The organism is Sphingopyxis sp. Root1497, assembly GCF_001427085.1.
Classification (GTDB): Bacteria; Pseudomonadota; Alphaproteobacteria; order Sphingomonadales; family Sphingomonadaceae; genus Sphingopyxis.
Map to the genome: position 1 here is coordinate 373,762 of NZ_LMGF01000001.1, position 56,895 is coordinate 430,656.

General features: G+C 66.1%; 47 protein-coding genes, 1 pseudogene and 1 riboswitch (1 of these 49 only partly in view). Of the genes and pseudogenes, 29 read left to right on the plus strand and 19 right to left on the minus strand.

From position 1 onward, the window contains the following. Nucleotides 1-445: 445 nt before the first annotated feature. The gene (locus ASD67_RS22860; protein ID WP_156377529.1) at nt 446-1,021 is read left to right on the plus strand and encodes a hypothetical protein; all 576 of its coding nucleotides are present in this window, start codon (nt 446-448) and stop codon (nt 1,019-1,021) included. 26 nt (nt 1,022-1,047) lie between these two features. On the opposite strand, the gene ASD67_RS01715 is transcribed toward ASD67_RS22860, so the two are convergent. Next, on the minus strand, nt 1,048-1,725 hold the full coding sequence (locus ASD67_RS01715; protein ID WP_056342314.1) for a hypothetical protein: 678 nt from the start codon (nt 1,723-1,725) through the stop codon (nt 1,048-1,050). A 59-nt stretch (nt 1,726-1,784) separates the two neighbouring features. Then, complete coding sequence (gene purD / locus ASD67_RS01720) at nt 1,785-3,062, minus strand: phosphoribosylamine--glycine ligase (protein ID WP_056342315.1); 1,278 nt, start codon at nt 3,060-3,062, stop codon at nt 1,785-1,787. Between purD and xseA the strand changes: the two genes are divergently transcribed. The 4 genes from xseA to ASD67_RS01740 all read left to right on the plus strand — a co-directional run bounded on the left by xseA (nt 3,061) and on the right by ASD67_RS01740 (nt 9,155). Continuing rightward, nucleotides 3,061-4,491, plus strand: a complete 1,431-nt coding sequence (xseA, locus tag ASD67_RS01725; RefSeq protein ID WP_056342320.1) for an exodeoxyribonuclease VII large subunit — start codon at nt 3,061-3,063, stop codon at nt 4,489-4,491. The two genes, purD and xseA, sit on opposite strands and share 2 nt — an antisense overlap. Before the next feature lie 75 nt (nt 4,492-4,566). Further along, nucleotides 4,567-4,773, plus strand: a complete 207-nt coding sequence (locus ASD67_RS01730; RefSeq protein ID WP_056342324.1) for a DUF2093 domain-containing protein — start codon at nt 4,567-4,569, stop codon at nt 4,771-4,773. Next, nucleotides 4,770-5,705: a M23 family metallopeptidase gene (locus ASD67_RS01735; protein ID WP_056342327.1), complete on the plus strand. Its 936-nt coding sequence runs from the start codon at nt 4,770-4,772 to the stop codon at nt 5,703-5,705. Before ASD67_RS01730 ends, ASD67_RS01735 begins: the two co-directional genes overlap by 4 nt. A 258-nt stretch (nt 5,706-5,963) precedes the next feature. Next, nucleotides 5,964-9,155 carry a TonB-dependent receptor domain-containing protein gene (locus ASD67_RS01740; RefSeq protein WP_235535529.1) on the plus strand — a complete coding sequence of 1,064 codons (3,192 nt, stop codon included), beginning with the start codon at nt 5,964-5,966 and terminating at the stop codon, nt 9,153-9,155. Nucleotides 9,156-9,261: 106 nt separating this feature from the next. Here the strand turns inward: ASD67_RS01740 and ASD67_RS01745 are convergent, their stop codons facing one another. Next, complete coding sequence (locus ASD67_RS01745) at nt 9,262-10,287, minus strand: hypothetical protein (RefSeq protein ID WP_056342330.1); 1,026 nt, start codon at nt 10,285-10,287, stop codon at nt 9,262-9,264. Nucleotides 10,288-10,330: 43 nt separating this feature from the next. On the opposite strand from ASD67_RS01745, the gene ASD67_RS01750 reads away from it, so the two are divergent. From ASD67_RS01750 to ASD67_RS01770, 5 genes are all read left to right on the plus strand, one after another. Next, the gene (locus ASD67_RS01750; RefSeq protein ID WP_235535530.1) at nt 10,331-11,515 is read left to right on the plus strand and encodes an aspartyl/asparaginyl beta-hydroxylase domain-containing protein; all 1,185 of its coding nucleotides are present in this window, start codon (nt 10,331-10,333) and stop codon (nt 11,513-11,515) included. Nucleotides 11,516-11,634: 119 nt separating this feature from the next. Then, entirely contained in the window at nt 11,635-11,955 is a 321-nt protein-coding gene (locus ASD67_RS01755; RefSeq protein ID WP_056342333.1) for a hypothetical protein, read from the plus strand. A gap of 121 nt (nt 11,956-12,076) precedes the next feature. Further along, nucleotides 12,077-12,334, plus strand: a complete 258-nt coding sequence (locus tag ASD67_RS01760) for a hypothetical protein (protein WP_200937965.1) — start codon at nt 12,077-12,079, stop codon at nt 12,332-12,334. Between the two features lie 39 nt (nt 12,335-12,373). Then, nucleotides 12,374-12,688 (plus strand): hypothetical protein, encoded by a 315-nt coding sequence (locus ASD67_RS01765; protein WP_056342337.1) that lies wholly within the window; start codon nt 12,374-12,376, stop codon nt 12,686-12,688. A gap of 287 nt (nt 12,689-12,975) precedes the next feature. Beyond that, on the plus strand, nt 12,976-16,023 hold the full coding sequence (locus ASD67_RS01770; RefSeq protein ID WP_056342339.1) for a TonB-dependent receptor domain-containing protein: 3,048 nt from the start codon (nt 12,976-12,978) through the stop codon (nt 16,021-16,023). Nucleotides 16,024-16,151: 128 nt separating this feature from the next. On the opposite strand, the gene clpB is transcribed toward ASD67_RS01770, so the two are convergent. Beyond that, nucleotides 16,152-18,731 (minus strand): ATP-dependent chaperone ClpB, encoded by a 2,580-nt coding sequence (clpB, locus tag ASD67_RS01775; RefSeq protein ID WP_056342342.1) that lies wholly within the window; start codon nt 18,729-18,731, stop codon nt 16,152-16,154. 70 nt (nt 18,732-18,801) lie between these two features. Further along, nucleotides 18,802-20,382, minus strand: a complete 1,581-nt coding sequence (locus tag ASD67_RS01780; protein ID WP_056342345.1) for a leucyl aminopeptidase — start codon at nt 20,380-20,382, stop codon at nt 18,802-18,804. Nucleotides 20,383-21,518: 1,136 nt separating this feature from the next. On the opposite strand from ASD67_RS01780, the gene ASD67_RS01790 reads away from it, so the two are divergent. From ASD67_RS01790 to ASD67_RS01805, 4 genes are all read left to right on the plus strand, one after another. Next, nucleotides 21,519-23,678, plus strand: coding sequence for an acylase (locus tag ASD67_RS01790; protein WP_200937966.1), 2,160 nt, complete (start codon nt 21,519-21,521; stop codon nt 23,676-23,678). A 102-nt stretch (nt 23,679-23,780) separates the two neighbouring features. Beyond that, the gene (locus ASD67_RS01795; RefSeq protein ID WP_056342350.1) at nt 23,781-26,657 is read left to right on the plus strand and encodes a M16 family metallopeptidase; all 2,877 of its coding nucleotides are present in this window, start codon (nt 23,781-23,783) and stop codon (nt 26,655-26,657) included. Nucleotides 26,658-26,683: 26 nt separating this feature from the next. Next, on the plus strand, nt 26,684-26,986 hold the full coding sequence (locus tag ASD67_RS01800) for a hypothetical protein (RefSeq protein ID WP_056342353.1): 303 nt from the start codon (nt 26,684-26,686) through the stop codon (nt 26,984-26,986). A 189-nt stretch (nt 26,987-27,175) separates the two neighbouring features. Then, nucleotides 27,176-28,369: a multidrug effflux MFS transporter gene (locus ASD67_RS01805; RefSeq protein WP_235535531.1), complete on the plus strand. Its 1,194-nt coding sequence runs from the start codon at nt 27,176-27,178 to the stop codon at nt 28,367-28,369. A 67-nt stretch (nt 28,370-28,436) separates the two neighbouring features. Here ASD67_RS01805 and ASD67_RS01810 read toward each other — a convergent pair whose 3' ends face one another. The 5 genes from ASD67_RS01810 to ASD67_RS01830 all read right to left on the minus strand — a co-directional run bounded on the left by ASD67_RS01810 (nt 28,437) and on the right by ASD67_RS01830 (nt 39,064). Further along, on the minus strand, nt 28,437-29,999 hold the full coding sequence (locus tag ASD67_RS01810; protein ID WP_056342360.1) for an amino acid permease: 1,563 nt from the start codon (nt 29,997-29,999) through the stop codon (nt 28,437-28,439). A gap of 122 nt (nt 30,000-30,121) precedes the next feature. Then, nucleotides 30,122-32,260, minus strand: coding sequence for a penicillin-binding protein 1C (pbpC, locus tag ASD67_RS01815; RefSeq protein ID WP_056342363.1), 2,139 nt, complete (start codon nt 32,258-32,260; stop codon nt 30,122-30,124). Between the two features lie 143 nt (nt 32,261-32,403). Beyond that, nucleotides 32,404-38,238, minus strand: a complete 5,835-nt coding sequence (locus ASD67_RS01820) for an alpha-2-macroglobulin family protein (protein WP_056342366.1) — start codon at nt 38,236-38,238, stop codon at nt 32,404-32,406. A 118-nt stretch (nt 38,239-38,356) separates the two neighbouring features. Then, nucleotides 38,357-38,734 (minus strand): histidine triad nucleotide-binding protein, encoded by a 378-nt coding sequence (locus tag ASD67_RS01825; protein ID WP_056342367.1) that lies wholly within the window; start codon nt 38,732-38,734, stop codon nt 38,357-38,359. Nucleotides 38,735-38,743: 9 nt separating this feature from the next. After that, nucleotides 38,744-39,064: a phosphoribosyl-ATP diphosphatase gene (locus tag ASD67_RS01830; protein ID WP_200937977.1), complete on the minus strand. Its 321-nt coding sequence runs from the start codon at nt 39,062-39,064 to the stop codon at nt 38,744-38,746. 87 nt (nt 39,065-39,151) lie between these two features. Here ASD67_RS01830 and ung point away from each other — a divergent pair, with 87 nt between their 5' ends. The 8 genes from ung (at nt 39,152) to ASD67_RS01865 (ending at nt 43,814) form a co-directional block, all read left to right on the plus strand. Then, on the plus strand, nt 39,152-39,868 hold the full coding sequence (ung, locus tag ASD67_RS01835) for a uracil-DNA glycosylase (protein WP_056342375.1): 717 nt from the start codon (nt 39,152-39,154) through the stop codon (nt 39,866-39,868). Continuing rightward, nucleotides 39,865-40,623: a sulfite exporter TauE/SafE family protein gene (locus ASD67_RS01840; protein ID WP_056342378.1), complete on the plus strand. Its 759-nt coding sequence runs from the start codon at nt 39,865-39,867 to the stop codon at nt 40,621-40,623. The genes ung and ASD67_RS01840 overlap by 4 nt, the downstream gene beginning before the upstream one ends. A 93-nt stretch (nt 40,624-40,716) precedes the next feature. After that, a complete protein-coding gene (locus tag ASD67_RS23845) occupies nt 40,717-40,848 on the plus strand; it encodes a hypothetical protein (protein WP_262407904.1) in 132 nt (43 codons plus the stop codon). Nucleotides 40,849-40,879: 31 nt separating this feature from the next. Beyond that, on the plus strand, nt 40,880-41,338 hold the full coding sequence (locus ASD67_RS01845; RefSeq protein ID WP_056342381.1) for a YaiI/YqxD family protein: 459 nt from the start codon (nt 40,880-40,882) through the stop codon (nt 41,336-41,338). 202 nt (nt 41,339-41,540) lie between these two features. Beyond that, nucleotides 41,541-41,732, plus strand: a complete 192-nt coding sequence (locus ASD67_RS01850; protein ID WP_056342384.1) for a hypothetical protein — start codon at nt 41,541-41,543, stop codon at nt 41,730-41,732. Between the two features lie 521 nt (nt 41,733-42,253). Then, nucleotides 42,254-42,595, plus strand: a complete 342-nt coding sequence (locus ASD67_RS01855) for a DUF962 domain-containing protein (protein WP_056342387.1) — start codon at nt 42,254-42,256, stop codon at nt 42,593-42,595. Between the two features lie 96 nt (nt 42,596-42,691). Further along, complete coding sequence (locus tag ASD67_RS01860; RefSeq protein ID WP_056342390.1) at nt 42,692-43,252, plus strand: hypothetical protein; 561 nt, start codon at nt 42,692-42,694, stop codon at nt 43,250-43,252. Nucleotides 43,253-43,385: 133 nt separating this feature from the next. Then, entirely contained in the window at nt 43,386-43,814 is a 429-nt protein-coding gene (locus ASD67_RS01865; RefSeq protein ID WP_056342393.1) for an OsmC family protein, read from the plus strand. On the opposite strand, the gene ASD67_RS01870 is transcribed toward ASD67_RS01865, so the two are convergent. Continuing rightward, nucleotides 43,811-44,392: a hypothetical protein gene (locus ASD67_RS01870; RefSeq protein WP_056342395.1), complete on the minus strand. Its 582-nt coding sequence runs from the start codon at nt 44,390-44,392 to the stop codon at nt 43,811-43,813. The two genes, ASD67_RS01865 and ASD67_RS01870, sit on opposite strands and share 4 nt — an antisense overlap. Nucleotides 44,393-44,522: 130 nt before the next feature. Between ASD67_RS01870 and ASD67_RS01875 the strand changes: the two genes are divergently transcribed. The 3 genes and pseudogenes from ASD67_RS01875 to ASD67_RS23555 all read left to right on the plus strand — a co-directional run bounded on the left by ASD67_RS01875 (nt 44,523) and on the right by ASD67_RS23555 (nt 46,833). Then, on the plus strand, nt 44,523-45,065 hold the full coding sequence (locus tag ASD67_RS01875) for a hypothetical protein (protein ID WP_200937967.1): 543 nt from the start codon (nt 44,523-44,525) through the stop codon (nt 45,063-45,065). A 71-nt stretch (nt 45,066-45,136) separates the two neighbouring features. Beyond that, a complete protein-coding gene (locus ASD67_RS01880; protein ID WP_056342399.1) occupies nt 45,137-45,910 on the plus strand; it encodes a hypothetical protein in 774 nt (257 codons plus the stop codon). Nucleotides 45,911-45,990: 80 nt separating this feature from the next. Continuing rightward, nucleotides 45,991-46,833, plus strand: a pseudogene (locus ASD67_RS23555) (arylamine N-acetyltransferase family protein). Here the strand turns inward: ASD67_RS23555 and ASD67_RS01890 are convergent. Next, nucleotides 46,830-47,642, minus strand: coding sequence for a ThuA domain-containing protein (locus tag ASD67_RS01890; protein ID WP_056342402.1), 813 nt, complete (start codon nt 47,640-47,642; stop codon nt 46,830-46,832). The pseudogene ASD67_RS23555 and the gene ASD67_RS01890 overlap by 4 nt on opposite strands. Before the next feature lie 181 nt (nt 47,643-47,823). On the opposite strand from ASD67_RS01890, the gene ASD67_RS01895 reads away from it, so the two are divergent. Next, entirely contained in the window at nt 47,824-48,240 is a 417-nt protein-coding gene (locus tag ASD67_RS01895) for a hypothetical protein (RefSeq protein ID WP_056342405.1), read from the plus strand. Between the two features lie 6 nt (nt 48,241-48,246). Here ASD67_RS01895 and ASD67_RS01900 read toward each other — a convergent pair whose 3' ends face one another. Next, nucleotides 48,247-48,600 (minus strand): hypothetical protein, encoded by a 354-nt coding sequence (locus ASD67_RS01900; RefSeq protein WP_056342409.1) that lies wholly within the window; start codon nt 48,598-48,600, stop codon nt 48,247-48,249. 118 nt (nt 48,601-48,718) lie between these two features. Here ASD67_RS01900 and ASD67_RS01905 point away from each other — a divergent pair, with 118 nt between their 5' ends. Then, entirely contained in the window at nt 48,719-49,120 is a 402-nt protein-coding gene (locus ASD67_RS01905; protein ID WP_056342412.1) for a hypothetical protein, read from the plus strand. 23 nt (nt 49,121-49,143) lie between these two features. On the opposite strand, the gene ASD67_RS01910 is transcribed toward ASD67_RS01905, so the two are convergent. The 4 genes from ASD67_RS01910 to thiC form a co-directional block, all read right to left on the minus strand. After that, nucleotides 49,144-49,671 (minus strand): 2'-5' RNA ligase family protein, encoded by a 528-nt coding sequence (locus ASD67_RS01910; RefSeq protein WP_082544766.1) that lies wholly within the window; start codon nt 49,669-49,671, stop codon nt 49,144-49,146. 131 nt (nt 49,672-49,802) lie between these two features. Continuing rightward, nucleotides 49,803-50,411: a DUF4276 family protein gene (locus ASD67_RS22515; RefSeq protein WP_082544767.1), complete on the minus strand. Its 609-nt coding sequence runs from the start codon at nt 50,409-50,411 to the stop codon at nt 49,803-49,805. After that, the gene (locus ASD67_RS22520) at nt 50,404-51,579 is read right to left on the minus strand and encodes an AAA family ATPase (protein WP_156377530.1); all 1,176 of its coding nucleotides are present in this window, start codon (nt 51,577-51,579) and stop codon (nt 50,404-50,406) included. The genes ASD67_RS22515 and ASD67_RS22520 overlap by 8 nt, the downstream gene beginning before the upstream one ends. A 114-nt stretch (nt 51,580-51,693) precedes the next feature. Continuing rightward, the gene (gene thiC, locus ASD67_RS01915; RefSeq protein WP_056342418.1) at nt 51,694-53,604 is read right to left on the minus strand and encodes a phosphomethylpyrimidine synthase ThiC; all 1,911 of its coding nucleotides are present in this window, start codon (nt 53,602-53,604) and stop codon (nt 51,694-51,696) included. Nucleotides 53,605-53,646: 42 nt separating this feature from the next. Then, nucleotides 53,647-53,757: riboswitch (TPP riboswitch) on the minus strand. A 140-nt stretch (nt 53,758-53,897) separates the two neighbouring features. On the opposite strand from thiC, the gene ASD67_RS01920 reads away from it, so the two are divergent. Continuing rightward, nucleotides 53,898-55,055, plus strand: coding sequence for a hypothetical protein (locus ASD67_RS01920; protein ID WP_056342420.1), 1,158 nt, complete (start codon nt 53,898-53,900; stop codon nt 55,053-55,055). Here ASD67_RS01920 and ASD67_RS01925 read toward each other — a convergent pair. Together ASD67_RS01925 and ASD67_RS01930 are read right to left on the minus strand one after the other, a co-directional pair. After that, nucleotides 55,052-56,005 carry a hypothetical protein gene (locus tag ASD67_RS01925; protein ID WP_056342422.1) on the minus strand — a complete coding sequence of 318 codons (954 nt, stop codon included), beginning with the start codon at nt 56,003-56,005 and terminating at the stop codon, nt 55,052-55,054. The genes ASD67_RS01920 and ASD67_RS01925 overlap by 4 nt on opposite strands. Before the next feature lie 52 nt (nt 56,006-56,057). Further along, nucleotides 56,058-56,498, minus strand: coding sequence for a cupin domain-containing protein (locus ASD67_RS01930; protein ID WP_056342929.1), 441 nt, complete (start codon nt 56,496-56,498; stop codon nt 56,058-56,060). A 193-nt stretch (nt 56,499-56,691) separates the two neighbouring features. Here ASD67_RS01930 and ASD67_RS01935 point away from each other — a divergent pair, with 193 nt between their 5' ends. After that, nucleotides 56,692-56,895 carry the 5' end (the start) of a carboxypeptidase-like regulatory domain-containing protein gene (locus ASD67_RS01935; RefSeq protein ID WP_056342424.1) on the plus strand. Its footprint extends 516 nt past the window's final position, so the window shows 204 of its 720 coding nt (coding positions 1-204); its start codon is at nt 56,692-56,694; the stop codon falls past the right edge of the window.

Genomic DNA, 56,895 nt, shown 5'->3' on the forward strand with positions numbered 1-56,895 from the left:
GCCCTTCAAAACGCGTACCGTCGTCACGCCGTTGATCGCGCGGTCGATCGCGATGCTATATTGATAGGTGCGCCCCATCGATATCGCGCGATCCCAGGACGCCGCGAAAGGCGTGCTGCCGGGTCGGTCGCGCAGGCGATAGGCCGAGGCACGGCCCATGCCGACGGCGCGCGCCGCCTTGCCCACCGACCCCATCGCCTCGAGCGCGCGGATGAAGCGCGCCTGCGTTTCGGGTGTCCAGCCATCGACGCGATGGCGCTGTTGCGGCACCGGCGCGAAGGCGAGGCAGCTGTCGGCGAGCAACAGGGCGGGTGTCGGGGAAGGCGAGGGTTCCATCCACCAGTTTGGAACATAGCGAACTAATTTAGGAAAGGATTATTTTCGGTGGCGGCGAAGGGTCGGCTTTGGGGTGGAAAGCGGACCTTGGGCTGCTACAGTATGAGACGTGAGAATCGCGGCGCCGCTTCCTACCATTTCGGCGCTTCTCCTGCTCACCGGATGCGGGCAGGATCTCGGTGATTACGCCGTAGAGTCCGTGCGCATCGCGACTGATGTGCCCCTCTCTGACGAAACATCCCTCAGCTATGGCCGATTTTTAGAAGTCCGACTGGTTTCAGATACAAGCGTCACAGCTCTTTCTGAGGAAATCGACGGCCTGTATGTGAATGCGGATTTCTGCCCGCTTCGCGATGGAAATGGGCTAATCGCCTTCGGGCCATTCAGTGATAATGGCGACGACTTGGGCGTACCATCGGAGGCACCAGCCCTGCGACCCGGCGTTGACGGCCGGTTCCATTACCGAATTTACATCCCTGTCGCTCATCATGCGCGTGCCGCAACGCAACCCGGACAAATTCAGTTACCCACTTACGACCTTCGCGAAACGGCTCAATCCGCCTGCCTGCGGCTTTTTGCCCCTGGGTACGATCTGCTAAAATCACACTCTAAGATTATCACGGTACCAGCAGCTATGATTTCTACAGCATTGAGCAGCGAACCCGCTCCAAGCCGCCGCAGCTGACGTCCACAAACGGTCGAAACCCGTCGTTACAGCTCGCCCCCAAGCGCGCCATATTTCGCCTCGAACCCGGGCTTGTCGCCGCGCGCCAGATAGCCCGCCTGGTCGACGAAATTGTCGCGCGCGATGCGGCCCTGGAAGGCGCCGAGCTGCGGATCGATCACGGCGATGTCGGCTTCGGTCCAGTCGGCGATCTGCTGGAAGCTGCTGACGCCGAGGCCGTTCAGCAGGCCGGCGAGTTTGGGGCCGAGTCCCTTGATCAGCTGGAGATTATCGGCCTTCGCGACAGCCGGAGCCGGAGCCGGAGCCGGAGCCGGAGCCGGAGCCGGTTCAGGGGCCGGAGCGGGGGCCGCTTCGGTGGTCGCCTCGACAGCCGGCGGCGGGGGCGCCGGTTCGGCCGGTGCCGCCGGTGCTTCGGGCACGGGTGCCGGTTCGACGACCGGTTCGGGCGCCGGGGGCGGGGGAGGCGGAGGGGCTGCGACCGGGGGCGCGGGCACCGGCGCCGGTTCCTTCGGCTTGAACCGTGCGGGTTCGGCGGCGACGATCTCGGGCTTCACCGCTTCGAGCGGCTTCTTCGGTTCGGCGGGCGGGGCGAATGTCGGCGCGACATCCTCGGCCTTTTTGCGGCCGAACAGGAACCATAGCAGCACGACCGCGACGACGAGTCCGACGACCGCGACGACATAATTTTCCTGAAGCCACACCATGATAGTCTCCCTGTGTTGGGGTCAGCCTATGCGCGCGCGTCCGCGCCGTCCAGCACCGCCTATTTCGCCTCGCGCGCGACTTCCCGCCAGCCGATGTCGCGGCGGCAGAAGCCGGTCGGGAAATCGAGTCTGTCGACCGCGGCATAGGCGCGCGCCTGCGCCTCGGTGACGGTGCGGCCGGTCGCGGTGACGCCCAGCACGCGCCCGCCCGCCGCGACGATCGTGTCGCCTTCGCGCGCGGTGCCGGCGTGGAAAACGCGTGTGCCGCCGCTTTCGGCGTCGGCGATGCCATGGATGACACCGCCCTTTTCGGGGGTGGCGGGGTAGCCGTTGGCCGCCATCACCACGGTCAGCGCATAGTCGCTCGTGAAAGCGGGCGGGGTCGCCCCGGCCAGCGCGCCGGTCGCGGCGGCGTGGAGCAGCGCGGCGAGGTCGCCGGTGTAGCGCATCATCAGCACCTGGCATTCGGGGTCGCCGAAACGCGCGTTATATTCGATCAGCCTCGGCCCCGTGTCGGTGAGCATCAGCCCGGCGAACAGCACCCCGACATAGGGCGTGCCCTCGGCGGCGAGCGTCGCCACGGTCGGGCGGATGATGCGGTCCATCACCGCCGCTTCGAGGTCGGGGGTGAGGACCGGGGCGGGGCTGTACGCGCCCATGCCGCCGGTGTTCGGGCCGACATCGCCGTCGCCGACGCGCTTGTGGTCCTGCGCGCTGCCGAACGCCATCACGTCGGTGCCGTCGGACAGCGCGAAGAAGCTCGCCTCCTCGCCGGTCATGAACTCCTCGATCACCACCTCGGCACCCGCGCCGCCGAAGGCGCCGTCGAACATGTCGTCGATGGCGGCGGCGGCGTCTTCAGCGGTCTCGGCGATGATCACGCCCTTGCCCGCGGCGAGGCCGTCGGCCTTGATCACGACCGGAATGTCGAACCCTTCGAGCACCGCATGGGCTTCGTCGGCGCTGGTGCAGCGGGCGTAGGCGGCGGTCGGGATCGACGCGCGGGCGCACAGGTCCTTGGTAAAGCCCTTGCTGCCTTCGAGCCGCGCCGCCGCGGCGCCGGGACCGAAGGTCGCGATGCCGAGCGCGCGCAGCCGGTCGGCGAGGCCGGCGACGAGGGGCGCCTCGGGACCCACGACGACGAAGTCGATCGCGTGGGCGGTGCAGAAGGCGGTGAGGCCGTCGAGGTCGTCGACGCCGATCGCGACGCATTCGGCATGGGCCTCGATCCCCGGGCTGCCGGGCGCGGCATAGAGCTTGGCGCACGACGGCGATTGTGCCAGTTGCCAGCTCAGCGCATGTTCGCGGCCCCCCGAGCCGACCAGCAGGATATTCATGGCAGTCCCTTTTCCCGATCCGGCGTCCGAAACCGACCCCGCGGCGCGGCTGTTAGCCGAGGCGGCGCCCGGCGACAATGTGCCGCCGCTATCGGTCAGCCAATTGTCGGCGGCGATCAAGCGCACGGTCGAGGACGGCTTTGCGCGCGTCCGCGTGCGCGGCGAATTGTCGGGGGCGAAGCGTGCGGCGTCGGGGCATTTTTATGCCGCGCTGAAAGACGATAATGCGCTGATCGACATGGTGATGTGGAAGGGGCAGGCGGCGCGCCTCGCCTTCCGGCCCGAGGACGGGATCGAGGTGATCGCGACCGGCAAGCTCACCACCTATCCGGGGCGGTCGAAATATCAGCTGGTGGTCGATACGCTCGAGGTCGCGGGCGAGGGCGCGCTGATGCTGCTCTTCGAGAAATTGAAGGCGCGGCTCGGCGAAGAGGGATTGTTCGATCAGGACAGCAAGCAGCCCCTGCCGCGCCTGCCGCGTGTGATCGGTGTGGTGACCTCGCCGACCGGCGCGGTGATCCGCGACATTCTCCACCGCCTCGCCGATCGGTTCCCGATGCATGTCATCGTCTGGCCGGTACTGGTGCAGGGCGACGGCGCCGCGGCGCAGGTTGCGAACGCCATCCGCGGCTTCGACGCGATCGCGCCCGGCGGGCCGGTGCCGCGCCCCGACCTCGTCATCGTCGCGCGCGGCGGCGGCTCGATCGAGGATCTGTGGGCGTTTAACGAGGAAGTCGTCGTGCGCGCGCTCGCCGACTGCCGGATCCCCACGATCAGCGCCGTGGGGCACGAAACCGACACGACGCTTGCGGACTATGCCGCCGACCGCCGCGCGCCGACGCCGACGGCGGCCGCCGAGATGGCGGTGCCGGTGCGCGCCGAATTGCAGGAACTGCTGCTCCAGCGCGCCGGCCGGATGATCGCGGCGGCGAACCGGCATCAGGCGCTGGCGGGCGAGCGGCTGACCGCGCTGGCGCGGCATTTGCCGCGCCGCGAGGCGCTCTATGCGCCGCAGCGCCAGCGGCTCGACGATTCGGGCGACCGGCTCGACCGCAGCCAGCGCCACCGGCTGGCGGTGATCGCCGAGCGGCTCGCGACGCGGTCGGGCGCGCTCCGGCCGTCGCTGCTGGCGCGGCGCTGGGACCGCGACCGGGCGCGGATCGAAGGGCTGGGGCGATTGCTCGATAGCCTCGACCCGCGCGCGCTGCTGTCGCGCGGCTATGCGATGGTGCGCGATACCGGCGGGGCGATCGTCACGACCGCGGCGAAGGCCGAGCAGGCGGGGCATCTGTGGCTGCAGTTCGCCGACGGCGAAGTGCCGGTGCAGGTGGCGGGCGGCGATGCCGCTCCGCCTCTTCCGGCCGCGGCCAAACCGGCGCGCAAGCCATCGCCGGACGCGCCCAAACGGGGGCAGGGCGAGCTTTTCTGACGTCGCCGGGGCTGGCCGGGCACGCCGAAGCTGCTATGGTCGAGGCAGATATCGTCACCGAATGGACCCCCGACCATGTTGATCGCCAGCCGCAACCGCCTCGCCCGCCTGCAGTTCGGGCCCAACGGCTTTCGGATATTGTCGCCGGGCGATCATGTGCTGTGCGCGGTGACCGGGGTGCCGATCGGGCTCGACGAGCTGCGCTACTGGTCGGTGGCACGGCAGGAGCCTTATGCGAGCGCGGCGATTTCGGTGCAGGCGGCGCTCGAATCCAGGGCATGACGCGCCACCGACGCTGGCGGCGCTATGGTGCCGCGCTGCCGCTGCTGATCGTTGCGGGAAGCTGCGTCCCCCCGGTCAGCGAGTCGGCCGCGCTGCCGCCGCCTCCGCCGCGGGTCGAGGCCGCCGCGCCGCCGCAGCCGGTGGTGATCGGCCCGATCGCGCCGCTCCGCCGCGACTTCACGCTGCGGGGCACCGCCGAGCAGGGCGGCGCCATGGTCGGGCAGGCGCCGAGCGGAATCACGGGACTGACGCTCGACGGCAGGCCGGTTGCGACGACCGACGACGGCGCCTTCCTGATCGCCTTCGACCGCGACGCCGCCGCGACGGCGCGGCTCGTGGCGACCTTCGCCGACGGCCGCACGATCGAACGTGCGTTGAGCATCGCGCCCGGCAACTGGCGGATCGAGAATATCAACGCCCCCTATCGCGGCGGCGCGTCGAGCGACGCCGAGTTCGAACGCCGCCGCCCCGCCGAACTGGCGCAGATCGCCGAGGCGCGCCGCGTCGATCACGCCTCGGACGGCTGGCGCCAGCGCTTCATCTGGCCGGTGACCGGGCGGCGATCGGGCTTCTTCGGGTCGCAGCGCGTCTATCAGGGCAAGCCGGGCAGTTATCACAGCGGCGCCGATATCGCGGTGCCGGCGGGCACGCCCTTCGTCGCGCCCGCCGACGGGGTCGTCGTCCTCGCGGCGGCGTCGCCCTTCACGCTCGAGGGCAATCTGCTGATCGTCGATCACGGCATGGGGCTGAACAGCGCCTTCCTCCACTGCCAGCGGCTCGACGTGAAGGTCGGCGACCGCGTCGTCCAGGGGCAGCGGCTGGGCACGGTGGGGCAGACCGGCCGCGCGACGGGTCCGCATATGCACTGGGGCATGAAATGGCGCGATGCGCGCCTCGATCCGGGCAAGCTCGCGGGGCCGATGGTGAACTGAGGCCCGCACCGGAATTCGTAACCGGCGTAACTTTATGTCGCATAACATGCTGCGACGCATCATAGAATTTCGCGCGCCCTCGCACTTGTTGCAAATACGTCACAATGGCCGGTGAAACCGCCGGAAGCGCCGGAAATTCCCTTTACTCCACATGAATGAAGGATCATCCCGCACGCTATCGGGGCATCTGTGCGCTGGCGTTTTGCCGGCGCAATGGGGGTCCGGGTATCTTATCCATCAGTAGCAAGGGACTGCACTGTGAAGAAAACCCAATATTCCAAGCTGAAACTGGGCGCCGCACCGCTGGTGCTGAGCGTTGCGCTCGTTTCGGTTCCTGCCTTCGCGCAGGACGCAGAAGAAGGTGCGGCGGCCGAAAAGGAAATCGTCGTCACCGGTTCGCTGATCCGCAACCCGAACCTCGAGCAGTCGACGCCGGTCAACGTGACCACGTCGGACACGATCGAGCTGAAGCAGTCGAACACCGCGGAAGAAGTTCTGCGCGAACTGCCGGGCGTCGTCGCCAACATCGGTTCGGCCGTCAACAACGGCAACGGCGGCGCTTCGTACGTCGATCTTCGTGGCCTCGGCTCGACCCGCAACATCGTGCTGCTGAACGGCAACCGCGTCGCGCCGTCGGACGTCAACGGCCGCGTCGACCTTAACAACATCCCGCTGGCCCTGATCGAGCGCGTCGACGCGCTGACCGGCGCCGCGGTGACCACCTATGGTGCCGACGCCATCACCGGCGTCGTCAACTTCATCACCAAGCGCGATTTCGCCGGTCTGGAAGTCACGGCTTCGGAGCAGATCACCGAGCAGGGTGACGGCAACGTCTTCCGCGTCGACGCCACCATCGGTGCGAACTTCGACGATGGTCGCGGCAACGCCGTGCTGAGCATCGGTTACCAGCAGGCCGACCCCGTCTATCAGGGCGCGCGTCCGTTCTCGGTCAACCAGGTCGACAGCTACACCGGCGGCACTGGCGGTTCGGGCACCGCAGTTCCCTCGCGCTTCTCGGGCACGCGTCCGTTGCTTGCGGGCGGCACGCCGAACATCACGCCTGAATCGGTCTTCGTCGGTCGCAACCCCGATGGTACGCCGATCTATGCCGCCAATCCCGGCGGTGCAGCCAATGGCGGCGTCCGTCAGGTGAATGCCGCTGGCCAGGCCGTCGGCACGTTCCAGACCTTCAACTTCAACCCGTTCAACATCTTCCAGACGCCGTTCGAGCGCTTCAATATCTATGGCCAGGCCAATTATGAAGTGTCCGATGCGGTTGAGGTCTACACGCGCGGCATGTTCTCGAAGCAGACCGTTTCGACGATCATCGCGCCGTCGGGTTCGTTCGGCGGTTCGGTTCCGATCAACCTCAACAACCCGTTCCTGCCGGCATCGCTGCGGGCTCAGCTTTGCGCGTTTGACGTCAACAGCCGCCCCGACATCTATACGGCGCGTTTTTCGGTTGACGAATGTGCGGCCGCCGCAACGGCGACCGGTCGTTCGGACCCGAATTATCGTGAAATCGGTCTGAACAGTGTCCTCGTGCCGTTCGACGTCAACAACGACGGCGTTGTTAGCGACGGCGAAGGCTATCAGTCGAATCCGGCGGCAACGCTGAATCGTCGTACGCCGGAAGTCGGTCCGCGTATCAGCGACTATCAGACGACCTTCTTCGACTATCGCATCGGCGCCCGTGGCGGCATCACCGACACGCTCGACTGGAGCATCGAGGGCGCCTATGGCGAATCGGAAAATATCCAGACGATCCAGGGCTACACGCTGCAGTCGCGCTTCCGCGAAGCCGCACTGTCGAACGACGGCGTGACCTGCCAGAGCGGCAACGCGGCCTGCGTTCCCGTCAATCTGTTCGGTCCCGAAGGCTCGATCACGCCTGCGATGGCCGATTATCTCCAGGAAAACAGCACGTCGGTCAATCGCACGTCGCTGGCACAGGTCCGCGCGATCATTTCGGGCGACCTCGGCTTCGCTTCGCCGGGTGCCGTCCAGCCGATCGGTTTCGCGATCGGCGGCGAATATCGCAAGTACAAGGCGCAGCAGCAATCGGACCTTCTCGCCAAGACGGCGGGTGAGCTCGGCGGCGCCGGCGGTGCGGCTCCCGACATCGACGGCGGCTATGACGTTTATGAGGCCTATGCCGAAATCGTCGCGCCGCTGATCGAGGACAAGCCTTTCTTCGAAAGCCTGACCCTCGAAGCCGGTATCCGTTATTCGGATTACAGCATCAACGGCGCCGGCGGGTACAACACCACCACCTGGAAAGCCGGCGGCAGCTGGGAACCGGGTGCGGGCGTCAAGTTCCGTGGTAACTACAGCCGCGCTGTGCGTGCGCCGAACATCGGCGAACTGTTCACGCCGACGAGCGTCGGTTTGACCAACCTCGGCATTGATCCGTGCGCTGGCACGGGTCCGACGTTGCCGGCGAACGCCAACCTGCGCGCTGTCTGTATCGCACAGGGCGCTCCGGCCGGCACGATCGGTTCGATCACCAACCCGACCGCAGCTCAGGCGAACATCACCACCGGTGGTAACCTGAACCTGCAGCCGGAAAAGGCCGATACCTGGACCCTGGGTGTGGTGTGGCAGCCCGACTTCCTGCCGCGTTTCAACATGTCGATCGACTACTACAACATCAAGATCAACGACGTGTTGGGCACGCCGCTGCCGGGTGACATCATCAGCGCCTGCTTCGATAACCTCACCGCGGGCAGCGCCACCGATCCGGCTTGTACGGCAATTCGCCGTAACCCGCTGACCGGTGGTCTCGACGGCGATCCGGCGACCACGCCGGGCCTGTTCGGTACGACCAACAACCTCGGTCGCCTGTACACCGACGGCGTCGACCTGCTGCTGAACTATAACGCCGATCTGGGCTTCGCCAGCCTCGACTGGTCGTTCGTCGGCAACTGGACGCGTCACTCGAAGTTCAAGGCCAATGCCGCTGATCCGGAAAGCTTGAACCGCGAATGCGTTGGCTACTACAGCGTGAACTGCTCGTTCACCGGTTCGATCCAGCCCGAGCTCCAGTTCTCGAACCGCTTCACGCTGGGCTTCGACAAGGTCGACCTTTCGTTGCTGTGGCGCTGGCAGGATAGCGTTTCGTTCGAGCCGGAGCAGTTGAAGGACGATCTGGACTTCGCGCTTAAAAATCCGGGCGACTGTCCGAATCCGGAAACGACCGACACCGGCGGTTGCATGGTCAATCCCGAGTTCCGCAAGATCAAGGCGAAGCATTATTTCGACCTGACCGCGCGGTTCAACGTCAGCGAAAACCTGACCTTCACGGCGACGGTGCAGAACATGCTCAACCAGAAGCCGCCGATCGTCGGCAACTCGCTGGGTTCGACCACGTACAACAGCGGCAACACCTATCCGTCGACCTACGACGCGCTGGGCCGCCGCTACGCGGTGTCGGCGAAGCTGAAGTTCTAGTCTTCTTCAGCCAAGCACAGGAATCGGGGGCGGACAGCGATGTCCGCCCCTTTTTCTTTGCCTGCGGTAATCCGCACGAACCGGTGGCGGAGGTGACGCCGTGGCGTCAGGCGATGGCGAGCCTGCGCGGCAAGGCCAGCGGGATGCCGGCCCGTTCGGCGACGACGGCCGCCCAGCCGGCGACCTGCTCGATCTCTTCGCCATAGGCGGCCTCCGCCGCCGCAAGGTCGCGTTGACGCTCGCCGGGCGCGAAGGCGGCGCCCGACTTGCTGTTGCGGGCAAGCGCGGGATGGGCCGCGATGTGCGCCGGGTCCGCGGCGAGTCCGAAATGGCGCGCGGCGCCGAGCACCGCCGCGGCGGGGTCGGCGGTCAGCGTCTCGCTGTCGAGCGTCGCGATGCGATCGGGCGCCCATGCCGCGAGCGCGGCAAAGGCCTGTTGCTGGGCGAGCCAGCCGACCGCGGCGATTTGCAGGTCGGACTGGCGGAAATAGTCGCGCGGCTCGAACCCGAGTGCGACGAACCCGTCGGCGAGGTAATTTTCGAGCAGTTCGCGGCACCACAGCCGGCACCACATGCCCTTGCGCGCTACCGACAACAGAAAGGCGCGGAGCGGCGCGTGGAGCAGGATCGCGCGCGCCTGCGGGCGAAGCGTCAACGCGCCACGCGCCAGCGGATTGAAGATGTTCGACGGCTTCACCACCACCGCCTCTCCCGGACGGAAAGGGCGGCCGAGCATCGCCATCGCGTCGTCCATCACCCGGCCATGCTCTTGCGGCGCGGCGCCGCGCCGCCGCCAGCCGACCATGTCGTTGAGCAGCACCGGCTCGGAGAGGCCGGTCGCGACCCCCGGCTGGTCGAGCGCCTGGACGAGCATCGTCGAGGCGCAATAGGCCGAATGGAAAAGAAAATGCAGCGGCGCCGGGGCGTTCGCGGTCGGCGCGCGGCAGTCCTTCCGGGCCAGCACGACCGCTGCCGCGTCCTCGCCGAGGCAGGCATCGGTCAGGAAGGGAACGACTGCCCGCGCTTCGCGTCCGACGCGGCGAAAATGAAAGGTGTCGTGGCCGGGATCGTAGCGGTGCGCCAGCCATTCGGCATCGCCGATAATGGCGGTCACGGAAGGCGCGGCGGTCATCAATCGACCTTGCCGATTGCATCCGCCGATGGCAAGCATGGCCATGACCAGCTCTTCTCAGCCTGCATCGGCCGTCGAGGCCAACCGGTTGGGCATCGCGGCGCTTCAGGCGGGCGATCCCGCTGCCGCCGTGACCCATTTTACCGCCGCCGCCGCCGCTGACCCGCAGTCGGGTGCGCTGCAGCGCAACCTCGCGTCGGCCTGGCGCGCGCTCGGCGACGACGGGCGCGAACTGGCGGCGCTCGATGCCGCGCTCGCGGTCGACCGGCGCGACCTGATGGCCTGGGTCCGCAAGGCCGAGCGACATGAGGCGCGGGGCGAACTTGGCGCGGCGCTCGGCGCATGGAGCGCGGCGACCGCGCTCGGCGGCCAGCTCGATCCGATGCCGCCGCCGCTCGCACCGCTGTTGGCGCACGGCCAGGCCTTTGTCGCGGGGGCGACCGACACGATGTTCGATGCCGTCACCGGCGCGCTCGCGCCGATGCGGGGCGACCTGTCCGAGATCGAGGCACGCCGCGGCGATGCTTTCGTCGCGAGCGCGCTTGGGCGCCGTCGTATCTATCAGAACGAATGCGCCGGGCTTTATTATCCGTTCCTGCCCGCCGACGAATTTTTCGATCGCGGCCATTTCCCGTGGCTCGCGGATGTCGAGGCGCAGACCGATGCGATCCGCGCCGAACTCGTGGCGCTGCTCGACGATCCCGGCGATGCGCTGCGTCCCTATGTGCGAATGGACGCGGGAACCCCGACGTCGATCTGGTCGCCGCTCGACAACCGGCTCGATTGGGGGGCGTGCTTCCTGTGGGAATATGGTGAGCCGAATCCGGCGGTACTCGACCGCTGCCCGGCGACCGCCGCGGCGTTCGCCGCGGTACCGGGCGCGCATATTCCGGGCCGATCGCCGAGCGCCTTTTTTTCGTTGCTGAAACCCCACACACGCATCCCCGCGCACACCGGGGTGACCAACACGCGGGCGATCGTCCATCTGCCGCTGATCGTGCCGCCGGGCTGCGGTTTCCGGGTCGGGGGCGAGACGCGGGCGTGGGAGGAGGGCAAGGCCTTCGCCTTCGACGACACGATCGAACATGAGGCGTGGAACGACAGCGACGATCTGCGCGCGGTGCTGATCTTCGACGTCTGGAACCCGCATCTGACCCCGCGCGAGCAGGAGCTTTTGACCCGCTATTTCGCCGCCGCGGACGCGACGGGCTTCGCCATTCCGCGCTGAACCGGCGCCCGCTCGCGGCCATGGTTTCGACTGGAGATTCCGCTTGGCGAAGGGGTGCACGCCGACATATGATATCGCCTGGATGCCGCCGGCCCGCCCGGCGGCAAGGAGGATATTCGATGCGTAAATATGTGACCCTGTTTGCCGCGTTGCTGGTTGCGGCTCCGGTCGCCCAGGCGGCCGAAGACGACCGCGCGCCGCCGACCAAGGCGCCCTCGGCGATGACACCGACCGAGATCAAGGCGTATAACGAGGGGCTGGCGCAGACCCATCCCTATTATATCAAATGCCGCAAGACGCTCGAAATCGGTTCGCTCGTGAAGAAGAACCGGGTGTGCTACACCAACGAGAAGTGGAAGGAAGTGTCGGCGAAGGGCAACCAGGATGCGCGCGACACCGCCGAGGCGATGACGAGCAAGGCGGCGGGCGGTTCGAACTGACGCAACCGATGGGGAGATGATGATGCGTGCGGGTCCCATATTATCCATATCGTTGATGTTGGTGGCCCCGGCCGCGGCATCGGCGAGCGATGACATGCCCCTCGCGCGGACCCCTTCGGAAATGACCGGGGCCGAAATCGATGCGCATAATGAAGGGCTGGCGTTTGCCGATCCCAATTATATCAAATGCCGCAAGATCGAGGAAATCGGCTCGCTGGTGAAGAAGTTGCGGGTGTGCAACACGAATGCACAGTGGCGACGGATCGTCGACAAGGGCAATCAGGATGCCCGCGATACGATGGAGACGCTCGCACGCGGCTGGACAAATCCGCAGGAACCCGCCGACCAGTTGGTCACCATTCCCAGACGCCCGCAATAGGCGCGGCCCGGGGGCCCTGTTGAAGGAAAGACGGTCTCGATGTTGACGATATTAACAGCGCTTGCACTGGCCGTGTCGGCCGCGGCTCCCGATCCCGCTGCCGATCGCGCGCCGCCGACGCGGAAGCCGTCGGAGATGACGCCGACCGAGATCAAGGCATATAACGTCGGACTCGCGCCGGCCCATCCCTATTATATCAAATGCCGCAAGACGCTCGAGATCGGCTCACTGGTGAAGAAGAACCGCGCCTGCCACACCAATGAACAGTGGAAGGCGGTGTGGGCGAAGGAAAATCAGGATGCCCGCCAAACCGCCGAAGCGATGACGCGCGCACCGGTCAACCACAGCAACTAAATTATCGCGGCACGTAATGCACGGTCGATGCGCGCCACTATCCGCGCGTCTGACGACCGTTCGTCGAAGCCCCACGTCGCTTGGCCGGACCATGCTTGTTTTGGCACGTGGCCCCTGCATGTTGGTTTTGCACCGGGGATTCACCGAAATAACAGAAAATTAAGGATAATCCTTCAGTGCACGATGTGGGGTGGGTCGTGCCGGATGACGGAGCGCGCTGCCTGTTGGCGCGCGCCGCCCCCTGCCATGGCTCACCTTTTGTTGATGACAAAAAGGGAGTCCCATCCGTGAAAAATCTCGTCGTTCTGGCAAGCCTGCGCCGCGGTGCCGCGCCATTGGCCCTCGGCCTGGCGCTTTGTGCCACCCCCGCCTTCGCGCAGGAAGCGCCCGCCGATGATGCCGTCGCCGACGCCGCGGCCGACGATGGCGAGGCCATCGTGGTCACCGGGTCGCGTATCGCACGTCCCGAAGCCGATTCGCCCAATCCGGTCACTTCGATCAGCAGCGAGACGATCCAGCAATCGGGGCTTACCAATTTGACCGACCTGCTGGTCCAGAATCCGGCGCTGCTCGGGTCGAGCACGACCGCCGATGCCGGCGGATCGACCGCATCGTTCGGCGGGGTCGGGGTCAATTTGCTCAACCTGCGCAACCTCGGCACCGAACGCACGCTCGTGCTCGTCAACGGCCGCCGCCATATTTCGGGGATCACCGGCACCTCGTCGGTCGACATCAACACCATCCCCAACGCGCTGATCGACCGCATCGACGTGCTCACCGGCGGCGTGTCGGCGGTGTACGGCGCCGATGGCGTGTCGGGCGTCGTCAACTTCGTGCTCAAGCGCGATTTCGAGGGCATCGACGCGCGCTTCCAGACGGGCATTTCGTCGCGGGGCGACGCGAACAACATCTATGGCGCGCTGACCGTCGGCACCAATTTCTCGGAAGACCGTGGCAATGTCGCGCTGTCCTACGAATATAACCGCGATTCGCGGGTGCCCGCCGATGCGCGCAAGACCGGGCGCAACCTCGGCCTGTTCAGCTTCCGCCGCAACCTCGCCGATTTCCCCGACGTCCCAAACATCGTCGACCGCATCCTGTACAACGACATCCGCTATGCCGACAGCGCGCCGGGCGGCGCGGTCGATGTCGATATCGACTTTTCGCCCGACTTCACCGGCGCGGGCAAGATTTACGACCTTGGAACCGCGATCCCCGGTTCGGGCGGCGTGGTGCAGGGCGGCGACAGCACCCCGATCGCGGGCTATCAGGGCGACCTCCAGCCCAAGACCGAAAAGCATAATATCAACCTGCTCGGCAGCTATGAGTTCAGCGACGCGCTGCGCTTCTTCGTCGAGGGCAAGTACGTCAAAACGAAGAACTTCTCCTTCGCGCAGCCGTCGTTCGACTTCTTCACGACGGTGCAGGCCGACAACCCGTTCATTCCCGCTGCGATCCGGAACGCGATCGTGCCCGATGCGCTGTCGCTCGGAATCTTCGGCGAAGCTGGCTTCCTTCCCGATGGCGTTCTTGTCAGTCGCGACAATTTCGACCTCGGGGTGCGCGGCGAATATGCCGAGCGCGACACCTATCGCGGGGTGCTCGGCTTCGACGGCCGGCTCACCGACAATCTCACCTATGAGGTGAGCTATGTCTACGGCCAGACCAAGACGCAGTTCCTGAGCACCAATTACCGCCTGCGCGACCGCTATTTCGCGGCGCTCGATGCGGTCGACCAGGGCGCGTTCACGACCGGAACGCCGAACGGCAATATCGTCTGCCGCTCGTCGCTCGATCCGACCGCGCCGCTGAACGACCCCAATGGGATCATCATCGGCGCCAACACGACGCCGATCACCTTCACCCCCGGCGCGAACAGCGGCTGCGTGCCGCTGAACATCTTCGGCGAGGGTTCGCCGAGCAAGGCGGCGCTCGACTGGATCAACGTCGACCTCGCCAACCGCGTCAAAGTACAGCAGCATGTGGTCAGCGCCTCGGTATCAGGCGACACGGGCGCGGTGTTCGAACTGCCCGGCGGCCCGATCGGCTTTGCATTGGGCGCCGAATATCGGAAGGAAAAGTCGAACTTCGTCCCCGACCCCTTCCTCGTCCAGGATGCGCTCGCCGATCTGGCGGCGCAGTTCCCTGAGTCGGGAAGCTTCGACGTCAAGGAGGCCTTTGCCGAAATCAATATCCCGGTGCTGCGCGGCATGCCGTTCGCCGATATCCTGCAGTTCGGTGCGGCGATCCGCGTGTCGGATTATTCGACGATCGGCAGCACGACGACGTGGAAGGTCGACGGCACCTGGGGGCCGGTGCGCGACATCCGGTTCCGCGGCACCTATTCGGAGGCGGTGCGCGCGCCGAACCTGACCGAGTTGTTCGCACCGCAAAACGGGACCTTTTCGTTCATCGACGACCCGTGCGATCCGACCAACCTCGCCGAAGGCACGTCGTTCCGCGTCGCCAACTGCAACGCAACGCTGACCGCGCTCGGCATCGATCCGGCGACCTTCAATCCTACGAACGATCCGCAGGCGACGGCGTCGCTGCCGGGCCGGACGATCGGCACGCCCTTCCTCAACGAGGAAACGGCGAAGACCTGGACCGCGGGGGTGGTGCTGCGGCCGACCTTCATTCCGGGGCTGGTCGCGACCTTCGACTGGTATGACATCAAGATCGCCAATGCGATCACGACGGCGACCGCGCAGGACCTCACCAACGCCTGCGTCGATCAGCCAACGCTCGACAACCAGTTCTGCGACCTGATCACCCGCGATCCGTCGACCGGGTTCGTTTCGGACTATCTGCTGCGGCCGCTCAACGTGTCGCAGTTCGCGACGTCGGGCGCCGACTTCACGATCAACTATGCCTTCCGGCCGAGCGACAGCCTTGGCCAGTTCAATCTGCGGCTCGCGGGCGGCTATCTCGATAGCCTGACCTTCATCTCGACCCCGGGGGCCGAGGTCGACAACGACCGGACCGAGGCGTTCGCGCCGAAATGGAACGGCACGCTCGACATCACCTGGGTGAAGGACAATTGGTCGCTGAATTATGGCGTCAACTATTTCAGCAAGACGCGGCGCTTCACGACCGAGCAGATCGAGGCGAACCCCGATCTCGTCGATCCGAAATACATCTATTACCGCGAGAAATGGGAACATGACGTCCAGCTCGGCTTCAAGACCGACGACGAGCGTTTCCAATTCTATGCCGGCGTGAACAACATCTTCGGTCGCGATCCCGATGTCGGCGAGCTCAACTATCCCTCGAGCTTCCGCGGGCGTTACGTCTATGCGGGGGTGAAGGTGAACCTTGCGAGCCTGGGACTGTAAGCGGACACTCCTCCCTGCGGCGCAGCCGTGGGGAGGGGGACCGCCGCGAAGCGGTGGTGGAGGGGCCGCAACGTTGCGCCAAAGCCCCTCCGTCAGCGGCTTCGCCGNGCCACAGGGAGGATTGGCCTTTACGCCGCGGTCAGTTTCAGCGCGCCGTCACCTTCGTCGACCCTGATCGTCGAGCCGTCCCTGACTTCGCCCTTCAGGATCAGGTCGGCGAGCGGGTCCTGCAGATATTTCTGCACCGCACGCTTGAGCGGCCTTGCGCCATAGACGGGGTCGTAGCCGACTCGGCCGAGCCAGGCGCGCGCGGCGTCGCTGAGGTCGAGCGTCACCTTGCGATCATTGAGCAGCTTCTGGACGCGCGCGACCTGGATGTCGACGATGCCGCCCATATGCTGCTGCGCGAGACGGTTGAAGAGCACGATCTCGTCGAGCCGGTTCAGGAACTCGGGCCGGAAATGCGCACGCACGACCTCCATCACCGCGGGTTCGGCCTGTTCGATCGGCGCGTCGTCGGGGAGCGCCGCGATCGCCTGGCTGCCTAGGTTCGAGGTCAGGATGATGAGCGTATTGGTGAAATCGACCGTGCGGCCCTGCCCGTCGGTGAGGCGCCCGTCATCGAGCACCTGGAGCAGGATGTTGAACACGTCGGGATGCGCCTTTTCGACCTCGTCGAACAGCACGACTTGATAGGGCCGGCGGCGCACGGCTTCGGTGAGCGTGCCGCCTTCCTCATAACCGACATAGCCCGGGGGCGCGCCGACGAGCCGCGCGACGCTGTGCTTTTCCATGAATTCGGACATGTCGATGCGGACCATCGCATTGTCGTCGTCGAACAGGAACCGCGCGAGGGCCTTGGTGAGCTCGGTCTTGCCGACGCCCGTCGGCCCGAGGAAGAGGAAGCTACCGAGCGGACGGTTCGGATCCTGAAGCCCCGCACGCGCGCGGCGGACCGCGGTCGAGACGGCGCGCACCGCATCGTCCTGGCCGATCACGCGCTTTTCGAGTGTCGATTCCATCGCGAGCAATTTCTCGCGCTCGCCTTCCATCATCCGGTCGACGGGGATGCCGGTCCATTTGCTGACCACCGCGGCGATATCGTCGGCGGTGACTTCCTCGCGCAGCATCGCGTTGCCCGCCGCGGCCTGCGCCGCTTCGAGCTGCTTCTCGAGGCCTGGGATGGTGCCGTAGCTGAGCTCGCCCGCCTTCGCGAGGTCGCCCGCGCGCTGCGCCTGGTCGAGCGCCGAACGCGCGGCGTCGAGTTCTTCCTTGATCTTGGCCTCGGCGTGGATCTTGTCCTTTTCGGCGTGCCACTTCTGGGTGATCTCGGCCGACTGCTGCTCGAGATTGGCGAGTTCGGACTGCAAAGTCGCGAGCCGCTCCTTCGACGCGGCGTCGCTTTCCTTGCCGAGCGCCGATTCCTCGATCTTCATCTGGATGATGCGGCGATCGAGGTTTTCGATCTCCTCGGGCTTCGATTCGACCTCCATGCGGATACGGCTCGCCGCCTCGTCCATCAGGTCGATCGCCTTGTCGGGCAGGAAGCGGTCGGAGATATAGCGGTTCGACAGCGTCGCGGCGGCAACGATCGCGCCGTCGGTGATCCGCACGCCATGGTGCAGCTCGTACTTCTCTTTGATGCCGCGCAGGATCGAGATCGAATCCTCGACCGTCGGCTCGCCGACGAAGACCGGCTGGAAGCGCCGCTGGAGCGCGGGGTCCTTTTCGACATGCTTGCGATATTCGTCGAGTGTCGTCGCGCCGATGCAGTGGAGTTCGCCGCGCGCGAGCGCGGGCTTCAGGAGGTTCGAGGCGTCCATCGCACCCTCGCCCTTGCCCGCGCCGACCAGCGTGTGCATCTCGTCGATGAACAGGATGATCTCGCCCTCGGCGGCCTTGACGTCGTCGAGCACGCCCTTGAGGCGCTCCTCGAACTCGCCGCGATATTTGGCGCCCGCGATCAGCGCGCCCATGTCGAGCGACAGCAGGCGGCGGTCCTTCAAACTGTCGGGCACGTCGCCGTTGACGATGCGCAACGCGAGGCCTTCGGCGATCGCGGTCTTGCCGACGCCGGCTTCGCCGATCAGCACCGGGTTGTTCTTGGTTCGGCGCGCGAGAATCTGGATCGTGCGGCGGATCTCCTCGTCGCGGCCGATCACCGGATCGAGCTTGCCCTCGCGCGCGACTTCGGTGAGGTCGCGGGCGAATTTCTTGAGCGCTTCGTAGCGGTCTTCGCTGCTGGCGGTGTCGGCGGTGCGTCCGCCGCGCAGGTCGTTGATCGCGGTGTTGAGTGCGTCGGCCTTCACGCCGGCATCGGCGAAGGCCTTGGCGACGGGGGTGCCCGATGCCAGCACCATCGCGAGCAGCAGCCGCTCGACGGTGACGAAGCCGTCGCCGGCCTTGGTTGCGACCTGCTCGGCCTGGTCGAGCAGGCGCACGGCATCATTGTCGAGGCCCGGAGTCGCCTGCGCGCCCGACCCCGACACCGCAGGCACCTTGGCGAGCAGTGCGTCGATGCCCTGCACCGCCCGCGCGGCATCGCCGCCGCTCTTGGCGATCAGCCCGGCGGCCATGCCCTGATTGTCTTCGAGCAATGCCTTGGCGACATGCTCGGGCGAAATCCGCTGATGGTTCATGCGGATCGCGATCGTCTGCGCCGCCTGCAAAAAGCCCTTGGCGCGGTCGGTGAATTTTTCGAGGTTCATTCAGAAAGCCCCTTTCTCTGACTCAGAGATAGTGTTGCTTTTGGGCAACACAAGAGGCTTCCCCAACCCTTCAATATCCGCCGCGCGCCAACTGGTCGAGCAGGCGCACCCCGAAGCCCGACATGCCCTTGGGGACAAGCGGCGAGGCGCTGTCGGCCTGGTTCACCCCGGCGATGTCGAGATGCGCCCAGGGCGTCGTCTCGGCGACGAAATAGCCGATGAAATGCGCACCGATGCTCGCGCCCGGGCCGCCGCCCGGCGCGATGTTGCGGACGTCGGCGATGTCCGATTCGATCTTCTTCGCGTAACTTTTGTGGAGCGGCATGCGCCAGAGTTCCTCGCCGCTCGTCGTGCCCGCCGCGAGCAGCTGCGCAGCGAGTGTCTCGTCGCGCGCGAACAGCCCGGCATATTGGTTGTCGAGCGCGCCTACGATCGATCCGGTCAGCGTTGCGATATTGACGATCGCGCGCGGCTTGTACTTGTCGGCGACATATTCATTGGCGTCGGCGAGCACGAGCCGCCCTTCGGCATCGGCGTTGAGCATCTCGATCGTCTTGCCCGACATGGTGCGCACGACGTCGCCGGGGCGCTGGGCGTTGCCGTCGGGCATATTCTCGGCGAGCGCCGCGACCGCGACGACATGCACCGGCGCCTTCGACCTGGCGAGCGAGAGGACGGCGCCGACGGTCGAGGCGGCGCCCGACATGTCGCCCTTCATGTCCCACATGCCGCTGCCGGGTTTGAGCGAGATGCCGCCGGAGTCGAAGGTGATGCCCTTGCCGACGAAGGCGAGCGGCGCGGCGTCGGAGTCAGCGCCGCGATAGCGCACCGCGAGCAGGCGCGATCCGCGCGGACTGCCCTGGCCGACCCCGACGAGCGTGCCCATGCCGAGCCGTCGCATTGCCGCCTCGTCGAGTACCTCGATCGTCACGCCGGGGACGCCGGCAAAGGCCTGGCGCACCTCGGCGACGAAGCTTTCGGGATAGACGACATTGGCGGGTTCGTTGGCGAGGTCGCGCGACAGGCGCACGCCGTCGGCGAGTGGGCGCCAGCGCGCGGCGAAGGCCGATCCGGCGGCGGCACTGTCGCCGCCGACGATCGTTACCGCGTCGGTTGCGGGCGCCTTGCGATCGACGGTCTTGTAGCGGTCGAAGCGGTACTGGCCGAGCGCAAAGCCATAGCCCGCCTCGGCGCCCTGCGTGCCGGTAAAGGCGCCGGTCAGCGTCACCGGCTGCGCGTCGGACTTGAGTTCCTGCGCCGCCTTGCCGCTCGCCTCGGCGAGCGCGAGCATCGCGGGCGCCGCGCCGGTGCCGACGAGCAGGATGCGGCTGTGCGCGCCGATCCCACGCAGCGACAGCGTGGCGTTGGCCTTGCCGTCGAATTTGGCGTTGACGATCGCCGCCTCGATCGCGGCGCGCTCGCCCGCGCCGACGCCGACCGCGTCGAGCGCTGGCAGCGTTGCATCGGCCATCAGCACCACCAGCACGCCCTTCGCCGGGGCGCTCGCGGCGAAGCCAATCGGGCGCTCGGCGCTGTTGGCGATGGTGCCGGGGACGACGCCCGAGCCCGTCACGTCCTGCGCCAAGGCGGTGGGCGCCGTCAAAGGCGCGAGCGAGAGGCAGGCGGCGAGCAGCAGGCTTTTGGTACGCATCAAACGGAAACTCCCTGTTATTCCATCGATCTTGGTCCGGGTGAAGCGCTAACAGCCCAATGCTCGTCGGCAAAGCGCGGCTCGACGAACGACATTTCGGTGCCTGTCAGCGTGGCGGGGGCGGGTCGCCGGCGACCAAAGCGCTGAGAGCAAACAGGATCAGCATCCAGCCCCAATAAGGAATGAAGCCGAAGATATTCTGGAGGAAGGTGGGCTGAATCTTTTTCTCGGCTTTGCGGGCTGTTTTGGCTTCGCCGATCAGGCGATCCCAATAAGCGACATGGCCGCCATCCAGCTCGGACTCGACCGTCGGATGGTAGTAGCGGATGCTTTCCAGCATCTCCGCGATCTGATTGCCGAGCGTCCGCTTTTGCTCGTCCGTTACCGAAGGTCGGATTGACGCTTGCAGATATGAGTAAGCAGCGTGCCAGTCATGATCGGTTCGTCGAAGGCGCTGGCTGCAGGCGATATCCTCGCGACGCTGAATAATCGACGGCAGGCCCGGCAGTTCCCGGACACCAGCGACCCGTTCATGCCAGTGATAATGATCCGAGACGATTGCGATGATGGCGTCGGACCGTGGAATGGCATCGAGCAGCGCGGCGGNGCGCGTCGCTTCACACAGGTGGACATCGCGCTCGGTGTTTGGCGGTTGCCACAACAGTTGCTGCACCTCTTGGGTTAGCCGTTCGAATGATACCGATCCATCCGCCTCGGAACGGTCGACTGGCTGCAAGGCGGGGCTCCTTTGCAGCGACTCGCTCGTCGCCGGCGCGGACGAATATTCCATTCGTACCGCGTTGCCTGCCGGCAAACGCGCCGCCAAGAGCATCGCTCGGTCGAAATGCCGGCGCAGCGAGATGAACGCCGCTGAATCGCTTTCGACGTCGATCGCCTTCAACTTGCGGGCATAGGCGGATCGAACCGCGCGTATGTCCGACGTGGGGTCGATGTCGAGATCGCGCCAGGGCGAATGTCGATTCTCCCCCGTCCCATCGTGCCGCTTCATTCTTCGCCTCCGCCCGCCAACTTCTCGACGCTAGCGGCGCGGCTAATGATTGCCAATGTGCGCGAACTGGGGCAGCACCGCGCCGGGTTTCGATCTTGTCGTCGATCCGCGAACCAGAGGGACCAGCATGCTGCGCAAATTGGGAATCGGGCTGTTGCTCCTGCTGCTGCTTGCCGGGGTGTCGCTCGCGGTGTGGGAGCCGCTGACCACCGAAGCGCCCGCCGCGCCGAGCTTCAAGCCGACCGACGTCAAGATCGCGCGCGACAGGTTCGGCGTGCCGCACATCTTCGGCAAGACCGACGCCGATGTCGCCTATGGCGTCGCCTATGCGCATGCCGAGGATGATTTTTCGACGCTGCAGGAAGTGCTCGCGATGACGCGCGGGCGCGCCGGGGCGATGCTGGGGCAGGATGGCGCCAAGATCGACTATGCCGCGGCGCTGCTCGATATCCGCACGACCACCGCGCGCGACTGGCCGCGGCTGCCGAAGGATGTGCAGGCGCTGTTCGCCGCTTATGCGGCCGGGCTCAATCGCTACGCCGACAAGCATCCGGACGAAGTGCGGCTGTCGAAGCTCTTCCCGGTGACCGGCGAGGATGTCGTCGCGGGTTTCGTGCTGCGCTCGCCCTTTTTCTTCGGGCTCGATTCGACGCTCGGCTCGCTCGTCGAAGGCAAGGAGATGGGGCGCGAGGGCGGCCCCGAACTCGACGCGACGGGCAAGATCGTACCGCGCAAGGACACGCCGCTCGGCAGCGACCCCGCCGCCAACGGGTCGAACGCGATGGCGGTCGCGCCGTCGCGCGCGGCCGACGGTGCGACACGGCTCGTCTCCAACTCGCACCAGCCGTGGACCGGCGGGGTCGCTTGGTACGAACTGGTCGTGCATAGCGAGGAAGGCTGGGATTTCGCGGGCGCGAACTTCCCCGGCTCGCCTTACCCCTTCCTCGGCCACAACAAATATCTCGGCTGGACCAACACGGTGAACCGGCCCGACCTGATCGACATCTATCAGCTCGTGCTCGACGAGAGCGGCGAGAATTATCGCTTCGACGGCCAGTGGCGCCCGCTCGAGGCGAAGCGGGTGTGGCTCAAGGTCAAGTTTGGTCCCTTCGTGCTGCCGGTGCCGCGCATGGTCTATCGCTCGGTGCATGGCCCGGTGATCAGGAACGCCAAGGGCGCCTTTGCGATCCGCTACGCCGGGATCGACCAGGCGAATATGGTCACCCAATATTATCGGCTGAACAAGGCGAAGAATTTCGCCGAATGGCGCGCCGCCATGGCGGGACAGGGCGTGCCCGCGACCAATTTCATCTATGCCGACGCCGCAGGCAATATCGGGATGTTCTACAACGCGATGTTCCCCGACCGGCCGGCGGGCTATAATTGGCGCGGCATATTGCCGGGCGATCGCTCGGCGGACCTGTGGACCAAGACGCTGCCATTCGACCGCGTCCCGACGCTGGTCAATCCGGCGTCGGGTTATGTGATGAACGCCAACAACACGCCGTGGGTCGCGGCGGGGCCGGGCGACGAACTCGACGCGGCGGCTTTCTCGCCGCTGCTCGGGATCGAGGACGATATGAGCAACCGTGCGTCGCGGTTGATCGACCTGTTCGAGGCGTCGGGACAGATCGACGAGGCGCGGTTGAAGGCGATCAAATATGACACCGCTTATGCGAAGACCGGCTATGCCAAGGCGTGGATCGATCGCATCCTCGCGCTGAACCTGAAGGGCGATGCCGAACTCGCGCAGGCGCAGGCCTTGCTGCGCGCATGGGACTGGAACCTCGATGGCAAGGGGCAGGGCGATGCGCTGGCGCTGATGGTGCTGCGTCCCGCGAACCGGGTGCATTACCAGCGGCTCGCCGAACGCCCCGACCCGCGCGAGACACTGAAGGAAGCCGCCGACCATCTGCAGAAGCATTTCGGCACCCTCGATCCGAAGCTCGGCACCGTGCTGCGGCTGCGCCATGGTGAGGGCGATCACCGTGTCGACCTGCCGCTCGACGGCGGCAACGACACGATCCGCGCCTCGACGCTGTGGGATGTCGAGCCCGACGGCCGGCTCAAGGTCCGTCACGGCGACAGCTTCATCATGTTCGTGACCTGGGGCAAGGACGGCAAGCTCAAGTCCGAATCGATCCAGCCGTTCGGATCGGCGACGACGCGCCCGGACAGCCCGCATTATAACGATCAGGCGCCGCTGTTCGTGCGGCACCAGTTGAAGCCGGTGCTGTTCGACCCCGCGGCGCTGTGGGCGACGAAGCCGCGCGTCTATCGGCCTTGAACCGGCACGCGCGCTGTCCTAAACCGTTGATACAGTGCCGTCCGGCACCCCGGTCGCATGCAGGCCGAACCCGCGCCTGCTCCTGATTTCAAGAGGATTTTCATGCCCCGTTTTCACCGCTTCGCCGTTGCCCTTGCCCTGTCGACCTCGCTCGTCGCCGCCGGCCCCGCACTCGCCAAGGCCAAGGCGGCCGACCCCGCGCCGATCGCCGACCTCGTCAAGGCGGTCGACATTCCCTATCAGGCGTTCACCCTCGACAATGGCCTGCGCGTCATCGTCCACGAAGACCGCAAGGCGCCGGTGATCGCGGTGTCGGTGTGGTACCGTGTCGGGTCGAAGCACGAACCCAAGGGCAAGACGGGCTTCGCGCATCTGTTCGAACATCTGATGTTCAACGGGTCGGAAAATTCGCCGGGCGATTTCTTCGAACCGCTGCAGCAGGTCGGCGCCACCGACGAGAATGGCACGACCAACGTCGACCGCACCAATTATTTCGAGACGGTGCCGACCGGCGCGCTCGACATGGCGCTATTCCTCGAAAGCGATCGCATGGGCCATCTGCTCGGCGCGGTGACGCAGGAGAAGCTCGATAACCAGCGCGGCGTCGTCCAGAACGAGAAGCGCCAGGGCGATAACAATCCCTATGGCCTGCTGCGTTACGAGATTTTCGAAAATCTTTTCCCGACCGGCCACCCCTATCACCACAGCACGATCGGTTCGATGGGCGACCTCAATTCGGCGAGCCTCGACGACGTGAAAAAGTGGTTCACCGACAATTATGGCCCGAACAATGCGGTGCTGGTGCTCGCGGGCGACATCGACGTCGCGACCGCCAAGACCAAGGTGCAGCAGTGGTTCGGCGACATTCCCAAGGGTCCCGAAGTGAAGGCGCCGGCGACGTCGGTCCCCACGCTGCCCGCGCCGCTCGCCAAGGAGGTCAAGGACCTCGTCCCGACGACACGCATCTATCGCATGTGGGCGATTCCCGGCCTCAACGATGCCGACGCGATCCCGCTGCAGATGGCGATGTCGGTGCTCGGCGGGCTGTCGTCGTCGCGGCTCGACAATGCGCTGGTGCGCAAGGACCCGGTCGCGGTCAGCGTCTCGGCCTTCGCCCAGCCGTTCGAGGATGCCGGCATCCTGCTCGTCCAGGCCGATGTGAAGCCCGGCGTCGACACCGCCCTCGTCGGGCAGCGCCTTGACGAAGAGGTCGCCAAATTCCTCGCGAGCGGCCCGACCGCCGACGAGTTGCAGCGTGCGGCGGCGAGTTATCTGGGGTCGGCGATCTCGGGGCTCGAATCGGTCGGCGGCTTCGGCGGCAAAGCGGTCGCGCTCGCCGAGGGCGCGCTCTATTCGAACGATCCGGGCTATTACAAGGTCGAGCTCGACCGCATGGCCAAGGCGACCCCCGAGCAGGTGAAGGCGGTTGCCAACAAATGGCTGTCGCGCCCGGCCTTTTCGCTCACCTATGTCCCCGGCGAACGCACCGAGGGCGGCGAGAATCGCGGCGGCGCAGTGACCGGCAAGGTCACGGCAGCAGTCGAACCCGACCGCTACTGGAACCCCGCGCTCGGCGATGTCGGACCCGATACGGGGTTCGGCACGTCGATCGCCGACCGGTCGCAGCTGCCGGCGGTCGCCGACCTGACCGCGCTCGACTTCCCGACGATCGAACGCGCCAAGCTCAAGAATGGCATCGAGGTCGTCTTCGCCAAGCGCACGGCGGTGCCGACGGTCAATGTCGCGGTCAGCTTCGACGCCGGCTATGCCGCCGATCCGCATGATGCGCTGGGTACCCAGTCGCTGATGCTCAGCCTGATGGACGAGGGCACCAAGAGCCTCGATTCGATCGCCTTTGCCGAAGCGAAGGAGCGGCTCGGCGCACAGATCGACGGATCGGCCAACGCCGACGAAACGGTGTTCGAACTGTTCGCGCTGAAGCCGAACCTCGCGCCATCGCTGACCCTGCTCGCCGACTATATCCGCAATCCCGCCTTCGACGCGAAGGAACTTGAGCGGGTCCGCGCGCAGCAGCTCAACCGGCTGAAGGCCGAACTCAACAATCCCAACGCGATCGCGTCGCGCGTGCTGATGCCGGTGCTGTACGGCGCCGACCATCCCTATGGCATTCCGCCGTCGGGGCTTGGCGATGCGAAGGCGGTGACCGCTGCGACGCAGGGCCAGCTCGCATCGTTCCATTCGACCTGGATCCGCCCGGACACGGCGCGCATCTTCGTCGTCGGCGACACGACGCTGAAAGAGGTGACCAAGCAGCTCGAAACCGCCTTCGGCAATTGGAAGGCGCCCGAGACGGCGAAGCCGACCAAGCATTTCGAGGTCGCGATCCCGGCGCCGCAGCCGCGCATCCTGCTTTTCGATCGCCCCAAATCGCCGCAGTCGGTGATTCTCGCGGGCAAGGTGCTCGATGCCAAAGGCACCGACAAGCTGGAGGTGCTGCGTTCGGCGAACGATATTTTCGGAGGCAGTTTCCTGTCGCGCTTCAACACCAATCTGCGCGAGACCAAGGGCTGGTCCTATGGCGTGCGGACCCGGATTTCGAGTGACAAGGACCGGATCGCTTGGATCGCCGCGGCACCGGTGCAGGCCGACCGCACCGGTGATTCGATCAAGGAACTGCAAAGCGACCTCAAATCCTTCCTCGGCGACAAGGGCGTCACCGCGGAAGAGTTGCAGCGCACGACCAACGGCAATGTCCGTGAACTGCCGGGCAGCTTCGAAACCTCGAGCGATGTGCTGGGCGGACTGCGCGCGATCGTCAAATATGGCCGTCCGGACAATTATTACGAAACCTTGCCCGCGACCTATGAAGCAATGACGACCGCCGAGATCGACGGAGCGGCGCGCAAGGCGCTGAGCACCGAGGGCCTCGTCTATGTCGTCGTCGGCGATGCCGCGACGGTCAAACCACAGCTTGACGGATTGGGTCTGCCGGTGGAAACGGTGACTCTCGATAACTAACATCAGTTTCAGTAAGGAGAGCCCAGATGTCCCAAGTCGATGGCAGCTATGATTGCGTGACCAAGTCCCCGATGGGCGACCAGAAGTCGGTCTTCACCGTCACCAGCGACGGCGCGACCTTCACCGGCCAGAATGCCGGTGCGATGGGAGCGCTCGATGTGGAAAATGGCAAGGTCGACGGCAACAAGCTGACCTGGACCATGAACATGAAGGTGCCGATGCCGATGACGCTCGAAGCCGAAGCGACGATCGACGGTGACACGCTGACCGGCACGATCAAGGCCGGCCCTTTCGGTTCGATGGCGATGACCGGCACCCGCCAGGGCTGATCGCCGCAAGGCCTGGAAACAGGCGAAGGGCCGCCTCCACCCGGAGGCGGCCCTTTTTCTTTGCATAGCTTTGCCGGGCCGGAGGGGGTGGCCAAACTGCGGGGGCGAGCGCATAGCGCTGCTGCAATGCACAATAATCCTTCCGCCCCCCCGCCCGAAACTGCGCGTCCCCTTCCGGGCCAACGCGAGATGGTTGTGATGATGGCGATGGTGATGGCGCTCAATGCGCTCGCCATCGACTCGATGCTTCCCGCCCTGCCCGCGATCGGCGAGGGGCTGGGGGTGACGGTCGCCAACGACCGGCAATATGTGATCTCGACCTATCTGCTCGGCATCGGCTTCGGCTCGCTCCTCTATGGTCCGCTGTCCGATCGCTTCGGGCGCAAGGGCGTGCTGGTGCCCGCGCTCTTTGCCTATGTCGCTTTTTCGATCGGCTGCGGTCTCGCGACCAGTTTTCCGATGCTGCTCACGCTGCGTTTCGGACATGGCGTCGTCAGCGCGGCGCTCGGCGTGATTGTCGTCGCGGTGATCCGCGATCTTTTTTCGGGCGATGCGATGGCCAAAAGGCTGTCGATGATCTTCCTCGTCTTCATGATCGTGCCCGCGATCGCGCCGACGATGGGCGCGGGGGTCGCCGCCGTCGCGGGCTGGCGTTCGATCTTCATCGTCCTCGCGGTGATGGGGGTCGTCATGCTGTTCTGGCTGCGGCGGCTGCCCGAAACGCTCGACCCCGCCGACGTCCGTCCGCTCGACCTGCGGACCATGATCGCGGGCTGGGCGACGGTGACGCGCCATCGCCGCGCTGCGGGATACATGTTCGCATCGGGCATGATGCAGGGATCGCTCTATGGCTATCTCAACAGCAGCGAACAGATCATCGCCGACGTGTTCCAGGCACGGAACCTGTTCCCGCTGGTTTTCGCGTTCGTCGCAACCGGCATCGCGATCGCCAATTTTTCCAACGCGGCGATCGTCGAGCGTTTCGGGGCGCGGCGCGTGTCGCAATGCGCGGTCTTCGCCTTCATGGCGACAGCGAGCATACAGATATTGGTGGCGCTCAGCGGCGGTGAGACCTTGTGGATGTTCACCGCGCTGATGATGGTCAATGTCGGGCTGATCGGTTTTATCGGCAGCAATTTCGGCTCGATCGCGATGGAGGATTTCGGCCATATGGCGGGCGTGGCCTCCTCCTATCAGAGCTTTGCCAAGACCCTGCTCGCGGCGACGGTCGGGGCGTTGATCGGCCAGCAATATGACGGCACGACGCTGCCGCTCGCTTATGCCTTCCTGATGTCGGGGGTGTTGGGTCTGGCGCTGGTTTATTGGGCCGAGCGCGGCAAGCTGTTCACCCGGCCGGGGACAGCGCCGAAAAGTCCCTTCTGACAAAAGCGAAGGGACCGCCCCGGCATCGCCGGGACGGCCCCTTTCAATTCGATTCTGGCCGTTAGCGTCAGTTGATCGGCGCGTGCGGTTCCAGATCGTCCTCATGCACCTCGACGATACCGCGGCCAAGATGGCTGCGGCTGCGGCTGTAGAGGAAGTAGATCAGCAGGCCGATCGCACCCCAGATCGGCAGCACGAGCATCGCGTCGAGCGGCAGGTTGAAGAACAGGAACACCGTGCCGGCGATGGTGGCGGGGCCGATCAGCCACAGCGCGGGCGTCCTGAACGCACGCGGCGTGTCGGCGGCGGTCTTGCGCAGGATCATCACCGCGACGGCGACCATCATGAACGCATAGAGCGTGCCCGCATTGGCGATGTCGGCGAGCTTGCCGACCGGCAGGAAAGCGGCGGCGAAGGCCACAGCCGCACCGGTGATCGCGGTGATGATGTGCGGGGTCTTCCACTTGGGATGGACCTTGCTCCACGATTCGGGGAGCAGGCCGTCGCGGCTCATCACGAAAGCGACGCGGGTCTGGCCGAACAGCAGGATCAGGATGACCGACGGCAGCGCGACGAAGGCGGCGATACCGAGCATGTTGCCGACGCCCGACCAGCCGATCTGGCGCAGCACATGCGCGAGCGCTTCGTTCGAGCAGACGAGCGGCAGCTGGTCGGCGGCGAAGGTCGCGCACTGGCGTGCCAGTTCTTCCGAGCCGGCGGGGAAGGGGATGCCGTTCGGGCCCATGATCGGCTGACCACCGACGGTGCCGATCGCGCCGGCGGCGACGAGGATGTAGAAGACGGTGCAGAAGAGCAGCGAGCCGATCAGGCCGATCGGCACGTTGCGTTGCGGATTCTTGGTTTCTTCGGCGGCGGTCGAGACCGCGTCGAAGCCGACATAGGCGAAGAAGATCGTCGCCGCCGCGCCAACCGCGCCGAGGCCCGAACCAAAGCCGCCGAAGACGCCGGCGGGCAGGAAGGGATTGAACTTGTCGGTCGAGAAATAGTCGCTGGGCAGCGTCAGCACGATGAAGGCGGTGAGTGCGGTGACCTTGATCGCGACGAGGATCGCGTTGACCCGCGCGCTTTCGGTCGTGCCGATCATCAGCAGCCAGGTGACGAGCAGGGCGATGACCACGGCGGGCAGGTTGATGAACCCGCCTTCGATCCCGCCGAGCGCCAGTGGCGCGCCGGCGAGGTAGGATGGCAGCTGTATCCCGAGGAACTCGTTCAATATCGTTCCGGTGAAATAGCCGGACCACCCGACCGACACCGCGGAGGCCGCGACCGCATATTCGAGGACAAGGGCCCAGCCGACGGTCCAGGCGAGAACCTCGCCCATCGTCGCATAGGTGTAGGTATAGGCGGAACCCGCGACGGGGATCATCGCGGCGATTTCAGCGTAGCAGAGCGCGGCGACGATACAGATCAGTCCGGCGATGGCGAAGGCGAGCATCAGGCCTGGCCCGGCCTTTTGCGCGCCGGCCGAGGTCAGCACGAAAATGCCGGTGCCGATGACGCAGCCGATGCCGAACAGGGTGAGCTGAAAAGCACCGAGCGTTCGATGCAGCGACTTTTTCTCGGCGGTGGCCAAGATGGCGTCGAGCGGTTTGACGCGACCAAATATCATCCAAAATTCCCCTTTGGGACCCGGTGTGGGCCTCTCATGGCGGGGTAGAGTAAACGCTCCTCCCGTCAGCGCAACTTAATTTCACGGGGCCGAAAGACGGATTCGGGTGGGTCCAACCCGGTTTATCGCACCGTGAAACGCACGCGGTCGACCATGCGGCCGCCGGGGTCGACGAGCGCGAGCATGTGGCTGCCGGGGCGTGGCAAAATCTGTTGCCCGGCGTCGGCGTCGCCCAGCATCACCTTGTCGAGGATCAGGCGGTAGCCGGTGACTTCGCCGCTGACCGCGATGCCGAGCCGCTGGCGATCGAGCGGGATGTCGGGGTCGAGCGCATAGACGCTGCCGCTGACCGGGCTGGTGATGCGCGGCCGGCGCGCCGCGGCGGGGGCGGCGGCCATTTCGGCCTGGCCGGTGCCGCGGATGAAATATTCGCGGCGCGGCGGCTCGCGGGTGCCGGGGAGCGCGATTTGGCGGGCCTCGACATCGGCGGGCATCGCGGGGGCCTTGCCGGGGTTTCCGGCGTGGAGCGCCATCATCACGTCGCGCCACACCGGTGCGGCGCCCGAGGTGCCCGAGACCGCGCGCATCGAATCGCCCTCGAGATTGCCGACCCACACCGCGACGGTGAAGCGGTCGGACCAGCCGATGCACCAATTGTCGCGCATGCCCTTTGACGTGCCGGTCTTCGCGGCGGCCCAGAAGGGGAGGCGCAGCGCGCTGTCGGCACCGAAGGCATCGGTGCGGGCGGAGGCGTCGGCGAGGATGTCGCCGACGATGAAGGCCGCGGCGGGGGAGACGATGGCCCGCGGAACTTCACGATCATCGCGCATATCGACGAAGTGCACGGGGGACCAGTTGCCGTGATTTGCGAATGTTCTGAAGGCGTTGGCCTGTTCGACCAGCGAAACTTCGGCGGAACCCAGCGCCAGCGAAAATCCGTAATATTCGCCGTCCTCGACGAGGCCGTGATAGCCGAGCGCCCACAGGCGGTCGCGGAACTGCTGGACGTCGTCGATGAGCAGGGTGCGGACGGCGGGGACGTTGAGCGACGAGGCGAGCGCGTGGCGGACGCTGACCGGCCCCTTGAAGCTATGGTCGTAATTCTTGGGCACATAGAGGCCCGAAGCGGTGTCGAGCTGGACCGGGCTGTCGTCGAGGATCGACGCGGCGGTGAGCCAGCGATGCTCGATCACCTGCGCATAGAGATGCGGCTTGAGCGTCGAGCCCGCCTGGCGCCGCGCGTTGGCGCCGTCGACCTGCGCCGCGGTCGATTTGAGGCCGACGCCGCCGACATAGGCGAGGACGTCGCCGGTGGCGTTGTCGAGCACGACGACGGCGCCGTCGCGGACGCGGTCGGCACCAAGGCCCGCGAGCTGGCGCTTCAGCGCGACGATCGCGGCCTCCTGGATGCGGCGGTCGATCGTGGTGGTGACGCGCTTGCCGGGCTTGTCGAGCAGGCGGACCGCGAGGTGCGGCGCGAGCGCGGGGTCGAGCTGCGCGATGCGTTCGCCCGACACCAGCGTCGCGGCGGCGCCGCGGATCGCGGTGCAGTCCTTTGCGCCGGCGACGCGGCAGGCGCGTTGCCCGAGCGTTTCGGCCCCCGCGGCGGGGTTGGGAAGCAGCCCGGCGAACAGCGCGGCGTCGGTGCGGTCCATGTCGGCGGGGCTTTTGCCGAACAAGGCGCGGGCGCCGGCGCCGATGCCCTGCGTCTCACCGCGCAGGGGGACGAGGTTGAAATAGGCCTCGAGCATCTGCTCGCGCGTCCAGTGCGCGGCGAGGTCCTGTCCAGCGCGCATCTGGCGGATCTTGTTCAGCCAACCGCGCTGGCCGGGGAGCGCGAGGTCGGGCGCGAGGAAACCCGCGAGCTGCATCGGCAGCGTTGAGGCGCCGCGCGAGCGGCCGCCGGTCCAGCGGGTTTTCGCGGCGCTGGCGATCGCGAGCCAGTCGACCCCGCCGTGCGACCAATAGCGCTTGTCCTCGCTCGCGACGACGGCATCGCGCACGGGCCTGGCGATGTCGGCGAGCGGCACCCACGCCATGCGGCGGCGTTCGAAATCGACACGCTCGCTGTCGAGCAGTCGGCCGTCGCGGTCGTAGAGCCAGGCTTCGCTGGGTTTCCAGTCGGCGCGGACGTCCTCGTAGTCGGGCATCGCGGGGGGCTTGGTGAGGAGGTGCGCGGCGGTGACGAGGATGAGGAGGGCGAGCGCGGTCCAGGCGAGGGCGTCGAACCAGCGCCGTTTGGGGGGGACGGGCCCAGTCATCGCCTTTGCGCGCAGTTGCAGGTCATTCCATCACTCACCTCGTCATTGCGAGCGAAGCGAAGCAATCCAGGGTGTGGCAAGCCGCTCTGGATTGCTTCGCTCCGCTCGCAATGACGGAGTTTGGAAGGCGGGCGCCGAGGCCATCAATTCGCCGAAGCCGCCACGGTCAGCGGGGCGTTCGGCCACTGGCCGCGGATCGCGGGCGAGTACATCGCCTCGACGCGCGTCTGCGGCATGTTGAAGCGGCCCGAGCCATTGAGGCGCACGACATATTCGACCGCGTGGGTACCCGCGGGCATCCAGCCGAAGTAACCGCGCCAGCTGTCCTTGCCGCGTTCGACATAGCTCGGCCAGACGCCCTCGCCCCCGGCCTGCGCCGCGAGCATCTGCGACTGGCCGCCGAGATTGCCGACGATCGTCGCGCCCGGCGGGATCGGGTCGTTGACGACGACCCAGGTCCGTCCGGCGGCGGCGATGACCTCGATCCGCACCTTGATCACGTCGCCGCGGACGAGGCGGTTCGGGTCGGCGGCCTTGACCACGCTCACCGAGCGCTTGATCCGGTACCCGGCGTTGAGCGGCTCCCTGAGCGGCACGGCGGCCTTGACGCTGACCACCGCCCAGGGCGTGCCGGTGCCCTGGTGTTGCAGCGCCATCTTGCCGCTGACCAGCGGGACCCGAAGCGGACTCGCCGTGTCGGGGAGCGGCCAGCTTTGCGCCGCGCTCGCGTCGGCGAGGCCGATCCGCGTGACGCCGGTGATCGCCGCGGCCGGATAGAGGGTGGCGAAGCGGCGGACGACGGTCGCACCCCAGGCGTTGGCGGGGGTGGTGTCCCAATGGCCCCTGCGTTGACGCTGCGCGACGCCGACCATCAGCTTGCCCGCGTCATCCTCCCAGCCCTTGCGGCCGAGCACCGCGTCGAGCGCCTTGATCGCCATTTCGTCGCCGCTGACCATCATCCACCAGGGCGCCTTGGCATCGTCGACGAGATCGACGCGGGTGCCTTCGTAGACGAGGCGCTTGCGCAGCTCGGCCTCGGCGGCGGTGCGCAGCGCCGGGGCGCCCCGCACGTTGGGGGTGCGTTCGATCGCGACCAGCCAGTCGGCGAGGGTGCCGGTGGCCATGTCGACCGGCGCCATGTCGATCGCCGCGACGAGCTTGGGGCTCGACGCATCGTTGCGGGCGAGCGCCGCCAGCGCGGCGACGCGGACCGGGCGGATGTCATAGGGGCCGTAACCCTTGCGGGTCAGGCGACCTTCGACGATCGCCTGCAGCGCCTTGATCATCTTAGCCTTCGAATCCTCGGGGATGGCGAAGCCGTTCGCCGCCGTCACCGCGAGCACATAGGCGGTCAGCTCCGGTGAGCCTTCGAGCCGGTCGTTGGGCCAGTAACGCAGCAGCCCGTCCTTATCGAGATAGGTCGGGATAGCCCCCGCCAGCGCCTGCCAGCGGCCGACATCGCCGAGCGCGACGGCGCGCGATGTCGATTGTTCGAAGCAATTGTACGGGTAGACGCCCATATAATCGCGCACGCCCGACAGCGGCGGAGCGAGGGTGCCCGCGAGCGCGATGTCGACATAACCGCCGGTGAGCGCGCCTTCGGGAATGCCGATCGGCAGGCTGGTGTCGGGGCCGACACGGAACAGGCTGGCGGCCCAGGTTTCGACCGGTACCGCGGGTTCGACGACCTGCTGGAAGACCAGCCGGTCGCGCGACTTGCCGCCCTTTGCCGATGCCTCGACGGTCCATTCGATCGGGCCGACGAGGTCGGGCGCGGTCATCTGCCAGCTGATCGGCACCGCGCCGCCCGCCGGGATGGTGACGGTGAGCGGCGGCGCGGTCGCGACGGCGGGCGACAGCGTCGCGGTCGCGGTGACCTCCATCGCCTTGTCGGTGCCGTTGCGCAACGTGAAGCGCGCGTCATAGGCGTCGCCGGTGCGGACGAGCTCGGGAAGCCCGGCGAAGACGCCGAGATCCTGCACGGTGCGGACGCTCGTCTCGCCGGTGCCGAAGAGCTGCGACCCGTCGGTCGCGATCGCGACGAGGCGGAAGCCCGACAGATTGTCGCTGAGCGGCACGTCGACGGTGGCGCGGCCCTTGGCGTCGAGCGGGACACGGCCCTTCCACAGCAGCACCGGACGGAAGTCCTCGCGGGTCAGGCCGCTGAGGTCGCCACCGCCGCCGCCGCCCGGTTCGAGCGCCTTGCGGCCATAGTGGCGTTTGCCGACGACCTGCATCTGCGCGGTCGAGGTCAGCACGTCGAGGGTGCGTTCGCCCATCATCGCGTCGATCAGCTTCCAGCTTTCGTTCGGCGCGAGCTGGAGCAAAGCCTCATCGACCGCGGCGAAGGCGACGTCGGCGTTGGCGGGCGCCTTGCCGTCGGGACCTTTGACTTCGATCGCGACCTTGGCGGTTTCGCGGACGGCGTAGGTCGCCTTGTCGGCCTTGACCTTGACGGCGAGCTGATGGCCTTCCCAGCCGACCTTGATCCGCGCGATGCCCATGCGATAGCTGGGTTTGGCAAGGTCGACGAGCGCGGTCGCGGGGGCGCCCTCGCTATTTTCGATCTTGAAGCCCGCGGCGCGCTTGAGCTTGCGGAACCAGCTTTCGTCGCCGGTCACGCGGCCGCGCACCGCCATCACCGAGACATAGACGTCGGGGGCGTAGCTGGCGGGCAGCTTGACGTCGACCACCGGGTTGGTGCCCTTGAGCGGCACGACGAAGCTCGACAGCACGCCCTCGCGTTCGACGGTGACCAGCGCGGTCGCCTCGCGAAAGGGCATGCGAACCTGGAAGCGCGCGGTGTCGCCCGCGGCGTAACGCGGCTTTTCGGCGATCACGTCCATGCGGTCGCCATTGTCGCCGCCGAACCACCAGTCGTCGTCGCCCGCGAGCCAGACCGAGCGGACGGCGCGCGCCTCATTGCCGTCGGCGTCGACGGTGGTCGCGACGACGGTGACCTCGCCCGAAATGCCGGGCGCCATCGCGCAGTGCGCGCGGCCGAGTTTGTCGGTCGATGCCGAGCAGGTCGCATCGAGCCGCCGCGTGCGCATCTGGTTGTCATAGGCGTAGAAGCCGCCGATCAGGCGACGCCGGGCGGTGATGATCTCGCGGCTGTAGACCGCCACCGAGACGCGCTGGCCCGACAGCGGCTTGCCGGCCAGGTCGAGCGCGATGAAATTGAGGCGCAGATCGTTGTCGCGCATCAGCCAGCCGTCGGTCTTGAGCCCCAGGCGAACCGCCGAGGGGAAGAGGGTGATACGGCGGCTGGAGGTCAATGTCTCGCCATTGGCGTCCTCATAATCCATCTCGACCGCCATTTGCGTCGGTTCGGTGATCGGCTGGTCGACCATGACATTGGTCGTCGCGCTGCCGTTGGCGTCGAGGACGAGCGGTACCGAGCGCGCGAGCGGCAGGTCGGCGGCGGGTTCCTCGCCGCTGTCGTCGAGCTGGATCGTGCCTTCCTTGACCGGCTGACCGTCGAAGTCCCAGTCGCGATAATCCTCGGGCGGCGACCAGCTGGGCGAGAAGCTGGTGCGCATCTCGACCGGCAGGTTGGGGGCGGGGCCGCCCGAAAGATAGCCGACGAACAGCGACAGCGGGATTTGCGTCGGGCGCACCGGCGGCAGTTTCGGCCCGGTGACGGTCGCCTTCATCGTCGGCAGGCGATATTCGTCGACCTTGACCGATTGCGACGACCAGATCGTCTTGTCCTCGCCATCCTTGTCCTTGGTGACGAAGACAAGGTCGTAATCGCCCATCGGCGCCGAGGCGGGGACGTTCCAGACATTCTCGCCGCTGCCCGACGCGTCGATGCTGAACGGCATTTCGAACTCGGTGTCCGATCCGCGGTGAACGAGGCGCAGCTTGCCCGCCATCGGCTTCGGCGCGGCGAAGCCGGTGCCGACCGGGCGGCGGAGGACATGCTTCATGTTGACGCTCTCGCCCGCCTTGACCAGCGCGCGGTCGAAGAGGGTGTGGAGGATGTCGTCGCGTTCGGACCAGCCATAGGGCAGGTCGAAGTCATAGGGACGGATGCCGTCGCCCCAGTCGGTGAGGGTGAAGCTGAAATCGTCGCCGCTGCGCGCGCTGACCATCAGGGCGTGGCCCTCGCTGACCGCCATGTCGGGCTTTTCTTCGCAGCTCGCATAGGTTTCGGGTTGCGGCAGGCCGTTCGGGAAGGCGAGGCGGCCCGCCTTGTCGGCGATGCCGCGCGCGAGCTGGCGCCCGGTGCAGCTGTCGGTGACGCGGATTTCGGCGCCGGGGACGGGCAGGCCGGTATCGAGCGACGTCACCCAGGCGAGCGAGTTTTCGCGGCCCCATTTGAAATGCACCGCCATGTTGGTGACGAGCGCAGCGGTCGCGACATAACGGGTGGATTTGCGGCCGAGCAGTGCCGCGCCGAGTTCGGGGCTCGCGATCTCGACGACATGGAAGCCCTTTTCGCCGAGCGGGATGCCGACGACCTCGAACTCCTTGCCGCCGGCGGGCGGGCTCAGCACCATGTCGCGGCGCTCGCCGCCCGCAGGGGCGCCGTCGAACACCGACTTGCTGCCGGTGTAGTTGACGGTGACTTCCTTGCCGGTCGCGTCGCGTTCTTCGCGATAATCGCTGTTGTCGGCTTCGTCGACGCGCTTCAGCCAGCGGGCGATCGCGGCATCGTCGTCGCCGACCTTCAGCACATTGGCGGGCATCTTGAGGTTCGCCTGGACCAGCGAAGCCTCGACCCCGCGCACGGTGACGGGCAGCACGCCGCCCTCGCCGGCCTCGAGGATGCCGAATTCGGCGGCGAACTTGACCAGCGGCGGGGCGCGGTCGATGTGGAATTTCAACGGGAAATTCGACTGGTTCTGCAGCTTGCGGCCGCTCTGGTCGGTGACGTCGGCGGGCAGGATCAGCGTCGCGTCGACATTCTGCGGCAACGGCCCCTTGAAGCGGACATAGGTGACATGCGCGTCATTTTTGTCGTCGTCGTCGAGCTTGGGCGTCAGCTTTTTGCCGTCGGCGGTGGTGAGCGTCGCGGCGAGCGCGGTGTCGCGCGCGACCGGCGACGCGAAGCTGAGCGTGATGTCCTTGATCGGGTTGCAGCCCGCCTGCGGGTTGATCCGGCTGCACGACATTTTCGCGGTGAAGGCGGGGCGGACGTCATAATCGAAGCGCTGGTCGCGGCCGGCGGTGCGGCTCGGCGCGCCGGCTTGGCTGATGCGCGCGTCCCAGACGAGCGCCATCTCGCGGCCGGGGGGCAGCGGGCGGCGGCATTTGACGGCAACGATCCGTTCGAGCGCGGCGGCGCGGTCGGGACCCGCGGCGAGGCGCAGCGGGAGGTTGCCATTATAGGCGAATTCCTGGCGGTCCCAATTGTTGTTGCCGAGGCCGTCGAGGATTTCGCTCGCGGTGTCGGACCCCAGCACGTCGACCGGAATCTTCTCGCCGATGCCGTCGACCGCGCAATAGGCGAAGCGGCCGACCGAGGCGCGGTCGGCGGCGACATTGGTCGCGACGAGGAAGATCTGATCCTCCTCGACCCCATCATAAGTGCCGCCGACGAGCACCGCGCGCGCCGAGGGGCCGCCGCTGTCGATCTCGAAACGGCTGTTGCCGCCGACCGAAACGCCGCTTGCCGTCTTGAGCGTCGGGAGCAGCTCGACGTGGCAGCTCATGCCGCCGGGCAGCGATTTTTCGAATTCGAGCACCCAGGTGCGCGTGTCGACCCAGCGGCCGGTCGCGGGCAGCTTGCAGTCGTTGGTCGCCGGGGCCTTGGCGCGCGGATCGCCCAGCGGCACGATGTCTTCGGAAAAGCGCAGGGTGAAGCGGCTGATCGTGCCGTCGCCGGTGCCGGCGCTGCCGGGGGTGGCGAGGATGACCTGCGGGATGGTGTCGCCGCTCGCGGCGGCGACCGCCATGGCGAGCGGGAGCATCAGCGCGAGGCGCGCCTTCGCCGCGAATCGCACCCCGAGTCCTTGCCAAAAACGCGCCATCGCTGCCTCCCAAAGACCCATCGCCTTATGTGCCGAAACGCGGGCGAATAGTCAACGGTTCACCGACAAAATAGAACGGTTCATCGCAGATTTTGTCGCGACCAGGCGTTTGGCCGACTCAGCGGACCAGCATCGGACCCAATTTTTGTCCTGCAAAAATATGGACATGCAGATGCGGAACCTCCTGATGGCTGTCGAAGCCGACATTGGCGAGCAGGCGATAGCCCGGCGCGACGAGGCCCGCATCGCGCGCGACCGTGCCGACCGCGCGGATAAAGCCCGCGATTTCGGCGTCGCTGCCGCGCGCGGAGAAATCGTCCCAGCTGACATAGGGACCCTTGGGGATGACGAGGATGTGCAGCGGCGCCTGCGGGTTGATGTCGTGGAAGGCGAGGCTGAAGTCGTCTTCATGGACCTTCTGGCACGGCAGCTCGCCGCGCAGGATGCGCGCGAAGATGTTGGTCTCGTCATAGGGGAGGGTGGCGTCGATCGGCATGGAGAGCTCCTAGCGGGGGCGGGCGGCCTTTTCGGCGTGGCCCGAGGTGCCATGGCGGCGGGTGAGTTCGGTCGCGATGGCGTCCCAGCCGAGGCCGCGATCGGCGAGCAGGATCGCGAGATGGAAGAGGAGGTCGCTTGCTTCGCCGACCAGCGCGGCGTCGTCCTCGCTGACCGCCGCGATCACGGTTTCGACCGCCTCCTCGCCCAGCTTTTGCGCGATCTTGCGGCGCCCCTTGGCGGCGAGGCTGGCGACATAGCTGGCTTCGGCGTCGCCCGCGGCGAGGCGCGTTTTCACCACCGCCTCGAGCTGATTTAGTGCTTCGCCGATCGCCATCAAATGATCCCCTGTCTGCGCGCCGTGCCTAGCGATGGAATAGCCGCTGGACAAGGCGCGCCGGCTCCGGTCAAAGGCCGCATGGCCGAGGTCAAGCTTCATCCCGACTGGCTCGCAGCGATAGGCGGCGAGTTCGAAAAGCCCTATATGGGCGAGCTCAAGGCGTATCTCGCCGCCGAGCGCGCGAAGGGCAAGACCATCTATCCCAAGCCGCGCGACTGGTTCGCGGCATTGGACGCGACGCCACCAAGGCAAGTCCGCGTCGTGATATTGGGGCAGGATCCTTATCATGGCCCCGATCAGGCGCATGGGCTGTGCTTTTCGGTCCAGCCGGGGGTGCGGACGCCGCCGAGCCTCGTCAACATCTACAAGGAGATGCGCGACGACCTCGGCATCGCGCCGGCGCGGCACGGCTATTTGGGGAGCTGGGCGGCACAGGGCGTGCTGCTGCTCAACGCCGTGCTGACCGTCGAGGCGGGGCAGGCGGCGTCGCACCAGAAGCGCGGCTGGGAGCGTTTCACCGACGCCGCGGTCGCCGCGGTCGCCGCCGATCCGGCGCCCAAGGTGTTCATCCTGTGGGGCAGCCATGCGCAGAAGAAGGCGGCGAATGTCGCGGGGCTCGGCGCGGGCGGCCCGCATTTGATCCTGCGCGCGCCGCATCCGTCGCCGCTGTCGGCGCATAACGGCTTTTTCGGGTCGAAGCCGTTCAGCCAGGCCAATGCGTTCCTCGCCGCCCATGGGCGCGGGACGATCGACTGGCAATTGCCCGAGACGCCCCCCGAGACGTCCGCCGAATGAGCATCCTGGCCGATCCGGTGACGCTGGCGATCCTGATCGTCGCGGTGATCCTGCTCGGCATGGCGAAGGGCGGGCTCGCCGGGGTCGGCGCGCTGGCGACGCCGCTGGCGGCGCTGGTGTTGCCGCCCGCGACCGCCGCGGCGCTGCTGCTGCCGATCCTGATCGTGCAGGATGTCGTCAGCGTCTGGGCGTTTCGCCAGACCTGGGACGGGTGGATCATCGGCTGGATGCTGCCCGGAGCGGCGGTCGGGGTGGCGGCGGGATGGTATTATGCCGAGCGCGTCAACGAAGCGCAGTTGATGGCGGCGCTGGGCGCGATCACGCTGGCGTTCGGGCTGTATCGGCTGTGGGTCGAGCGCGGCGGGCGTATCGTCGCGGCGTCGCAGTCGCCGGGCTGGGTCGGCACGCTGTTCGGGACGGCGATGGGGTTCGTCAGCCAGATCGCGCATGCCGGCGGTCCGCCGTTCCAGATGTGGGTGACCCCGCGCAAGCTGCCGCACCTGACCTTCATCGGCACCAGTGCGATCCTGTTCGCGATCGTCAACTGGATGAAGGTGCCCGCCTATCTGGCGCTGGGTGCCTTTCCGCACGAGGTGGTGGTCGCGGCGCTGCTGTTGATGCCACTGGCCATCGTCAGCACGCTGGTCACGGTGCGTTGGCTCAAGCGGATGGATCCGGCGCGCTTCTATGTCGTGATCTATGTGCTGATGGTGCTGCTCGGCGCGAAATTGCTGTGGGACGGGGTGCACGGATGACCGCGCGCGCCGGAAACAGGCGACGCGCGGGCGTCTTGCGCCTAGGGTCGTGGGCGACGGGCACAGGCGTCCGCCGCCTCCAAGGTATTGACCATGGCCAAGAGCCAGAAGAAATCGAGCCGCGAAACCCGCAAACCCAAGGCCGAAAAGCCGAAAAAGCCCAACGCCAGCAACCCGTCGACCAAGACCGGGGTGGTCGCCGGACTCGACAATATGAAGAAATAAGGCCGCGGCACCGGCGGGTGGGGGCGGCGCGATGACGTCGCCCGTCATCCTCGTCGACGCCGATGCCTGTCCGGTAAAGGACGAAATCTACCGTGTCGCCTGGCGGCACGAGGTTGCGGTCAAGGTCGTCAGCAACAGCCGGCTGCGCGTACCCGACCATCCGCTGATCGAACGCATCACCGTGTCCGACGGCTTCGACGCCGCCGACGACTGGATCGCCGAGGCGGCGACGCCGCGCAGCATCGTCGTCACGTCGGACATATTGCTCGCCGACCGGGCGCTGAAGGCGGGAGCGATCGTGCTCGCGCCGACGGGCAAGCCCTTCACGCTCGCATCGATCGGCCCGGCGATCGCGACGCGCGCGATCATGGCCGATCTGCGATCGGGGATGGGCGACGGCATGGGCGGGCCGCCGCCTTTCTCGAAAGCCGATCGTTCGGCCTTCCTGCAGGCGCTCGACACCGCGCTGGTGAAGCTCAAACGCGGCTAATTCGCGGCTAGGGTTCGCCGGCGAAGAAGAATCCGAAGATTTTCCTTCTTCCTTTCCAAAGCGTTGTGAACATTTTTCGGGGCCAGTGATGTGCGTCACGGCCGGCCGGCGCGCGCGCCGCCATAAGCCGGCCATCGGGAACGCCCCGAGCCAGTTTTGAAACACGACACCCAAGTTCGACCCCGTTCGAAAGGACTATAAGATGACCAAGACCCTGATCCTCGCCCCTGTTCTCGCGCTCACCGTCGCCCTCTCGGCGACCCCGGCGATGGCGCAGTCGGCGCAGCCCGCCGCCGGCGGCATGACGATTTCGAACGGCCCCGTGAACGCGCTGATCGGCCTGCTGCTCCCCGCGGTGCAGAAGGTCCGCGAAGCCGCCGCCCGCATCCGGTGACACCCCCAGGACCCGGCCGGCAATTGGGCCGGCCGGGGGCGGGCCGTCACCAGAATATTTTCGTCCCCGGATCGGCCCTCCGCCCGGTCCGGGTCCAAGGAAGCCCTTCCGCCGATGCGACCCCGGCGGGAGGGCTTTTCCTTTCGAGGCCTCGCTCGACCCGGTCCGTTCCCGTCTGTTCCCCGGCCTCGCGAGGTTCGAGGCCGGAGAAGCGAAGCGCTTCGCGCGGCGCGAGGAGCATGGGGTCGTGGTCGTCAATGTGGCGGGGTGGGCGTTTGTTGGGGAACCTGTCGCGGTTGCTGGCGACCGATCGCGGCATAAATCCTCCCTGTGGCGCAGCCATGGGGAGGGGGACCGCCGCGAAGCGGTGGTGGAGGGGCCGCGGCCTTGCGTCAGCCTTTGTCCGCGTCAGCCNCCATCGCTGCGCGACAGGGAGGAGCGGCAAGGTCCGCTTCCCATCCCAATGCCGCTGTTGACCCCGCCGGCTTGACCCTCGCCGTCAACGCTATCATTCTCGGCCCATGCCCCGGCTCTACACCAGCTTCGCGACCTTCTGGCCCTTTTACCTGCGCGAGCACAGCAAGGCGTCGACGCGCGCGCTCCATTATGTCGGGACCAGCCTGGTCGTGCTGATCGCGATCGCCGCGGTCGTCACCGGGCGCTGGATGGGGCTGGTCGCGCTGCCGCTTGCGGGCTATTTCTTTGCGTGGGTGGCGCACTATGGGGTCGAGAAGAACCGGCCGGCGACCTTCACCTATCCGTTGTGGAGCCTCGCCGCCGATTTCCGGATGTGGGCGCTGTGGCTGACCGGACGATTGGGACCCGAACTCGACAAGGCGGGGGTGGTACGGGGGCGCCGCTGAAGCTTCATCATCTTATAATCGCGGACGATCTTGCGGTTGCGGAGGCTTGGGCGCATCGTCGCTGCGGGTCGCGCGATATCGGCAGGGAGATTCCGGATGGACAAGAGTGTGAAGGGTGTGATCGCCGCGGCGCTGGGCACATTGCTGCTCGCCGGCTGCGGCGGCGGCGCGAAAGAGGATGCCACGGGGGGCGGCGAGGCGAAGGCGGCCGCGGTGGACGGCTGGGATGCGAGCGATGCCTGCGCGCTGCTCGACAAGGCGGCGGTGGGCGACGCGCTCAAGGACAAGGTCACCGAAACGAGCCTTGGCCTCGTCAACAAGGCCGAGGGCGCCAATGCCGCGACGTCGGAATGCACCTATCGCCTGGCAAGCGGCGGCAGCGCGACGCTGATGACGCGCAAATCGCCGATCGCCGACAATACGCCCGAGGCGATCGCGCTGGCGAAATCGACGACCGCGAAAACGATGGCGGCCTTTTCGGACAAGAAGATCGAGGATGTGCCGGGGCTGGGCAAGGGCGCCTTTTTCGTGCCCGGGATCAACCAGCTCAACGTCTTCCTCGACGACAGCCGCTTCGTCATCCTGACGGTCGGCAGCGCGCCGAACGACAGCGCCAGGGCGACGGCGGTATCGCTGGTCGGCAAGATCAAGCCATAGGCGCGCGGCGGGGGCGCCGCCGCTTCTTCGACGAAAAGGCGTGGCAGCGCGCGGGGGCGTGGCTTAAGCTGCTTAGCGTTCGGGCCGAACCCCCGAGTCCCGCCCCTTTTCCGTCCGACCAAGGAGACATGTCATGACCGTCAATCGCGCATCCGCCCGCTACGAAGGTTTCGGCAAGGAGGGCAAGGGGGCGATCACGACAAAATCGGGGGTGCTCGACAAGCAGCCCTATGGGTTCGGCACGCGCTTCGAAGGCGTGCCGGGGACCAATCCCGAGGAATTGATCGCGGCGGCGCATGCGGCGTGCTTCACCATGGCATTGTCGTTCGGGCTGGCGCGCGCGGGCTATAGCGGCGACAGCCTCGAGACGAGCGCCGCGGTGACGCTCGATCCGGTCGAGGGCGGGTTCGAGATTTCGAGTTCGGCGCTGACGCTGACTGCCAAGGTGCCGGGCATTTCGGCGGAGGAGTTCGCGAAAATCGCCAAAGAGGCCGAAATGAACTGCCCGGTGTCGAAGCTGCTCGATTGCGAGATCACGCTCGAACACAGCCTCGAAAACTAGGCGGCCCGCCGGATCGGCGGCAGTTCGTCGGCCATGAAGTCGAACAGCCCCTGCGCCGGCGGCGGCAGCGTCCAGCCCTGTAACCGGCGGTGGCGCCGATGCCCGACATGGCTTTCGATGAGGACGAGTTCGTGCGGGGTCCAGGCCCACGCGAGCGGGGCCGGATCGAATTCGGCCTTGCCGTAGCCGAGCGTGATATGCGGGCGTAGACCCGATTTTCGATGCAGGGGCGCGATGCCTTCGCGCGCGAGGCGAGCGATCACCGCTTCATATTGGGCGCGTATCGCCCCGATACCGCCCGCCGTGACGAGTTCGGCACCCGCCTCGCGCGCGACGATGCGGCCAAAGGGTATCGCGGCGGCGGCCGGCAAGCCGGCGGCCAAGGCACGCTCGACCTGCTGGCGCAAAAAGGGGTGCGGCAGCGCCGTTTCGGCGATCGTGCAGAGGGTCAGATGATAGCGATGCGGGCTGAGGCCGACGAACAGATCGCGCGAAACCGGCGGCAGATGCCGTGCGAGCCATCCGGCGCGGTCGGCGGCCACCTGGTAGCCCAGAAAATAGCGGAAATTGGGTGCCATGAGACGTCTCCGAATCGAATCAATGTTCTTATTATGTTCTCTACCTGCCGAAGAGTCGAATCCGGAATGCTTCGTCGACTTGCGCACGGCGCGGCGATAGGAGGGCGCACGCAATGACGGGAGTGACATGATGCGGCGTGGTCGGTGGGTGATGGCGGGGTTGATGCTCGGGCTGGCGGGATGCGGCGGCGCATCCGAGCCGCCGCCGGCGAACGGGAAGGCGGTGCTGCCCGATGGCCCGGTTGCCGAGACGACCGCGATCGATGCCGCGAGCCTGCCCGAAGGGGTGCGCGCCGCGGTGCTGTCGCGCGTGCCCGACATGACGATCGCGGGCGCGACGCGCAAGGCACGCGGCGGCATGGTCTTTTACGACGTCGAAGGATCGCGCGACGACGGCAGCGATATCGAAATCGACGTGATCGAGGAAAATGGCGCCTATCGCGTCGTCGAAATCCAGCGCGACATCGCCTGGTCCGACGTCCCCCCCGCGGTGCGCGCGGCGGCCGATGTCGCGCCCGATCGGTTCGCGCCGGCGCGGGTGATCGAAAGCACGCAGGCCGATGGCGGCGTGGTCTATGAACTGTTCGCGCCCGACGGCCCCGATGAACCCGCGGCCGAGATCGACTGGAAGAATGGCGAGGCGACACTGCGGAGCGAACGCAACGTCTATTGAGGCGGCGCGGCGGGTGTGGACGATTGTCAGCGCGCGGCTTTTGCGACACGGTGGTGCCGAAGGACGGGGCGATGAGCGGATATAAGATAAGCTTTGGCATCGGCGGGATGGAGCCGGCGGTCGCGCCGGCGGCGGATAGCGCGGCGCCGGTGATCGAATTCCTCTGCGATCCCGAACTTGCCGGCAAGATCCCGCCGCCCGAACGCGCGATCCGCTTTGCGCCCGACTGGTTCAAGCGGCTGAACCGCGAAATGGGCATGAGCTATGAAAACGGGCTGCCGGCGATGACCGCCAAGGCGTGCCTGCCGATGACCGACGCCTTTTCGCTGGGATTCGTGATTCCGCTGCCCTTCGACGTGCTGATCGTCGTGCCCGAGGACCGGGTGTCGATCCAGATGGGCTGGGCCGAGGGGGTGCCGTTTGCGCCGCTCGAACAGCATCATCCGGGCCAGATCGGGGCGCCCGAACCGCCGTTCGAAAGCGTGATGCCGCTGAAGTTCATCAATCCCTGGCGGATCAAGGTGCCGGGCGGCTATTCGGTGCTGTTCGTCCAGCCGCTGAGCCGCCCCGACCTGCCCTTCACCTGTTTTTCGGGCTTCGTCGACTGCGACCGTTTCGACACGACGGTGAACCTGCCCTTCGCCTGGACCGGGCCGGTCGGCGAGCATGTGCTGCCCGCGGGGACGCCGATCGCGCAGCTGATCCCGATCCGCCGCGATACCCTGATCAAACAGGATCGTGCGCGTGCCTCGACGGCCGAGGAACTCGCCGAGCAGGCGGTGGCGCACGGCAAGAAATATGGCGAGCAATCGACCTATATGCGCGAATGGCGGGTCAAGAAATAGCGGCGCGATCGGCGCTTGATCTCAACCGGGGTTGAGCTTTCATAAGGCGGGTCCCCGATTCGCCGACCGGAGATTTTTCAATGCCCCATGATGTTCCAGCCGCCGTCGACCTGCCGCGTTACTGCGCGCGCATCGGCTATGCCGGCCCGCTCGTGCCGACATGGGAGGTGCTCGCGGCGCTGCAGGCGGCGCATATCGCGGCGATCCCGTTCGAGGCGCTCGACCCGCTGACCGGCAAGGGGGTCGACCTCGATCCCGCGGCGGTCGATGCCAAGCTGATCGATGGCGGGCGCGGCGGCTATTGTTTCGAACAGAACAGCCTGTTCCTGCGCGTGCTGCGCGCGATCGGTTTCGATGCCGAGGGCCGGATCGCGCGGGTGCGCTGGATGCTGCCCGACGACGCCCCGCCGACCCCGCGCACCCACCAGATGACGCGCGTGATGCTGGACGGGTAGGCGTGGCTGGTCGACGTCGGTTTCGGATCGGCGGTGCCGCTGGGGCCGCTCGCGATGGACACCGCAGAGGTCCAGCCGACGCCGCACGAGCGCTATCGCATCGCGGCGATGGGCGCGGTGTCGCGGCTCGAGGCCGACCTTGGCGGGACCTGGACCGCGCTCTACGACTTCGAGCATCATGCGCCGCCCGCGATCGATTATGAAGTCGGCAACTGGTACACCGCGACGCACCCGGCGTCGCATTTCACCCACCAGCTGATGGTCGCGCGAACGACGGTCGAGGCGCGTTACGCGCTGGGCAACAACCGGCTGACGATCCGCCGGCCGGGCCACGAGGCCGAGCAGCATATCCTGTCGGCGGACGGAATCGCGGCGGCGCTGTCGGAGCATTTCGGGCTGGCGGTCGAGCCGGGCTGGCGCGCGGCGATCGAGCGCGCGGCGGCGGTCGAAGTGGTCGAGCCGGCCTAGCCGCAGCCCGTCCCGTCCTGCCGCGCTGCCCAGCCGATCGCGCCGTCGAGCATGGCGAGGTGCGCGGGGTCGCTCCACGCCTCGGCCTGGTGGCCGAGCGCCGAATAGAAGATGCGCGCGCGACCTTCGCAGCGCCACCAGATCAGCGCGTGGCGGCCCATGCGATATTGGGGTTCGAGGCGGAGCGTCGCTTCGTCGAGCCGCGCGAGGATATGCGCGTCGGCGGCGGGTTCGGCGTCCCAGCTGTAATATTCGTCGGTCCAGCGCCAGCGCGCCGGCAGCGCGCGTGTCGCGGGGTGGGTGCGGTCGAGCGCCACGATGTCGGCGGCCTGGAACTGGTCGGCGCCGCCGGGGTGGCCAGTGAAATTACCGTTGCCGCGCATCCGCACGAACCAGCCCGGATGGCTGCCGTCGCCCGCGCTGTGCAGCCCGACGAAGCCGCCGCCGCGCGCGAGAAAGGCCTGGAAGGCGGCGCGCTGGTCGGGGGTGGTGATGTCGCCGCTGGCGTTGGCGAAGACGATGACGTCGAATTTCGCAAGGTCGCGCGGGTTGAACACCGCGGCATTTTCGGTCGCGAAGCTGCTCCAGCCGCGCGCCTTGGCGAGGCCTTCGATCGCGGGCACCGCCTCTGCGATGCTGTCGTGGCGATAGCCGTTGGTCTTGCTGACGATCAGCACCGCAGGGCGCGTGAGCTCGGGGACGGCGGGGGGCACGCTGTCGAGGGTCGGCGCCGGGCGGCGCGGGTCGGGGGCGGCAGGCGCGGCTTGCAGGACCAGCAGCAGCGCGGCGGCGAGCCAGGCGGCGATCATCGGCACTCTCCCGTATTTTTGCGCAGCTTACACGCTTTGGCGCGTGCGGCGAGGGGGCGCGGCGCGTGCATTGCTATTCATCGCGGCGCCGGGGCGGGGCCGGGCGTGCCAGATCGTGGAACCCGCCCGGCTTGACGCCGGGGTCTGGGTGGGGGATGCCGGGCCTAAGGGGGAGACTATCATGCTGAACGATCTGCCGGATATCTTGTTGCGGCATCGCCGCGCCGTGGGATTGGCGGCGATCCTGCTGTCGATCCTGACCTGGACGGTCGACCTGACCGACCTTGTCTATCACTGCCCCTATTGCCGGGTGCAGCGCACGATGATCGGCGTGCTGGGGCTGCTGCTGATCCTGCCCAACCCGGCGCATTGGCTGGTGCGATATTTGTCGGCGATCTTCGCTTTGTTCGGCCTCGCGGTCGCCTGCACGCAGCATTTTCGCGGCTGGGCGAAGATCATGGGCGGCGAATTCAGCTGGGGCGAGCAATGGTATGTCAACGCGTGGATGCTGTCGGGCTTCGCGATCTTCATCCTGACCGCGCTGCTGCTGCTGATCTGGCGCTGGCGGCCGGCGGTCGCCGTCGTGGACGAGAGCTGACCCCGCCTATTCGCGGTCGTCGCCCTCACGGTCGTCGCCCTCACGGTCGTCGCCCTCACGGTCGTCGGACGCGTCGAGCCGCACCGTCCAGCGCGGCGGGGCGCCGGGGTCGCGGATGATGTCGGGCGAAGGGACCATGTCGTCGCCGGTCTCGATCCAGCCGCGCCCGTCGCATTTGGGGCAGGCGTGGCGGATCGAGCGGTGGCTGACGAGGTCGATCTGCGTGTTCCACTGGCCGTAACCGGCGCAGACCGGGCACAGGTTGTCGAGGTCGCCGCTGCGGTGGCGCCGCGAAATCCCGTCGAGCGCGTGCGGGTCGGCGGGGCCGGCGCAATGGACGATGTTCGAGGGGTGCGACATGGGACAGCCTTTGCGTGGAGCGGCAAGGATAGGCTGCGGGGTGACGACTGGCAATTCCGGAAGGGTTCCCCCACTATCGGCCGTGTCATAAGATCGGCGGGGCGGGAGCAGGGGATATATGGCGAAAAGCACGGTTTCGATACCCGACGAATTGTCGCTTTCGGAATGCCGCGAGCGTATCAACGAGCTTGTCATCGAGATGAAGAAGCTGCGGACCGAGCAAGCGCAGGTTCGCGAACGAACCGGCGCGATTGACCGGCAAGCGAGCCTGATGGCGAGCGAGATCGCGCTGCTGGAACAGCGGCACGACAAGCTGACCGCCGAACCCTATGTCACCGACCACGCGGTGCTCCGCTACATCGAGCGCAAATATGGTTTCGATATCGACGCCATCCGCAAGGAAATGCTGACCCCGCAGGTCAAGGCAGCAATGAAGGTGGGCGCCAAGGGCATCAAGGTCGACGGCGGGACATTCAAGCTGAACGGGACGGCGATCGTGACCTACGTCCGGGCGAAGTAGGCGCCCCGTCGTGCAGGCATCGATCACCCTGCACCCTCGCCAAGCGGCCAGCGGCCATGTTCGACATGGGTGGTCTTGCCGACGATGCTTTCGGTCAGGATGATCTCGTCGACCGTCCAGCCGATCGGCGGCAACTTTAGCGCGCCCAATGTCTGAGACCCCAGCCGGTCGCCGCGATAGTTGATCGTGATGTGCGGTTCGGGGGTGGTGCCGTCCATGATCGGCGCCTTTTCGCGCAGCAGATGATTGACCAGCGCCTTCTGGAACGCCCGCGCCTCGGCCAGCGGCTCGCGGGTGCGCAGCGTCACCGCCTTGCGGTTCTCGATCCGGTCGAAGTGGAGCGGGAAGGGGGCCGCGGCGAAGCCGTCCAGCGCGGCGATGGTCGCGGGCAGCCACTCGGGCGGCGCATAGTGCAGGTCGTAGAGCGAGATGAGCGTGACATGGAGGAGGTCGGGGCCGCGTCCGGGATCGTTGCGCGGCAGCGCGGCGATCGCCGCCTGCACCTCCGGCGGCGGCTTGGCCATGACGTAGAGGGGGTTTCGGGCGCGCATGGGTGGGAGTGTAGCATGGGGTGGGGGTGAGGCCGACTGCTGGCTGGCGGTACGGCCTGAAACTTGAGTACCTAGAAAAATGCCACCGCACTTTCTCTACTAGGACGAAGTTGTCTAGCGCCGAATTTAGATTACAATGCAGCTTCGAGCGTATCATAATCTAATGATGAGACACATTTAACAAACTTCTTGAAGGACCTGCATCGCTCGTAGAGCGATTTGATGTCTATCATTTTGGTTAGAAGATGTTGATCGGAGCTTTCGCTGTATCCATCCGGGAGAAGCGCCCGAAGCTTCCCCTTTGCGTCCCTTATTGCACTATTGTTCATGTGGCAGCATGAGGTATCCAAGTCAGAAAGGCTGGCATCGTTTTCTGATATTTTATCTAAGCTATATAGTAACCAAGATTCGTATTCTCTTATACAGAATGCGATCAGAATTTCTATCCCATGCAACGCTTCGAGGGCGGCTACCCGTTCTAGAATGATGGCGCGCTCTTCAACAGGGCATCCGTCGTCCAAATCGACAACAAAGACGACCCTCGTGCAATCCTCCCGACTGGCGGCGAGGGTGGTCCATCTTTCGAGGCCGCCGGGCTTTCTAATTGAGCCCCAGCCGCCGCAACGAATTGGTTTAGTGACAAAAAGTGGCATTCCGAGCCACGCGCCAATCTTACCGACCAAGTGTGGAAAGGCGGCCACATCCCCTTGGCCCTCCACAACCAGCACCGTCTCAGGCAATTTCGATTTCCTCGGCTAAGAGCACATCGCCCAACGTCATCAAGCCGCTCTGCACCACCTTCTTCTGCCTTTCAGACACTGGACCGCAAATGGTAGAGGAGCCGTTATACTCAACTGCTACGACAGAAGAAATATCAAATAAGTCCATAAATGTGGCGCTGTGAGTTGTCACAAAAACTTGAGTATTTTTATTTCTGCTAACAAAATCAACAATAGCATCTCGGATAACTATCAAAAGGGCCGGATGTATCATTTGCTCTGGCTCTTCAATTATTATCTTTGAGGGGGCGTGCGGCTGAAAGAATGCTGTTAGTATCCCTAGTATACGTAGTGTCCCGTCCGAAATTTGGGACATATTCAAATCGTGACCACCTTTTTGCCCGTCCTCCCTCACGGAAAACACTGGCACATAATATCCGGCGGCTGATCTAACTAATACGTTTTCCAGCTGCGGCATCACAACCCGAAGAGCTTTTATAATTTTTCGTCGGTTGTCTGCTGGAAGTTGCTTGAGTATCGATGCGATGTTTCCCCCATCATGGTGAAGATCTCGCGCTCTAGAGACCACCTGTGGTGCTCTGATTGTATTGGGGAATATACTAAAAGTAGCGACGGAACGAAGCTCAGCAATTAGGCTCCCAACTATCCAAGATATCTTTGATAGCTCTCGGATTCTGGAGGACAAAATGGACACCGAGCCATCTATTTTTATAGATCGTATAGCATCAAAATCGATGTCCTTATCACTATAGCTAGATATTATCCCAATATTTCCGGATTTGTCTCGTATGATATTAGTTATGAATGGACCACTGTTGAACATGTCCTTCCCGTGCCATTCAATAACTTCTTCCCAAATCTTGTATGAATTTCTTGATGAAGAAAATGTTAGTTTATACAGTCCGTATCCGTCTGAGTTGCTAATGCGAACTTGCAAAGATACGTTATACGGTTTGAATTTTGTCCACTGACGAACACTATCTGAACCGTGGCGCCGAGTTATGGCGTAATCAATATCTTCGCTAACAATGTCATTTAGGAAAGATATGGAATCAACAATATTGCTTTTTCCGCTACCATTCTTACCAACAAATACATTGATATTATCCAGCTTTAGCTTGGCATCGCCGATGGACTTGTAGTGACTTACCTCAAGTTCTGTGATCATGCTGTTGTCCAAAATTGAAGCTAGAGCGCCAACGCCGCTTGAGTCGCTCAGCTATTGGAACACGTAAATTCCACTGGGTCTACTGCGCTCTGATGCGATATCTTAAAGTGTGGCTCAATCATGCTCCCTGCCACCCGCGCCCATATAAAGCTCGCTCCCCGTTTCCTTGAACAGCTCGCTCATCTCGGCCATGCCTGCCTCGACTTCGCTCGGCACAAGCTTTTCGGCTTCCTCGGCGGCGAGGAAGTTTTCGGCGGGCTGGTTCTGCTTGGCCGCGAACTCGCGCACTTCCTGGCTGATCTTCATCGAGCAGAATTTCGGGCCGCACATGCTGCAGAAATGGGCGGTCTTAGCGCCCTCGGCCGGCAAGGTCTGATCGTGGTACTGCTCCGCCGTATCGGGGTCGAGCGACAGGTTGAACTGGTCGCGCCAGCGGAATTCGAAGCGCGCTTTCGATAGCGCGTCGTCGCGGACCTGTGCGGCAGGGTGGCCCTTGGCGAGGTCGGCGGCGTGGGCGGCGAGCTTGTAGGTGACGACGCCGACCTTCACATCGTCGCGGTCGGGCAGGCCGAGATGCTCCTTGGGGGTGACGTAGCAAAGCATCGCGGTGCCATACCAGCCGATCTGCGCGGCGCCGATGCCGCTGGTGATATGGTCGTAACCCGGCGCGATGTCGGTGGTGAGCGGCCCGAGCGTGTAGAAGGGCGCCTCGCCGCACGCTTCGAGCTGCTTTTCCATATTCTCCTTGATCTTGTGCATCGGGACGTGGCCCGGCCCCTCGATCATCACCTGCACATCCTGCGCCCAGGCGCGCTTGGTGAGCTCGCCGAGCGTGTAGAGCTCGGCGAATTGCGCCTCGTCGTTCGCGTCATAGATGCTGCCGGGGCGGAGGCCGTCGCCGAGGCTGTAGGCGACGTCATAGGCCTTCATGATCTCGGTAATCTCGTCGAAGCGTTCGTAGAGGAAGCTTTCCTTGTGATGCGCGAGGCACCATTTCGCCATGATGCTGCCGCCGCGCGACACGATGCCGGTCATGCGCTTGGCCGCAAGGGGCACGTAAGGCAGGCGGACCCCGGCGTGGATGGTGAAATAGTCGACGCCCTGTTCGGCCTGTTCGATCAACGTGTCGGCGAAGATTTCCCAGGTCAGGTCCTCGGCGATGCCGCCGACTTTCTCGAGCGCCTGATAGATGGGGACGGTGCCGATCGGGACGGGCGAATTGCGGATGATCCATTCGCGCGTGTCGTGGATGTTGCGCCCCGTGGACAGGTCCATGACGGTGTCGGCGCCCCAGCGGATCGACCAGACCATCTTGTCGACCTCGGCCGCGACGTCGGATGCGACCGCGCTGTTGCCGATATTGGCGTTGATCTTGACGAGGAAGTTGCGGCCGATCGCCATCGGCTCGCTTTCGGGGTGGTTGATGTTGCTGGGGATGATCGCGCGGCCGCGCGCGACCTCGTCGCGGACGAATTCGGGGGTGACGTAATCGGGGATGCTGGCGCCGAAGCTTTCGCCGTCGCGCTTATATTCGGCGAGGCGCGCGCGGCCGAGATTTTCGCGCTCGGCGACATATTCCATCTCGGGGGTGATGATGCCGCGGCGGGCATAGTGCATCTGGCTGACGTTCTGCCCCGGCTTGGCGCGGAGGACCTGGCGGCGGACGTTGGGGAAGGCGGGGACTCCTCCAGAGCGATCCGGGCCGAGCTGGCCGTTATCCTCGGGGCGCACCTCGCGCTGGGTGACCTCCTCGACGTCGCCGCGGCCGCGGATCCAGTCGGCGCGGATCTCGGGCAGGCCGGCGTTGATGTCGATCGTGGCATTGGCGTCGGTGTAGGGGCCCGACGTGTCATAGACGCGGACGGGGGGCTCGCCCGAATGCGGGTCGAGGTCGATCTCGCGCATCGCGACGCGGATGCCGCTGCCGGTCTGGGTCGCGACGTGGATCTTGCGGCTGCCGCGGATCGGGCCGGTGGTGACGCCGATAGGTGTGGGGGTTTCGAATTTCGCGTCGATGTCGGCCATGTGCAGTCGCTCCGTTGTGATCGGAGCGAGAACGGATTCCGCGAGTGGAACGCCGACCCTCCCTCCGCCCGTATTACCGGGATCAGGTTCGACGGGTCGCGGGATGTTCCGCTCTCAACCTGTTGCTGCACACAGGCTCCCCGGGGATGGCGCGGTTATAGGTCCCGGCCGGGCGATTGCCAACAACGGAAAAGGGCGGCGGACAGATTGATCCGAAACCGAGCGGTCATCTTGTTGGCGGCGGCGCGAGGTGGGACATTCGCGCCGAGGCATTTCTCGGGGGAGGGCGCGCGATGGAAGCGGAAGAACGGTCGAAACGGCTGATGGCGGGTGCGGCGCGGCTGCTCGTCGCGGCGCTGCTCGCCTACATGTTCGTCATCGTGCTGATGACGGCGTCGGCGCAGTCCGAGGTCGGGGTGCGGCTGAAGGCCGCCAAGGTCGACAATGTCGATTATGCCTCGGGCTATGCGCTGCTCGCCGACGCCGACGGAAAGCGGAAGGCGGCGGCGAAGAAGCGTGCCGAACGCGAGAGGCTGGCCATCGAATTTCGCAAGAGCGAGAAGGCCTATATTGCGGCCAACGATCATTATTTCGGGCTTGAGGAGCCGCTCCAATCGGTGCTCACCGAGCTCGCGAGGGCTGGTATATGCGACATCACGCGCGGCGACAAATTGAGCGTTTCGGCCGTGCGCATGGCTCTGACCCGGATGGAGAGCTGCGCGAACGAGCCGGGTGTGTCGCCGGCGTTGCGGCGTGAAGCCGAGCTGGTGTTGAAGGGCAAGGAGGCGTTGCTGGCGGCGAGCAAGACATGGCTCGAAACAAGGGTCGCGCGCGACGACGCTATGAAGGCGCTGGAGGAGGTCGATCAATATCTCGGCCGCGCCGACAAGGCCGAGGAGGCGGTCAAGGCGCTGCGCGCGCCCTTCTCCTCGATCGCGGTGCTGCGCGATTCGCTTATGCTCGGCGGCGGCCTGTTGGTGCCCTTGCCGCCCTCGCTGTTGCAGATCATCCTGTCCTTTTTTTCGGGCCTGTTCGGGGCGCTGCTGGTGACCTTGGTGCTGGCGGTCTATCCCAACAACGACCTTGGCATTACGACGCCCGGCGGCAATTATGGCGAGCGCATCCTGCTGGGCGGGCTGATCGCGGTGTGCGTGTTCGTCGTCGTCGGTGGCGGCGCCGCGGTGCTCGGGTCGACCAACAGCTTCGCTGACGGCACCGCCAACTACCAGGCGTTCAGCGCGATTGGGGTGCTCGCGGGCATGTTCTCCGACCGGGTCGCCAAATGGCTTTCGGACCGCGCGACGCATTTTTACGGCGACAAGGCCAAGGTGGAGGCCGAAGCCGCGGCGCAGGCCAAGGCGGCTGCGGACGCCGCGGCGCAGGCCAATCCCGAGGCGGCTGCCGACGCGAACGCCGATGCGGCCAATGCGCCGGGCGCTGCGCCGCCCTAGCGCAGCCCGCCCAGTTCGACGCTCCGCCCGTCGCAGCCATAATGGACCCAAGGCGGGAAGCGGGTCGCCTGGGGCTCGATCGTCCAGCCGTGGCCATAATGGTCGATGCGGAATTTGAGGCCGCCGACCATGACCTCGGCGCCGTCGGCGATGACGATGGTCGCGTCGGGGGCGTTCGCGGCGCCATAATAGCCGTTGCCGGTCATCGAAACGGGATGCGGGGGGCCGGGGACGAGGCGGTAGACGCTTGTCCCGTCGGCACCCGCGACGAAGCTGCTCGTGGGGGCGCCCGCGGGATCGTAGCGGTCCTGATCCTGAAAGGCGTGGGCGATGCGCAGGCGGACGATGGTCCCCGCCGCGACGGGACCATCGACATAGGCGGTGACCTCGCGGTGGACATAGCGGCGGCTGGCGGCGAGGCCGAGCGGGTCGGCGACGAGCGACTGCGGCACGGCGAGGGTTTCGGAGCGTATGAGCCGCCGCGTCGGGACATGCATTGCGCTGTCCCCCGCGAAGATATCGATCCGCTCATAGGCGCCGTCGCCGTCCATGTCGGCGAGGCAGGGCTGGACATAGGCGCCGGGGCCGCGCCGTTCGGGATCGGGGATTAGGCCGAAGGGCGGCCGCGCGAGTGGCAGGCAGAGTTCGCCCGGCGCGCGCCCATGGTCGGGATCGAGCGGGGTGCCCGCCGGATAGACGAGGCGCTCGGGGCCGGGGACGCGCAGCGCGCTGCCGAGCAGCCAGCCCTCGGTCGCGATCTGCACGACCTCGTGCGCGACGGGCATATGGTCGGCAATCGGAATCGGGTCGCGGGCGATGTCGACGATCGGGAGCGGCGCGATGTGGATGCCGTTTTCGCGGGCGTCGTCGCATGCTTCGGGCGCGGCGGCGGGCTGGGCGGCGCCGATGAGCAGCGGGACGGCGAAGGCGAGGGGCAGGCGCTGGCGCATCGCCGCCCTGCTATCGTCTTGCGGTGCCCGATGCTGTGCCTGCCGTCACATGTCAGCCGGCCGGCGCTGAGCCCGGTGCCCAGCCCGTCGGGGCCAGCGTGAAGCCGGCGAAGTCGAAGCCGGGGACGACGAGGCAGCTGACCAGCGCCCAGCCGTGCGGGGCGAAAGCGGCCTGCCAGTGGTGCGCGGGGATGCGGATCTGTGGTTGTTCGCCCGCGAGCGGGTCGGGGCCGAGGCGGTGGAGGGCGGGGGTGTCGGCGTCGGTCGCGGCGAGCGACAGGGTGAGCGACGATCCCGCATGCCACAGCCAGATTTCCTCGGCATCGACCTTGTGCCAGTGCGAGCTTTGTCCGGCTTCGAGGAGGAAATGGATCGCGCTGCCGCTCGCGCGTCCGTCGGGACCCGGCGGGCCGCGCCATGTCTCGCGGTACCAGCCGCCCTCGGGATGCAGGGCGAGGTTGAGCTTGGCGATAAGGGCGCGGGGGTCGGTCATCATGTCTCCGTCAAATATTCGGTCGTCTTCGTCGTGCCTTTGTGCCTCTGTGTGAGACAAGGATAATCTCACACAAAGGCACAAAGGCACNNNCGAAACGGGCCGCGACCGTGGGTGTGCTGGACTCGTTCGGCAAGCGTGGCATAGTCGCCTTCGCGAGACCCGCGCCGAGCGGGCGGCGGGAGCTGGTGCGATGATTGGCTTGTCGAAACCCGGTGTCAGGTGGCGCGTGCTGGCTCCGGTCACCGCGCTCGCGATGGCATCGCTCGCCGTGCCGTCGTCGGCGATCGTTGCGACGCCCGCGCCGCGGGTGTGCGCGGCCTTTTCGAGCGCCGATGCGGTGGTTGTCGGCCATCTCTCCGATGAGCGGGTCGGCTGGGATTGGGTGAGCTGGGCG

What these genes read in the sequence shown, in the direction of transcription:
- ASD67_RS01730 (WP_056342324.1), top strand. Translation starts at nt 4,567, where the DNA reads ATGTTGATCGCCAGCCGCAACCGCCTCGCCCGCCTGCAGTTCGGGCCC.
- clpB (WP_056342342.1), bottom strand. Translation starts at nt 18,731, where the DNA reads ATGAACCTCGAAAAATTCACCGACCGCGCCAAGGGCTTTTTGCAGGCG.
- ASD67_RS01925 (WP_056342422.1), bottom strand. Translation starts at nt 56,005, where the DNA reads ATGCGCCAGCGCCTGCCCCTCGCCTTCGCCGTCCCGCTGCTCATCGGC.
- ASD67_RS01795 (WP_056342350.1), top strand. Translation starts at nt 23,781, where the DNA reads ATGCCCCGTTTTCACCGCTTCGCCGTTGCCCTTGCCCTGTCGACCTCG.
- ASD67_RS01875 (WP_200937967.1), top strand. Translation starts at nt 44,523, where the DNA reads ATGCGGCGTGGTCGGTGGGTGATGGCGGGGTTGATGCTCGGGCTGGCG.
- ASD67_RS23845 (WP_262407904.1), top strand. Translation starts at nt 40,717, where the DNA reads ATGGCCAAGAGCCAGAAGAAATCGAGCCGCGAAACCCGCAAACCCAAG.
- ASD67_RS01930 (WP_056342929.1), bottom strand. Translation starts at nt 56,498, where the DNA reads ATGACCGACCCCCGCGCCCTTATCGCCAAGCTCAACCTCGCCCTGCAT.
- ASD67_RS01820 (WP_056342366.1), bottom strand. Translation starts at nt 38,238, where the DNA reads ATGGCGCGTTTTTGGCAAGGACTCGGGGTGCGATTCGCGGCGAAGGCG.
- ASD67_RS01870 (WP_056342395.1), bottom strand. Translation starts at nt 44,392, where the DNA reads ATGGCACCCAATTTCCGCTATTTTCTGGGCTACCAGGTGGCCGCCGAC.
- ASD67_RS01810 (WP_056342360.1), bottom strand. Translation starts at nt 29,999, where the DNA reads ATGATATTTGGTCGCGTCAAACCGCTCGACGCCATCTTGGCCACCGCC.
- ASD67_RS01755 (WP_056342333.1), top strand. Translation starts at nt 11,635, where the DNA reads ATGCGTAAATATGTGACCCTGTTTGCCGCGTTGCTGGTTGCGGCTCCG.
- ASD67_RS01905 (WP_056342412.1), top strand. Translation starts at nt 48,719, where the DNA reads ATGGCGAAAAGCACGGTTTCGATACCCGACGAATTGTCGCTTTCGGAA.
- ASD67_RS01840 (WP_056342378.1), top strand. Translation starts at nt 39,865, where the DNA reads ATGAGCATCCTGGCCGATCCGGTGACGCTGGCGATCCTGATCGTCGCG.
- xseA (WP_056342320.1), top strand. Translation starts at nt 3,061, where the DNA reads ATGGCAGTCCCTTTTCCCGATCCGGCGTCCGAAACCGACCCCGCGGCG.
- ASD67_RS01800 (WP_056342353.1), top strand. Translation starts at nt 26,684, where the DNA reads ATGTCCCAAGTCGATGGCAGCTATGATTGCGTGACCAAGTCCCCGATG.
- ASD67_RS22520 (WP_156377530.1), bottom strand. Translation starts at nt 51,579, where the DNA reads ATGATCACAGAACTTGAGGTAAGTCACTACAAGTCCATCGGCGATGCC.
- ASD67_RS01890 (WP_056342402.1), bottom strand. Translation starts at nt 47,642, where the DNA reads ATGATCGCCGCCTGGCTCGCCGCCGCGCTGCTGCTGGTCCTGCAAGCC.
- ASD67_RS01765 (WP_056342337.1), top strand. Translation starts at nt 12,374, where the DNA reads ATGTTGACGATATTAACAGCGCTTGCACTGGCCGTGTCGGCCGCGGCT.
- ASD67_RS01750 (WP_235535530.1), top strand. Translation starts at nt 10,331, where the DNA reads ATGACCAGCTCTTCTCAGCCTGCATCGGCCGTCGAGGCCAACCGGTTG.
- ASD67_RS01895 (WP_056342405.1), top strand. Translation starts at nt 47,824, where the DNA reads ATGCTGAACGATCTGCCGGATATCTTGTTGCGGCATCGCCGCGCCGTG.
- ASD67_RS01780 (WP_056342345.1), bottom strand. Translation starts at nt 20,382, where the DNA reads ATGCGTACCAAAAGCCTGCTGCTCGCCGCCTGCCTCTCGCTCGCGCCT.
- ASD67_RS01790 (WP_200937966.1), top strand. Translation starts at nt 21,519, where the DNA reads ATGCTGCGCAAATTGGGAATCGGGCTGTTGCTCCTGCTGCTGCTTGCC.
- ASD67_RS01865 (WP_056342393.1), top strand. Translation starts at nt 43,386, where the DNA reads ATGACCGTCAATCGCGCATCCGCCCGCTACGAAGGTTTCGGCAAGGAG.
- ASD67_RS01735 (WP_056342327.1), top strand. Translation starts at nt 4,770, where the DNA reads ATGACGCGCCACCGACGCTGGCGGCGCTATGGTGCCGCGCTGCCGCTG.
- ASD67_RS01900 (WP_056342409.1), bottom strand. Translation starts at nt 48,600, where the DNA reads ATGTCGCACCCCTCGAACATCGTCCATTGCGCCGGCCCCGCCGACCCG.
- ASD67_RS01855 (WP_056342387.1), top strand. Translation starts at nt 42,254, where the DNA reads ATGCCCCGGCTCTACACCAGCTTCGCGACCTTCTGGCCCTTTTACCTG.
- thiC (WP_056342418.1), bottom strand. Translation starts at nt 53,604, where the DNA reads ATGGCCGACATCGACGCGAAATTCGAAACCCCCACACCTATCGGCGTC.
- ASD67_RS01910 (WP_082544766.1), bottom strand. Translation starts at nt 49,671, where the DNA reads ATGCGCGCCCGAAACCCCCTCTACGTCATGGCCAAGCCGCCGCCGGAG.
- ASD67_RS01850 (WP_056342384.1), top strand. Translation starts at nt 41,541, where the DNA reads ATGACCAAGACCCTGATCCTCGCCCCTGTTCTCGCGCTCACCGTCGCC.
- pbpC (WP_056342363.1), bottom strand. Translation starts at nt 32,260, where the DNA reads ATGACTGGGCCCGTCCCCCCCAAACGGCGCTGGTTCGACGCCCTCGCC.
- ASD67_RS01880 (WP_056342399.1), top strand. Translation starts at nt 45,137, where the DNA reads ATGAGCGGATATAAGATAAGCTTTGGCATCGGCGGGATGGAGCCGGCG.
- ung (WP_056342375.1), top strand. Translation starts at nt 39,152, where the DNA reads ATGGCCGAGGTCAAGCTTCATCCCGACTGGCTCGCAGCGATAGGCGGC.
- ASD67_RS01920 (WP_056342420.1), top strand. Translation starts at nt 53,898, where the DNA reads ATGGAAGCGGAAGAACGGTCGAAACGGCTGATGGCGGGTGCGGCGCGG.
- ASD67_RS01745 (WP_056342330.1), bottom strand. Translation starts at nt 10,287, where the DNA reads ATGACCGCCGCGCCTTCCGTGACCGCCATTATCGGCGATGCCGAATGG.
- purD (WP_056342315.1), bottom strand. Translation starts at nt 3,062, where the DNA reads ATGAATATCCTGCTGGTCGGCTCGGGGGGCCGCGAACATGCGCTGAGC.
- ASD67_RS01860 (WP_056342390.1), top strand. Translation starts at nt 42,692, where the DNA reads ATGGACAAGAGTGTGAAGGGTGTGATCGCCGCGGCGCTGGGCACATTG.
- ASD67_RS01715 (WP_056342314.1), bottom strand. Translation starts at nt 1,725, where the DNA reads ATGGTGTGGCTTCAGGAAAATTATGTCGTCGCGGTCGTCGGACTCGTC.
- ASD67_RS01825 (WP_056342367.1), bottom strand. Translation starts at nt 38,734, where the DNA reads ATGCCGATCGACGCCACCCTCCCCTATGACGAGACCAACATCTTCGCG.
- ASD67_RS01845 (WP_056342381.1), top strand. Translation starts at nt 40,880, where the DNA reads ATGACGTCGCCCGTCATCCTCGTCGACGCCGATGCCTGTCCGGTAAAG.
- ASD67_RS01760 (WP_200937965.1), top strand. Translation starts at nt 12,077, where the DNA reads ATGACCGGGGCCGAAATCGATGCGCATAATGAAGGGCTGGCGTTTGCC.
- ASD67_RS01805 (WP_235535531.1), top strand. Translation starts at nt 27,176, where the DNA reads ATGGTTGTGATGATGGCGATGGTGATGGCGCTCAATGCGCTCGCCATC.